Raw genomic sequence first — 49,226 nt, 5'->3', positions numbered from 1 at the left:
CATGCCTAGAAGATGGCGCATCTCCACCAGAGCACTCCGGCTGGCGGTCTCGATCACACGCAAGGCGTCGTGTGCTTCTTCACCCGCCGCTCGGCGTCCACGACGGCGGCCAGCGCCTCGTGCGCGGCCACGCGCAGGCCGAGCGGGGCCCGCTGGTAGGCGGCGGACCGGACCAGCGGGTGGCGGAAGGCGATCGAAGCCCCCGTGATCCGCAACAACCCCGCCTTCTCGGCGGCCTCCAGGTCCGCGACGCCGCCGCCGAGGGCCCGCGCCGCCCGCAGGACCGTCCCGAGATCGCCGCTCCCCTCGGCGGCGGCCACCAGCACGGCCAGCCGGGCACGCTCGGGCAGCTCGTCGATCTGGGCGCCGAAACCGGCGACGACGCGATCGGTGGCCGGCAGCGCGCCCGGCATCGCCTCGCGCCCGGCGCGCTGCTCCGGACTGAGCCCGGCGGGCAGCTCGATCAGCGCCAGCGGGTTCCCGCCCGCTTCCCGGACGACCCGATCGCGTACCGAGGAGGCCATCGTGGAGAAGCGCTGCGCGAGCACCTCGGCCGCCGCGGCCTCGTCCAGCCCGCCCAGCCGCAGCTCGGGCAGGCCCGGAGCGTCGAAGGCGTCCCGGGCCGCGAACACCATCGCGACGCCGTCGGCCGCCAGGCGGCGCGCCGCGAACAGCAGCGCGTCGGCGGAGGCGGCGTCCAGCCAGTGCGCGTCGTCGACCAGGCACAGGACCGGCCGTTGCGCGGCCGGCTCCGACAGCAGGCTCAGGACGGCGAGACCGACCAGGAACCGGCTCGTGCCGGCGGCGTCGGCCAGGCCCAGCGCACCCCGTAGCGCCGCCGCCTGCACGCCGGGCAGGGTGTCGAGGCGGTCGAGCACGGGACGCAGCACCATCTGCAGACCCGCGAACGGCAGCGACGTCTCGGCCTCCACCGCGGTCGCCCGCAACACGCGAACCTCGCGGGCCTGGCGGACGAGCTCGTCCAGCAGGGCCGACTTGCCGATGCCCGCCTCGCCGCGCAGGACCAGGACGCCGCTCTGCCCCGCCCGCGCCCGTTCGAGCAGCCGCGTGACCTCGCCGAGCTCCTTGTCCCGCCCCCGTAACATGCGAAAAATCTACCCATGTGCCGCAAAGGGCCCAGACCCGAGGGCGTCCGGCCGGGAACCCGCAGGAGAGCAGTGCTCTTGACGTAGAGCACCCATCCGCGAGAGCATCACCGTCACAACGGAGCAGCGCCCCCGAACACGGCGTCCCCGCCTTCGGTAACAGCTGACACACGCTCCGACCCCGCGATGGCCCCCTACGACGGCGATCACCTGGCCCGCGTCTGCCGCATCACCCGCTAGAAGGACGCACGCAAGGCAGTCGCCCGCGACCGGGCCTCGGCAGCCCAATGAGGAGCGTTCCACAGGTCCGCGACGACAGCGGCCCGAGCGAAGTGCGCGGCGGCCTCCGGACGGCCCAGAAAGACGGCCAGCTCACCCAGGGTGTAGGCCACCGGACGCAGCGCCATCGACAGACTCTCCGCACCCGCCGGAGGACCGTCACGATACGCAAGCAACACCTCGTAGATCTCCTCAGCGGCGTCCCGATCACCCAAGGCCACGACGGCCATCGCGCGCAACGAAGTGAGGAACGTGAAGAAGAAATCCCGACGAATCGGACCGGGAGGCGTGCGAACCTCCCGGGCCTCGACATCCAACCCATTGGCGTGCAGCGCCAGCGCCAGCAGATCCGACGTCATCGAACCCAGCACGCCATGCAGAGCACGCACCTCCTCCAGATGCCCACCCAGCGTGCCCTCGTTCAGCCAGATCGTGGCCAACGCCAGCTGAAGAAAACCCACAGCGTGCACCGACCCGATCCGCCGCATCCCCTCGCCGGCCTCCACATAAAGAGCCTCCGCATCGGCGAACCGGCCCTCGACAAGCGCCAGACCCGCCAACGTGATCTCCGCAACCGCGATCGCCTCCCGCATCCGATACGCGCGCGCAAGCTCCAGAGCCTCCCCGATCACCCGGCGCATCGTCACAGGATCATTGGCCGCAGCCGCGACACCGGCATGATTGAGCAGCCCAGAGACACGATAAACCGGCAGGTCGTGCTCGACCCCGATCTCCACCAACTCCCGGCACAACCCCACATCACCCAGAACCTCGGCCAAGATCTCCAAAGCCGCCGCCCGCAACCGAGGTTCGGTGGCGAGATCGAGCGCCTCCCGCGCCGCCTCCACCACCGACGGATCATCCTCGCCGACCAACTCGTGCGCATACGCCGACAGCAACCGCGACCGCACCGAAGGAGCCAACTCCCCCTTCAACAGCCCCCTCAGACGATCAACCACAGGCCGATCCACCGTGCCGTACGTTCGAGCCTGCCACGGAGTCGGCTCCGTCCACGCCGTGAACGCCGCGATCATCAGATCCACCCGCCCCAACGACTCCGCGTACTCCACAGCCACACGCCGCGTCTCACGGGCCGCAGCAACGGCCCCCGCCCGGATCTGCGCCCGCAACAGCCTGCCGAGCAGCTCCACACGCTCCTCCGGCCCCGCCGAAAGAGCCACCGCATCAGCCAGAAGACCAGCCGCCACATCATGGGCATAACGCGCCTCGGCAAGCTCCGCCGCCCGCACACAATAGCCAACAGCCTTCGGCGAGCCCGCCCGCGCGAAATGATGAGCCAGCGCCGCGACATCGTCGCCCCCCTCAAGAGCGGCGCCGATCCGGGCATGCATCCGGGTAGCACGCAACCCGCTCAGATCAGCGAGAAGCGTGTCCCTCACAAGAGCATGCACAAAACGGACCAGACCCGGACCAGGCTCATCCAGAAGCCCCGCGACGACACCCGCCTCCAACGCATCCAACACCCCGTCCTCGTCCACATCAGCCGCCTTGACCAGGACGTCCACCGAACTCTCCCGGCCCGCCACCGCAGCCAGCCGCAACACCGACACCCCACCCTCCGGCAACCGCGCGAACCGACGACGCAGCACGTCCCGAACCCCCTCAGGAACCTCCGACAACGCCACCAACGCACCCTCACCGCTCAGCAACCGGGCACTCTCCCGCACATAAAACGGATTGCCACCCGTACGCTCCGCGATCCCCGCCACCGTCTCGTCATCGGCCTCGCACTCAGCCCGCACCAGCCGCGCCACGGCCTCCTCGTCCAACCCCGGCAACGCCACACGGACAGGCGCCACCCGCGCCAGAGAGGCCAGCGCCTCACCGAGACGCCCACCCTCCTCCGCACGGTACGCCACCACCACCAGAACCGGCGCCCGCAACCCCACACACCCGCCCAGCAACTCCAACGTGGCCGCATCCGCCCCATGCAGATCATCCAGCACCACCGCCACCGGACGCTCCGAGGCGACCGCCGCAAGCCACCCCCACACAGCCCGACGCAGACGGAACCGCCCAGCGGTGGCATCACCGTCCACCGGCCCGCCATCAGCCAACAGCGGCGCCAGATCGCGTGCGAACTCACCAGGAGACGCAGACGCGGCAACAGCGCCCAGCACCTCGGTCCACGCCCACGCAGGCGGCGCACCATCCACCTCCGGACAGCGACCGACGGCCACCAACCACCCCTCACGCTCCAGCCGCCTGCCGAAATGATCCAGCAACGTCGACTTGCCCAGCCCCGCCTCACCAGTGACACAGGCGACACGAACTCCACCGGTCACCGCCTCGGCAGCGGCCGCGACCAACGCCGACACCTGCGCCTCACGCCCGACGAACGACGCACCGATCACCGGAACCGTCCCCTCGGCGGCAGCCACCCGCGGCACCGGCGCGACCGGCGAAGCCGGCGCAGGCACGGTCGCACGCAGCACCTCCATACGCCGAGTGAGAATCGCCTCCTCCAACGCCACCAGCTCAGGACCCGGATCAAGCCCAAGCTCCTCAGCGAAAATGCCACGAGCACGGCGCAGCGTCGCCAACGCGTCCGCCTGACGCCCACTGCTCCACAACGCCAAGGCGTGCAACCGCCACCCCTCCTCACGAAGAGGCTCCGCACGAGTGAGCCGCTCAGCCTCGGCAACCACCACAGCAGGATCACCGACACGCAGACCCGCCGCCACATGCAGCTCGGCCGCCACCGAACGCAGCTCGTTCAACCGCGCCGTCTCAGCCGCCGCCCACGGCTCGTCCGCCACCTCGGCAAACGCCGGCCCCTGCCACAACCCCAGCGCCTCACCCAGCCGAGCCCGCGCGACACCCGCGTCACCGTCCGCACGCGCCCGCCCCAGCAACCCCTCGAACCGCCAGGCATCCACCGCCTCCGACGGCAACCGCAACGCATAACCCGGCGCCGCACTCACCAGCAACCGAGCCGGCGAACGCGGCGGACGCCCAGGCTCCAGCAACCGCCGCAGGTTCGACACGTACGCCTGCAACGACAACAACGCCCGAGCGGGCGCCTCCCCACCCCACAGATCCTCGATCATCCGATCGACCGGCACCACCTGCCCGCGCGCCGCCACCAGCAACGCCAGCACACCCCGCTGCCGCGGCCCGCCCAAAGGAACCGGCTCGCCGCCGACCTCAGCCGCCAGAGCGCCCAGAACCCGGATGAAGACCATGATCTGCACATCGTATGCGGACGTCCCGAATGACCTGCAAACACCCAGGAGCGCGCTGAACACACCCCAACTGCGGGCGATCAAGCGAGCCCCGGACCCGTACAACGTGTTCCGGGCGAACTACCCGGTGCTCGAAGGTGTTCTTGGTGGATGAGGACGGGCGGAGCCCGTGCCTTTATAGGAGGTGGGATTTGTGAATCAGCCCGCCGCCTTTACAATGTAGATCATATCTGGTCAGCTCCGGCGCCTGTTCTCCTCCGCGTGACCGACCCCGGGGTGGGGCCGTCGGCGCGGGGGTGTGCCGCCGCACTCCGGGTGGTGCTCGAAGTGCCACCACTCGTTGTCGAACATGCGGTAGAGGTCGTAGCGGGCGCCGTGCTCCTCCAGCCAGCGCGCGCCTTCGTGCGGACGCACGTCCAGGGCGATGCCCTTGACGTGGTTGGACTCCGTCGGCGGCAGGACGAGCATGCGCGCCAGCGCCGGGGAGCCGGTGCGGCGCACCTCCTCCTCGAACATCCGGAGCTGCACGAGCGGATCACGGTATCCCGAGGTGAGGCCGAGGAGCTGGCCGTGACGCCAGAGCGCCTCGGTGCGCGCCGCGGTGAACGCCGCCAGGGCGCCGTCGGTGAGCCCGGTCAGGTCCTCGGCGGGGAAGCGCATCCGTAACGCCCACTGGCAGGCCAGCTCGCGGGCCCGGCCGGGGCGGCGGACGAGCGCCGCGGGCAGCAGGAGCCGCGCGAGCACCAGCGTCACCACGGCGAACAGCCGATCTCGGGGCCGAGCTGGGATGGTGCGTGGTTCGTTCATGACGAACTACGATTGGCGCCGAATATGAGTGGGTCGTCTGCCGAATGTCACCGTTTGTCGACGGCCACCACGCCGGCACCACCGTGACACAACGATGACATGGCGCTGACAAGACGGGGACATCACCGGCCGACAGTGGACGGAGTTGACCGGCGACTGAGGTTACGGAGCGAGCTGTGGTACTCGGCGGCGTGTCGCGAGTGTTGTTGATCGAGGACGACCCGGCCGTGCGGGAGGGCCTTGAGCTGGCCCTGACCCGGCACGGGCATCGGGTGGGCGCCGTGGAGTCCGGCGAGGAGGGGCTGGAGCGGCTGCGCGCCGACCGTCCCGACGTCGTCGTGCTCGATCTGATGCTGCCCGGCATGAACGGGTTCGAGGTCTGCCGCCGCATCCGGGCCATCGGCGAGGTGCCGATCATCATGCTGACCGCGCGCGGCGACGACATCGACGTGGTGGCGGGGCTGGAGGCGGGCGCCGACGACTACGTGGTCAAACCGGTGCAGCCCAGGGTGCTCGAAGCTCGTATCCGCGCCGTGCTCCGGCGGATCGGCCGCGACCAGGCGGAACTGGAGCGGCACGGTGAGCTGACCATCGATCGGGCCGGGCTGGTGGTCACCAAGCGCGGCGCCCCGATCGGGCTCACCCCGGCCGAGCTGCGCCTGCTGCTGGAGCTCTCCGGCACGCCGGGCCGGGTGCACAGCCGCCAGCAACTGCTGGACTCGGTGTGGGAGCACGGGTACTTCGGCGACTCGCGGCTGGTGGACGCGTGCGTGCAGCGGCTGCGCGCGAAGATCGAGGACGACTCGGCGTCCCCCGTCTACGTGCAGACGGTGCGGGGGTTCGGTTACCGGTTCGGGCCGGTGTGAACCGGCGGTGACGCCCGTGCCGAGCCCGGGGCTGCGTGCCCGGCTGTTGTTCGCGTTCGCGCTGCTGTGCGTGGTCACCACGGCGGCGGTGACCGGCGGGCTCTACGTCCAGGCCCGCACCGACATCCTGCAGCGGGCCCAGGACGCCGCGCTGCAGGCGACGAGAGCGCGCCTGGAGACGCTCTTCCCGTTGCGCACCCCGGCTCCGGACCGGACCGAGCTCGGCAGGATCGCCGCCACCATGGCCGAGCGGGACAGCTACGCGCTCGCCGTCTACCGCGGACTGTACGCGCAGGCCGGCCCGCCGTCCGACCGGGCGCCGGGCCTGATGCGGAACCCGCCGCCGGGAAGCGGCGGGCGCGACGGGAACGCGCCGGCCCTGGAGGCCGAGGACCTGATGCCCCAGGCCCTTTCCGTGAGCCTGCGGCGGAAGGTGGCCGAAGGCGAGATGGCCTGGCAACGGGTGGTGCGGGAGGGCAGGCCCTTCCTGATCATCGGCGCGCCGTTGCTGATCACCGAGGGTGACCGGTGGCGGGTGTCCGGCATCGAGGTCTACACCACGCGCAGCCTGCTTCCCGAACAGCGCAGCATCGACTTGCTCGCCAGCCGCGCCTGGCTCAGCGGCGCGGCGGCCATGGCGTTCGCGGTGGTCGTGGCGTTGCTGGCCACCCGCAGCGTGCTGCGCCCGGTGCGCGAGCTCGGCCGGGCGGCCCGCCTGCTGGGCGAGGGCGAGCTGCGGACCAGGGTCGCGGTCCGCGGTTCCGACGAGCTGGCCGACGTGGCGCGCACCTTCAACGACACCGCCGCGGAGCTGGAACGGCACGTCATGCAGCTGCGTGCGATGGAGGCCGACGCCCGCCGGTTCGTGGCCGACGTCTCGCACGAGCTGCGCACCCCCCTGGCCGCGCTCGCCGCCGTCGCCGAGGTCCTCGACGACGAGGCGGCCGAGCTGCCCGAGCCCGCCGGCCGGGCGGCCAAGCTGGTCAGCCAGGAGACGCTCAACCTCACCGCGCTGGTGAACGACCTCATCGAGATCAGCAGGTTCGACTCCGGCGTCGCGGCCCTGTCGCTGAACGAGGTGGACGTGGCCGAGCTGGTGCCCGCGACCCTGCGCGTCCGGGGCTGGTCCGACGCGGTGCGCACCGAGCTTCCCTCCTCGGTGACGGCGAGGCTGGACCCGCGCCGCGTGGACGTCATCCTCGCCAACCTGGTCGGCAACGCCCTGCGGCACGGCGAGCCGCCGGTGTCGGTGCGGTTGTCCGCCGACCCGCAGTGGATCACTGTCGAGGTCCGCGACCACGGTCCGGGGCTGGAGGAGGCGGTGCTGCCGCACGCGTTCGACCGGTTCTACAAGGCCAGCGCGGCGCGGGCCAGGTCCGAGGGCAGCGGCCTGGGCCTGGCCATCGCGCTGGAGAACGCGCGCCTGCACCGGGGCGACCTCACCGTCGCCAACGCCCCCGACGGCGGCGCCCTGTTCACGCTGCGCCTGCCACGCAGGCCCCCCGAGCAGGACGGAGCAGCCGGATGAGGGCCGCACTCCCCCGCCGCGCGCTCGCCGCGGGTCTCCTGGCGCTGGTCGTAGGCTGCGGCGTGCGTCCCAGCGACGTCATCGCCGTCGGCCAGCCGCCGAAGGGAACCGTCGCGCTGACCACGACGATCATCCTCTACCTGGTGAAGGACGGGCGGCTCAGCGCCGTGACGCGGCCGAGCGCCCGCCCGCTGTTCCGGACCGAGAGGCTCGCGCTGCTGGCGGCCGGGCCCATCGAGAAGGAGCGGGCGCTCGGGCTCAGCACCGAGGTGCCGCCGGAAGCCGATCCGTTCCTGGTGACCGTCAAGGCGCGCGACCGCATGGTGCTGACCCCGTCCGCGCCGGGCGGTGACCTGTCCCCCCTGGCCGTGCAGCAGATCGTGTGCACGGCCGCCGCGTTGCCGGACAGCCCTGCCCGCATCGCCGTCGCGGGGGCACGCACGAGCGTCGACCCCCGCGACTGCCCGGCCTGACCGCCGTCGGCGACGGTCGCCGGCGTCCCGGGCGGCCTGAGCTCCGGCAGGCGAACGGCCGGTGGGACGTGACCGCGGTCAGCTCTTGGCGGGGATGCGCTTGCCGAGGTTGACGAAGAACAGGATCAAACCGACCGTCAGCACGATGTGCCCCAGCCCCGCCATCCCGGTGATCGCCGGGCTGGTCTCGGCGCCCAGCACCGTCTGGGTGCCGTGCACCAGCATCATCGCCACCGTCAGCGCCAGCCCGCCGTTGTAGACCCAGAAGAACCAGGTGAACAGCCTGCCGCCGGCGCTCAGCGTGAACACCTTCTCCAGCACCAGCACGATCAGGAAGAACAGCATGCCGAGAGCGAGCAGGTGGGTGTGCACCACACCGAGCTGGGTGTCGCCGGTGAAGTCGTTGAGCTTGGTGATCTCGCGATAGTAAAGGCCGGTGATGACGCCGACAATCATGTAGATGTGCGCCGCATGGTAGATCTTTCTCACGGTTGAGACCTTAGAGGGTTGTTTTGCCACCATTCGTACCGGCGTCCCCGCCGGACGGGCTCAGCCCTGCCAGGCCCGGCGGAAGCTCGCCCGGGCCCGGTGCAGCCGGGACTTGACCGTGCCCGACGGCACCCGCAACATCCGCGCCGCGACGTCCTCCGGCACCCCTTCCAGGTCGCGCAGCACCAGCACCGCCCGATGCTCCGGCGACAGGCGCTCCAGCACGTCCCGGACGTCCACGGCACGCTCGACGTCGTGCGGCGAGGGCACGCCGGCCAACTCCGCCGGGCTGGACCGCCCGTCGCGCCGGGCGATCCGGACGGCCTCGCGCACGGCTATCGCCCGCGCCCAGCCGAGCAGGGCCTCGGGTTCGCGCAGGTCACGCAGATGCCGGAAGATCGCGATCAGCGCCTCCTGCACGGCGTCCGGCCCGCTGTCCAACGCGATGGGCCCGCAGATCCGGCCCAGGTACGGCGTCAGCTCGGCGAGCAGGTCGTTCATCGCCATCGTGTCGCCGCGCTGGGCGGCGAGCACCCGGGCCGCCGTCACGACGCGCCCCCGGAGTCCCTGGCCGCCGCGCCGCCCGCCGCCCCGCCGGCCTCCCGGGCCGCGTCCACACCCGTGTCCACACCCGCGTCCCCATCCGCGTCTCCGGCCGTGACCCGGGACGCGAGCCTGGCCAGCGCCTTCTCCCCCGCCGCCCGCACGCCCCACGGCACCAGCGCCGCGCGGCCCGGGACGCGCACCCCGCCCGTCTGCGCGACCAGCGTCCCCTCCGGCACGGCGGTCGCGGCCAGGCCGACGAGCAGGAACCGGCTCTGCATCCAGCACCAGCCCGGCCGCAGGTCGACGTCGAACCGGGCGCGCATGCCGTACCGGCTGCGGGCCCTGGCCACGAGACGGCCGTCGCCCGGGCCCGCGGACTCGACGGTGAGCTGCCGCATGTCGGGTTCGAACGTGCCGAACTCCTTCTCCAGATCGCTCACCACGGCCCAGACCACCGCGAAGGGTGCGGGAATGACGCGCTCGGCGACGGACGCCCCGGGAATGGCCGCGGCCAGCGCGCGCAGGCGGCGTACGGGGTCCAGATCGGCAACAGGCCAGCTCATGTCCATCCAGAGGCGGGAGGGGCGCGAAAGGTTCCATGGAACCATTACGGATTTCACCGACTCCTGCCTGGCATGAACATTCCACGCCTCGGCGCCCTGACCGCCGCCGTCCTGCTCACCGACGCCGCCGCGCACCTGTACTGGCTGACCGGCCGCACGTGGCCCGCCCGCGACGTCAGCTCCCTCTCCCTGGCGGTGCTGAACTTCGAGGTGCCGTTCACCCCGCGCGTGCTGGTGCCGCTCGTCGTCGTGCTCGGCGCCGGGGCGGCGGCGGTGCTGGTGTGCTCACGCGGTCGTGGCGGCCTGCCCGCCCGCCTGGTCACGGCCGCCGTCGCCGCCGGGACCCTGGTGCGGGCGGCGGCCGGGCTGGTGTGGATCGCCGGCGTCGGCGCGGACACCGGGACCCCGTTCTACTGGCTCAACCTGTTCCTCTACACGCCTGTCTGCGTGTTCATGGCCACGGCGGCGGCCCTGGTCGCCGCCCGCCGCGGCTCCCGGCGGCTCTAGCCGGAGGAGAGCTGGGCGCGCAGGGTGCGGAAGGCCCATTGCTCCCAGCGCTCCCGCGGCCAGCCGCGGCCGTGCACGAACAGCAGGTACAGCTCGGGGCTGAGCAGGCCGTACAGCAGGTCGGCGGCCTCCTGCGCGGACACCCCGGCCCGCGCCCCGGGCTTGCCCACCAGGGCCTTGGCCGCCTCCTGCTGAACGACGTAGCGGGGATCGACGTCGTCCGGCCACAGCGCGGCCACCTCCGGGTCGCCGGCGACCGCCGCCGCCAGGACCTTGCCGATCGGCGCGACGCGCTCCAGGACGGAGCTGGTGCCGGCGACGTAGGCGCGCAGCATGTCCTCGGCGGTGCCGGCGGCCAGCGCCGCGGCGTACCAGGGCCGGTCCATGGTGGCCACCGGCTCGTCGTCGCCCGCGATCGTGACGTCGACCAGCTCCTTGAGCAGGGCGCGCTTGTTGCCGAAGACGAAGTAGATCGTCTGCACCGCGACCCCGGCCTTCTCGGCCACGTCCTGGAGGTTCGTGGCGCCGTATCCGTCGCGGACGAACAGCTCCGACGCCGCGTCGAGGATGCGCCGGCGCGTCTCCTTCGCCTTCTGGGCCCGCTTGTTCGGCCGCTTGACATCACTCATGGCTAGAGTCTATCTCTAGATTCAGTCACTAGAAGTCAACTCTAGAGAGTAGGTCTAGCCATGCCGGTCATCAGCGTCACCCGCTTCCAGGCCGATCCCGCGGACGCCGAGGAGGTCCAGGCCCGGCACGCCGCCCTGGTCACCGCCATCAGAGCCACCGAGCCCGGCCTCACCGAGGCCCGCCTCGGCCGCCTGGACGACGACACGTGGGTCGGCGTCTGGCGCTGGAACTCGGCCGCCGCCCTGCAGGCGGCCCGCCAGGCCGCGCCCGGCACCCCCGCGGCCGTCGCGGCGTTCGAGGTGGTCCGCGACGTCACGGCGCAGGACATCGAGGTCCTGGCCGAGCTGTGACGGCCCGCCCCGGCTCCGGCCGCGAGGCCGCGGGCCGGGGTTTCCCCGAACCGAGGAGAGGACATGATCAAAATCGACGCGTTGACCAAGGTGTACGGATAGGCGCAGGTCCGGGCGGTGCGCAAGGCCCGGGTCGCCGAGCGCACCGAGGATCTGCTGACCGATCTCGGCCTGTGGGAGCGCCGCCACGAGAAGGTGGTCGGCTTCTCCCGGGGCATGGGCCGGTAGACCGGGCGGCGGGTGAGCGGTCAGGGGCCGACCCGCCGGACGGTGATCTCGTACTGGTCCACGGCGCCCTCCCACCGGGCCACCAGCGCGCCGCCCTCGTCCCTGGCCGTGCGCATGTCCTGACGGCACAGGGCCAGCTCGTCGGAGCGGGGATCGCAGAACGCGCGCAGGTGCGCCCGGAGCCCGGCGTGCTCCACGGCCGCGACGGCCGCCGCCGTCTCGGGGTCGCCCCCTTCGTACGGCACCAGGCTGTCGAAGCCGTCGCCAATGCCGGTGGCGACGCGGAGGGCGTCGAGGAGCGTGCCGTCCGAGGCGATGGTGGCGCTCGTCACGGACCAGGCCCCGGCCGGCAGGCCGGCCCCGTGGCGGGCCGTCAGGCGCGCCAGCTCGGCGCCGCCGACCTGGGGCCAGCGGTCGGAACCGGCGAGCTTGACGGCCGCCAGCTCGTCCCCGAAGTCGGCCGGCAACTCCGCCGCGGCGTCGATCTCGAACAACGACCGGCTCGGGTCGAACCGCAGCTCGGGGTAGCCGACCTCGTCGAGCAGCAGCAGGTTCTCGCTGGAGATCGTCGCGCGGCCGGCGAGGGCGGCCGGCTCCAGCCACGCCGGATCCCTGTTGAAGCCCGTCTCGTCGAGCCAGTTGCCGGTGTAGCAGGCCGCGTACTCGGCCTCGGGGTCGAAGCCGGAGAGCGGATGGCCCAGTAGGACGCCGAAGGCCTGCCTCAGCGACGACTCCCAGTCGTCACCGGTGGTGGTAGGGGCGGACGTCACGTTCGCGCCTTTCGTCAGTGGGGGGATCGTGACGCGCGGCACGCCCGCCGTCTGGCGTCACTTCTCATGATCAATTGTAGAGTGAGGCATTCGTCCCCCTCCCCCTTCGGGAAGCGTCCTGTGTTACGTCGTCACCGTTCGGCCGTGCCCGCCCTGCTTCTCACCGTTCTGTACGGTGCCGCGCTGACAGTCGCCGCCGTCGTCGCCCTGGTCTCCGGCGAGCTCGGCCCGTTGTGGGGGCTGACGCTGTTCTCGGCCGCGGCCGAAGGCGTCACGGCCACCGGGCCGAACCTGTTCCTCCTGGTCCTGGCCGGGCTGTCCTGGTCCTGGGGGATCTGGCAGATCCTGCGCGGGCCGCCGGCGGGGCCGCCGCCCCCGCGGGACCCCGACACCCTGCGGTTGCGCCTGGCGCTGTACGCCTCGGCGGCCACGACGTTCCTGCTCCACCTCACCGCGTCGATGCAGGCCGACACGACGGTGCTCGACTCCGCGGTGATGTGCGTGCTCGTGGTGCTGTTCATGCGGGTGCTGGGCCGCGGCCGGCCGTACATGCGGGGTGCCGGGCTGCTGGGGTACGGCGGGTTCACCGTCATCGGCGTGCTCGGCCTCCTCGGCCGGCCGGTCCCGGAGGGGGTGGAGCTGGTCTGCGGCCTGGCCGGTCTGGTCTGGACGGTGCTGGTCCTGCGGGCCCAGGGCTCCGACGACCGCTGGGGCACGGCGACCGTCGCGTACGGCGTCGCCGCCCTGGTGACGCCGCTGGTCCTGGTGCTGGCGGCGTTGCCGTTCGCCGGCGGGGAAGGCGCGGCCGAGGCTCTCGGCGTGGTGTCGAGCGTCCTGATGATGATCTGGCTGGCCCGCTCCGCCCACGACCTCGCCGCCCCGCGCCGCCGACCGGGCCGACCGGCCCGACCGGCCCCCGAGGCCACGCCGGAGGCCTGAGCTCGGGGCGAGCCGGCGAACCGGGCCGGTGAACAGGGGCTCAGCGTCTGCGCTGCCTGGTCCTCTCGGTCCTGTCGGCCGCGGAGGTCCCCCGCGGCAACGACGGCCTGGCCAGGGGCGCCAGCGCCGGCCCCTGCCACTGCCGGGGCCGCGGCCGCGCCGCCCCCGACCCCGACCCCGTTCCCTTGTCGTCGTCGGGATTCCCGCCGTCGATGGACAGGATGCGGCCCCTGAACTTGGGGTGCCTGGTCTCCCAGTACCGCCAGCCCTCCACCCTGGACGGCACGTTGGCTATCCCCGAGCCGACCTCGAACTGCTTGCAGGTGCCGAGGACCGACCAAGCCGACCAGCCGATGCGGTAGCCGAAAACGCGGTACCACATATTGCCGTACATCCCTTTAGTGATAGTCCGGCTGTATTCATGGCCAGTGAAGACCATATGCCGCTCTTCGAGGTGTGGCACGCCCATCTTGCGCAGGTTACGCACCAGATCTCCGGTCGTGATCGAGAACTGCTGCTCGTTCTCCGTCTCCCGGAACGCCCTCACCTCGTATTCCCGGGTCACCGTCACCGTGATGGTGCCGCCGGGGCCGTCAATGTAGCGGGTACGGGGAATGAAGAAGTTCCTCGGCGAGAGCGAACGGATTTTGAAGAAGGTGTGCGGGTCGCACCGCGCGTCGCCGTCCGCGTGCGCGGCCAGGGTCATGGCGGGGGTCACGGCGGGGATCATGGCCAGGACGAGGGCCGTCGAGAGCGAGCCGCGCACGGCCACTCGTGTCATGCTCCGCCCAAGACGAGGCGCCGCCGGCCGGGTGGGGTTGCTGAGGGCATTTGCTCGTATTTTGGGTGAGAACATGTACCGTTCCTTTCGGAATGCAGCCCGTAGTCGCTATCCGAACCCATAGACCGGAATGCGGCCCTTCCGCACGCCGATCAGGGCATCTAGACCGGTACGATGTTTACACTTGCCACGAATCACTCATCGACGCCACACCGAAACCGCATTCCCGGTGACCGGCAAGATTCAGTTGTCGGAATGCCATGGCTCAGGGGCATCGCTCAGCGAAATCGTTCCCTCGGACCCCGGGACGCGCGACCGCGTGAAGGCCCGGATCCGTTCGGCGACGACCTCGGGGGCGTTCAGGTCGGGGGCGTTGTGGTCGAGCCCGGCGATGATCTCGTGCCGGGCGTCGGGCATGAGGCGGGCCAGGCGAGCCGGCACATCGGTGAGGTAACCGGGGGACCTGTCGCCGCCGAGCAGCAGCGCCGGGGAGCCGACGGCGGCGTACCTGGCGCCGTCGGAGTCCAGGCGGACGATCTCGCCGATCTCGGCGGGGGTGGTCGCCATCATCGCCCGCGTGTCGCGCCCCTCCGCCCCACGCAGCATCAGGAACGCCAGCGCACGGAACACCGGCGCCGGCGCGTCGCCGACCGGAACCAGGCGGGTGGCCTTGAGGAAGGCCGCCATCGCCGCGGTGTGCCTGCCCTGCGCCAGCAGCCGCTCGAACGCCGGCAGCCAGCCGGCGGGGAAGGAGCCGTCGATGCTGACGCCCGGTTCGTAGACCATGAGCGCGGCCACCCTGCGCCGCAACCCGAGGTGCAGGGCGACGAGACCGCCGTAGCTGTGGCCGAAGACCAGGCGCGCGCCCGTGCGGTCCATGACGGCCAGCGCGTCGTCGACCTCGGTGTCCACGCCGTACGCCGGGCCCTGCGGGCCGCTGCCGCCGCGTCCGCGCCGTTCGATCACGTGCACGCTGTGCGTGCCGGACAGTGCTCGCGCCAGCGCCCCGTAGTGGTGGGCGCGCCGGTTGTTCCCGGGGATCACCAGCAGCCCCGGCCCCCGCCCCGCGCTGAGCACGGCGATCGTCGTGCCGTCCTTCGAGGTCACGTCCGCGCTGCGCCACCGCATCGACTTCTTGCCGCCCATCACGCCCTGCCTTCACGTTGGTGGAGACAGCAGCCTGGCCGCCGGGGCTGTCACCCGGCTGGCAGAACGCTGGCACCGGCGCCCGGGAGGCAGAACGCTCAGGCCCAGTAGTCGCCGTCGGGCAACCGCAGGTACGTGTCCGGTTCCGTGAGCGAGCGGGCGTCGGCCGGGCGCAGCCCCGCGCCGGCGAAGCAGTACGCCTCGGCGCACCCGTCGTACAGGTACGTGCGCAGGATCCCCTCCGGCGAGTCCTCCGGGGAGGCGTCGCCGCCGCCCGGATGGGTGTCCCATTCCTCGACCTCGCCGTCGCGGTACACCCTGCCCTGGTTGCCGCTCTTGGGATTGGCGTACATGCCGTAGGCGACCGTGCCCGCCGACAGCGCCTTCATGACGCCGGGCGTGGCGGCCATGTACCCCCACTCCTGGAAGACGACGCAGCCGCCCGGCACGTCGGTGACGCCGACGAACCGCAGCGCGTCGTCCTCGAACGGATCCTCCTCGACCTCTTCGAGCTCCTCCTCCGTGGCGGGTTCGGCGGCCAGCCGGCGCGCCGCCTCCGCCGCGCTGACACCGCGCACGCACGTCAGGCTGAAGCCGTCGTCGTCGAGGCCCTCCAGGACGCCGACCAGGCGCGCGGCCTCCGCCACGGCCGCCGTCTCGGCCTCGGTGAGCCGGGCGTGGCCGGGCGGGAACGGGAAGAACAGGCCGGGCATCGGACCGGCCAGGCTGAGCCGGCCGGGCGACCAGCCGCCCATCATCGGCCGCCACGGGTCGGCTCCGGCGGCGACCAGCGCACGGGCGTTGTCCGGCTGGTCATGGAAGACCGCCTCCCAGAGCGCGGTGCGGCCCTCGCACTCGGCGTCGACGTCGGCGACCCGGCCGGCCAGCTCGGCGACCACCTCCGGCGAACCGCGCTCGGCGGCGACGTGCAGGGGACGCTCGTCGAAGTACGCGCCTTCGTCGGGGTCGGCGCCCGCGGCCAGCCTGGCGCGGACCAGAGGGAGGTTCCTCCAGCCGTCCCACCCCAGATCGGACCAGCCGGGGGTTTCCTGTGCGGTCATGACAGCTCCTTCAAGATCCGTTATGCGGAGACGAGCGGTGTCATCATGGCGCAGGGCACGGACAATTTTCGAAGATCATCCAGACGGCGACCTTCCGGGACGCCCGCACAGGGAACCCCTTGTCCTCGGCGTCCCACCGAGGACAAGGGCGGGGCCGGATCAGGGCTGGGCGTCCAGCCATTCCCGGAAGGTCGGGCCGGCGAGCCTGGCGTGCGGGCCGGGCAGGAACGCGCCGGCGGCGGCCAGATCGGCATCCGGCACGCCCGCGCCGTCGACGCCCACGACCTTGACGCCCCGGCGGGCGCCCAGGAGCCGGGCCGCCTCCGCCAGCGTCTCCCTGCGCGGACCGGCGATCTCGGGGATCGGCGTGTCCGGCACGGTCGCGGCGACGGCCAGGTCGACCAGCTCCTCGGCCACGACGCGGCAGGCCACGAGCTGGGTGGGCAGCTCCGGGACATAGGCCACGTCACCGGGCTGCCAGTCCAGCAGCTGCCCCACGAACTCGTGGAACTGCGCCGCCCGCAGCACGCGGACGGGAAGCGGCCCGGCCGGCAGCAGCTCCTCGTGCACCCTCTTGGCGGCCAGGAAACCGGCAGTGGCCTTGTCGGCCCCGATGATGGAGGCCACGACGATCCGCGCGACCCCGGCCCGGCGGCCGTGCTCGTGCAGGTTGCGGGCCGAGGCGCGGAAGAACTCCGTCGCCGCCTCCTGGTCGGAGGAGTGCCAGGAGGCGACGTCGATGACGACCTGCGCCCCCGTCAACGCCTCGGCGAGGCCCTGACCGGTGACGACGTCCACGCCGGTGGCGCGGGACATCGGCACGACCCGGTGGCCCCTCTCGGTCAGGACGTCGACGACGTGGCGGCCCAGCCGGCCGGTCGCCCCGGCCACCGCGAACGTGGTGATGCTCATGTCAGGCGCCTCTCTCACTCGCTGTAGTTCCGGCCGGGCGGCATGCCGGGGATCGGCTTGGCGATGAGGGCCGCCGGGGTGAAGAAGCCGATGTGGGCGATCGCCATGACCAGCGACCACATCGCCCTGTCGTCGTACAGCGCCGACGCCCTGGCGTACAGCTCGTCGCTGACGCGCTCCCCCGACGGGTTCGGCGTGAGGACCGCCTCCACCAGCTCCAGCGCGACGCGTTCCGCCTCGGTGAAACAGGTGGCGTCCCGCCAGGTGGCCACGGCGGTGATGCGCTCCTCCGGCTCCCCCAGCCCGCGCAAGTTGGCGGTCTCCCTGACGGTGAAGTACGTGCTGCCCAGCAGCTGCCCGGCGCGCAGCTGCAGCAGCGCGATGGTCACCGGGGGGATCACCCCGTTCCGCAGGGCCTTGTGCAGCCCCTCGCCGACCACCGCCAGCTCGGGGAGAAAAGGGAGGGGGTTGGGCATACGCGACCGCCGGCCGGTCGTCGTGGACATGGACATGAGGAAGACTTCCCTTCGCGTTCTCGACTCGTCGTCGCGCCGCGCGGATCGTCCGCGCGGCGTCCTGACGACCACGAGACGCCGCCGCCCCGGCCCCCGTAACACCGGCGCCCCTGTGACGTAGGCCACCGGCCGGACGTGTTACGCGGCGGCGCACGACGGCGTCTTGTGCGTGTGGCAGTGCGCAGAACCGACAGGCAGGAGCGGGACATGACCGATCACGACGAACACGCCGGGCCGCCCGGCTCCGCCACCCAGGTGTTCGTCGCCCACCGCAACCTGCTGTTCACCGTCGCCTACGAGATGCTCGGCTCGGCCGCCGACGCCGAGGACGTCCTGCAGGAGACCTGGCTGCGATGGGCGGACGTCGACCTCGCCGCCGTCCGGGAGGAGCGCGCCTACCTGGTGCGGATCGTCACCCGGCAGGCGCTCGACCGGCTGCGCGCGCTGGGCCGGCGCAAGGAGTCCTACGTCGGGCCGTGGCTGCCCGAGCCGCTGCTGACCGCCCCCGACGTGGCCGAGGACGTCGAGCTCGCCGAGAGCGTCTCCATGGCGATGCTGCTGGTGCTGGAGACGCTGCAGCCGACCGAGCGGGCGGTGTTCGTGCTGCGCGAGGTGTTCGAGCTGGACTACGACGAGATCGCCGAAGCCGTCGGCAGGAGCCCGTCAGCGGTCCGCCAGATCGCCTACCGGGCGCGGGCGCACGTCGCCGCCCGCCGTCCGCGCGGCACCACCTCCCCGGCCGAGACCCGGGCCGCGCTCCAGGCCTTCCAGCGGGCGGTCGAGACCGGCGAGCTGCAGAGCCTGCTCGACGTCCTCGCGCCGGACGTCGTCGCCCTGAGCGACGGCGGCGGCCGCCGGCACGCCCTGCTGCGGCCCGTCGTGGGCATCGACAACGTGGCCCGCCTGCTGGCCGCGGGCTGGTGGAAGCACGACGCGGACAGATCGGTCGAGCTGGTGCAGATCAACGGCGGGCCCGGGCTGCTCGTGCGGATCGACGGCGAGATCGACGGAGTCGTGGCGGTGCGCGTGGAGAACGGCTACGTCACCGGCGCCTACCACGTGCGCAATCCCGACAAGCTAGCGCGGATGGGACGGGAGACCACCGTGACCCGCTGAGCGCGTCCCGGGTCAGCGCGGGGCGCCGAGCACGCAGAACTCGCTGCCCTCCGGATCGGCCGTGACGACCCACGGCACGTCGCCCTGGCCCACGTCGGCGGGCTCCGCCAGCCGGGCCACCAGCTCCGCCTGATGGGCCTCGGAGGTGGTGGCGAGATCGAGGTGCACGCGGTACCTCACCGTCTCGGGGTCGGGGACGGTGACGACGTCGACGCAGACGGCGCTGGGATCGGGCCAGGCGAACGACCGCGCCGCCGTCGGCACGCCTTTCAGCCGGCGAGCAGGACGGCCAGGAGCCGTTCCGGCGCGCGCAACGGCAGGTAGTGGTCGGCGGCGGCAATGATCTCCAGGCGCGCGCCCGGAATGCCCGCGGCGAGCCGGCGGGCGATCACGCCGATCTCCGGGTGGTCGTGGTCGCCGACCACCACGGTCGTCGGCACCGCGACCCGGTCGAGGAGCTCGACGGCGCCCACCTCCGCGAACAGGGCATGCCCCTTCTCGGCGGCCACCCGCAGCGCGGCGTTCTCGGTGACCATGTCGCGGATCGCCGCGTATCCCGGCGCCCGGTCGCCCAGCGAGGCCCAGAGCGTGAGCTCCATCTCGGCCAGGCGGCCGGGGTCGTCCCCGCGGTCGGCCGCCGCGTAGGCGTCCAGCTCGGGAGAGCGCGGCCAGTCGTGGCCACCGGCCGACGCCGCGACCAGGGTCAAGGAGCGCACCCGTTCCGGGTGCTCCGAGGTGAAGTCGAGCGCGACCTCACCGCCCATGCTCAGCCCCACCAGCGCGGCACGCTCGACGCCGAAGTGGTCGAGGACCGCGAGCAGGTCGTCCTCGTAGCGGAACGGCGCGGTCGGCGGCGTCGAACGGCCCAGGCCCCGCGCGTCGTACCGGATCACGGTGCGGTGGCGCGCGAGCTCGGGGAAGACACCGTCCCACAGGCGGCTGTCGTGCACGGAGCCGTGCAGCAGGACCATGGGAGGACCGTCGCCGGCCCGCTCGGCCCACAGGCGGCCGTCACCGGAGACGGGGAGGTATTCGATCGTCATGGGAGCGATTCGACCACACTCCCCCATTCCAGGAGGACGACGTCCCGGCCGCGGAAATCATCCCCGAGGGGGACGGGGAATCAAGGATCGCTTTGACGACCGCGAAAGGGGACGACTTCTACCGTTCCACCCATGGTCATCAACACGAACACCTTCCGCCGCGCCGCGACCGGCGTCGCACTTGTCCTGGCCACCCTCGCCTTCCCCGCCGCCGCCCAGGCGGCCACGGCGCAGACCTCCACCCCCGTCCTGGTCGGCGTCTACCCCACGTCGGACGCCTGCGCGCGGGCCGCCGCACCGTACACCGCCGCGGGGAAGACCGCTTCCTGCCGCCTGAACAGCATCTACGCCAAGCCCCCCTACTGGCTGCTGTACGTCTCGTAGACCACCCGGATCCCTCGGCTCGGCGTCTGCGATCATCAACGGATGCCCGAGCCGAGAATCCGCGTCGCCGCCTACGTCATCCGTCACCGAACCACCCCCGAACTCCTCGTCTTCGACCACGTCGACGCGCCCGAGGCCGGCACCCAGGTGCCGGCGGGCGGAGTCCTGCCGGACGAGAGCCTGGAACAGGCCGTCCTGCGGGAGGTCGCGGAGGAGACCGGCCTGACCGAGGTCACCGTCGTCGGGCCCATCGCGGTCGACCACAAACCTCGCGAGGACAACGGGCAGCCCCGGCACACGACGTTCTTCCACCTCACCGCCGCCCCCGACACCGCCGACGCCTGGCGCCACCGGGTCCACGGCGACGGCACGGACGCCGGCATGGAGTTCGCGTGCCGCTTCGTCCCGCTACCGCTGACAGACAAGCTGGCCGACACCCAGGACGCCTGGCTCGGTCGCATCGAGGGATGAGCATGGACACCGGCCGGCGCATCTGACACGATCGCCGGTCGGCCGGGGCAGTGGAGGGCGGCCCTGGCCTGCGTGCCGACCCGCGCCGCGCTGCGGGAGGCCGCCGCGTTCCTCCTCGGAGCCGCCGGGGCAGGCTGACCACCCGCGCTCAGGAGGGCCGGGGCGCGGCGGGCGTACGGCGGCGGGCGGTCCTCAGGTGGTAGAGCAGCGCCACGGCCGTGACGCCCGCGGCCGGCAGCCCCAACGCGGCGGGCACGACGGCGAACCACTCCTGGGCCAGCCCGCCCAGGCCCCCGCCGAGAGCCATCCCGATGTAGATGGCCGAGGAGTTGAGGCCGAGCAGGACCGGCGCCGCGGCCGGGCCGAGCGCGATGAGCCGATGCTGCTGGGGCACGACGACGACGCCCAGGGCCACACCCCAGACCGCGGCCCATGCCAGGGTCGACACGAACGTGCCGGTCGCCACCGGCGTGAGGGCCAGCGCGACGGCGGCGACCGCGAGGGGCCCGGTCAGCACGTGCGCGGGGTCGTACCGGTCGACCAGCCGTCCGGCGAGGAGGTTCCCGGCCAGGACCCCGACCCCCCAGGCCAGCAGGACGGCGGCGAACAGCGGTTCGGAGCCGCCCGTCGCCTCCCGCAGGGCCGGCCCGATGTAGGTGTAGAGGGTGTAGGCGCCGAGGAAGACCAGCGTGGTGACGGCCAGCAGCGCCACGACCCGGCCCTCCTTCAGCGGACGCAGCCGCTCCCCCAGCGAGGCGGCGGGCAGCCGCACCTCGGGCAGCCCGGCGGCGATCCCCAGAGCCGCGACCAGGCCGGCCCCGGCGACCGCCCACAGGGTGACGTGCCAGTCGGCACGGCCGATCAGCGTGCCGAGCGGAAGGCCCAACGCCGTCGCCGCCGTCAGCCCGCCCAGCACGAACGCCAGAGCCCTGCCCCGGCGTTCCGCAGGCGCGATCGCCCCCGCGGTGCTGGACGCAGCGGAGTTGATCATCCCGGCGCCCACCGCGGTGACGACGCGGGCGATCATCACCACCTCGTAACCGGTGCCCAGGGCGGTGACGGCGTTGCCGGCCACGAAGACGCCCAACGCGATCAGCAGCGCGGTCCGCCTGTCCAGCCCACCGGTGAGCGCGCCCATGATCGGCGCCGACAGGGCCATCACCAGGGCGAACACCGTCACCAACTGCCCGGCGGCGGGGGTGGAGACCCGCAGGTCGGCGGCGATGGCCGGGAGCAGGCCCGCGATCACGTAGCTGTCGGTGCCGACGGCGAAGGTCGCCAGGGCCAGAGGGAGAAGTCGTCGCAACACCGGACGGTGCCACCTTTCCATAGGGACCTCGGACGTATCGAGGGGAACCCTAGGGAATACATGGATACTTGTCCATATATCCATCAATTGGTAGCGTGACAGGCGTGCGGAACCCAGGGGGCGACCATGCGTGAGGTGTCACAACCGGCCACCGAGGCCATCCGGCTGGTGGAGGTGCTGCGCGCCCTGGCCGACCCCGTGCGCCTCGACCTCGTCCAGCGGCTCGACCGGATGGGCGAGGACCACTGCAACGCCATCGGCGCCGACATCGACGTGCACCAGACCACGCTGTCGCACCACTACCGGGTGCTGCGCGAGGCCGGCGTGACATGGACGACGGTGCAGGGCCGCGCCCGGCTGGTCCGGCTGCGCCGGGAGGACCTCGACACCCTCTTCCCCGGCCTGCTCGACTCCGTGCTCGCCGCACAACGCCGCACCCCCGACACCACGAAGTCGCCGGCGCCGCACTCGGCCATCCCGACCGAGGCCCCTTAAGGGCACAGCGCAGAGGTCAGCAAGGCCATGGCCGCCTGATGAGGATCGCCGGAGAACGGCGTGATCGACAACGTGACCTGCCGCGAACCGTCGGCCGAGCTGAACGCCACCGTGAGATAGCCCGGAGCTCCGCCGCCATGGCCGAACGCCGTGCCACAGGGAAGAGGCGCCAGCTCCAACCCCAGCCCATACCCCTCGCTCGTGCCGGGATCCTTCATCTCCTTCAGCAGATCAGCGCGCAGCAGCTTGCCCTGGAACAGGGCGCGGTAGAACCGGTTGACGTCCCCGGTGGTGGAGACGATCTCACCCGCCGCCCCGGCCATCGTGGGATTGAACCGTGTGACGTCAACAGGGACGACCCCGCCACCCCTGGTGACCGGCACATATGCGTGGGCATGCGGCCCGTGCACCTCCGGCGAGGCTCCCGGCACGCGGGTGTGCCGCAGCCCGAGCGGCCGCAGGATCCGCTCCCTGATCTCCGTCGCGTACGGCCTGCCGGTCACCCCCTCGATCAGCATGCCAAGCACGATGTAGTTGGTGTTGGAGTACCTGTACGCGGACCCGGGCGGAAAATCGCGCGGGAGCTTCTCCGCTCTTTCCACCAGTTCACCTGCCGACCAGGTGCGGTAACGCTCCTTGGGGATGCCCGCCTCGTCCATCATGCCCGTGGAGTACTCGGGAAGGCCGCTGGTGTGCTGGAGGAGGTGCCTGATCGTGATGTCGGCGCCCCCGTCCACGAGCCCCGGCAGCCACCGCTCCACACTGTCGGACAGGCGCAGCCTTCCCTCCCCCACCAGCTGAAGCACCACGCTCGCCGTGAACGACTTGGTCACACTCCCGGCCCGGAAGCGCCCGTCCACCGGGGCCGGCCGGGCACTGTTCATCGTCGCCCTGCCACTGGCGGCTCGCCAGGTCCTGTCCCCGTCGCGAACCTCGGCGATCGCGGCCACCGCACCGCCCGCGACGACCTTGTCCAGCATCGCCCGCAAACTCGGGCCCTCCGCCGCCGCCGTAGCGGCCATGGCGGGCGTCGCCGTCAACGACACGGTCAAGCACGCCACGACGGCCGCACTGGTACGTCTTCCCCTCACGTCACTCCTCCGATACGGCGGAGTCCGGCTCTCGGCCTCCGCCGTACCAAGATCCGGCACGAGAGGGCGGCACGGCGTCGGAGTAATCCCCTACGGAAACCCTGAATCCCCACCGACGACCTCCGCCCTGGGAAGGACGCCCTGTCGGCCTTCTGGCCAACCCGCAGGGCTACGAGGCGAGCAGATCGAAATGGAAGCCGACGAAGAACAGCCCCAAGGACACCCACTTCAACGTCATCGGAAGCTCCGGATCCTGCAACGTCCGGCCGGCCCTGACCGCGAGCAGGCCCGCGGCCCCGCCGAGCATCGACCCGAGCAGCAGCCCCAGATACCATGGCACGTCGGTCTGCTCCTCGACCAACGCGACGGCCGCCCCTGTGACGACACCGACGATGAAGGGCCCCCCGGTGGGTCTTCTCGCCATGAACCGGGTCAGCCGCGCGCCATAGCGGCTCAGCCTCTCCGGTCCCACCAGGTCGACGACGACCGCCGCGCCGGACACGAACGAGAGGATCTTGCCGAAGCGGCCCCACCAGATCATCGGCAGGCCGAGCAGATCGTTGCCGAGCGTGGACCTGCCGTGCAGCCACAATCCCCACGCGTCGAAGTAGCTGATGTCCGCCACGACCGGAGCATAGAAGCGGGCTCCGGCGACGCCTAGGTCTGTCGGTGCTCGGTTTTTGCCGGGCGGGATTCGCGTGAGCGAATCCTGAGGACCGCCTTTACATTGTAGATTCGGTAAGGATGCTCGCGCTCAGCCGGGCGCACAGGTCCCACACGGCGTTCTGGTTGCGTTCGTCGAGCGCGCTGGCCGGCAGCGGCTTGCGGCGGCACCGGTCGTCGAAGTAGGCGCCGGTCAGGCCCTCCACCTCCGTGCTCGCGGCCAGGTGGATGCTGGAGCGGGCCGATCGGGTCAGGTCCGACAGGAAGAGCGGCGCGACGACCTTCAGCACCAGAGGCGCGATCGGCCGGTAGAGCCTCGGGAACGCGCCGATCGGGGTCGCCCTGTTCATCGGCGTGTAGCCGTGCCCGGGGTAGACCACGTTGGCCGTCACCCCCGTGCCGCGCAGTTCCCGGGCGAGCCGGGCGGTCAGCGCCATCGTCATGGTCTTGGTGTGGTTGTAGTGGCTGAACGTCCACCCGATGAAGCGCCGCTCCCCCAGCAGGTTGTCGTGCTCGATGGGGCCGCCGGGGATGCCGCCCGTCAGGTTGACGACCCGGGCGCGGCCGGCGCGCCTCAGCTGCGGCAGCAGCAGGTGGGTGAGGGTGAACGGGGCGAGGACGTGCGCGGCGAACATCTTCTCCACGCCATCGTCGGTCAGCTCGCGGCGCGGCCGGTTCAGGCCGACGTTGTTGACCAGGACGTCCAGCGTGTCGTGGCGCTCGGCGACCTGGGAGGCGATCTGGCGCAGGCCCTGGAGGCCGGTGAGGTCGGCGGCGAGGGCGTCCACCCGATCGTGTCCGGCGCTGGCGCGGATCTCCTGCGCGGCGCGCTGCGCCTGGCCGCGGTCGATCCCCACCAGGACGACGGAGGCTCCGAGCTTGGCCAGGCCGCGCGCGGTCTCCATGCCGATGCCCCCGGTGCTGCCGGTGATCAGGGCGGTCCTGCCGGTCAGGTCGTTCAATGTCATCTCTGCTTGTCTCCTCTCGGTCGGGACGCTGGTGTCAGCGCGAGATCAGTTCTTGCGTCAGCTCATGGAGGCGCAGGGCGTCGTCCCGGTCGAAGGCGCGGCCGTCCAGCGGCAGCCGGCGCCTGCCCCAGTGGGCGGTGAAAGGCTCGGCCGGCGGGTCGTCCAGGAGCGCGATCATCGGCTCGGTCGCCTTCGGCACCGACGTGGCGCGGCCCGCAGCACGTCGTGCAGGCCGTGGCTCAGCACGAAACGGCTGAGGTAGGCCAGCGCGAAGCTGTGCTCGAAGCCTTCGCCGGTGGTCACGCGGCCGCCGAGGAGCCGGTAACGCTGGGCGCAGAGGATCAGCTTGTCCACGACCGGATGGTCCGCGGCGAGGCGTTCGACGACGCCCCGGCAGGCGGCCAGCGAGGTGAGGTCGGCGCGTACGAACGTGGCCCGCCCGGCCAGCGCCTCGGCCTCCGCGAGCAGGGCCTCCCCCTTTCCGGCGGTGCTGCCGAGGGCCACCACGTGAGCGCCCTGCCGGAGGTGGTGAAGGGCCAGCCCCTTGCCGAGCCCGTCGGTGCCGCCAGTGATGATCACGGTCTGCATGTTCACCTGCTCTCGTCGGCACATCCACCGAAGTGGATATGACATATCCGCTTACGTGATGGAGCCTAACACGAAGCGGATATGATGTATCCAGTTAGCCGACGGACGGGATGCCATGAGCGAAGAGACACCGGCGCTGCGCCGCGACGCCGAGCACAACCGGCAGCGCACCCTGGCGGCGGCGCGGGAGGTGTTCGCCGCGCGCGGGCTGCAGGCCACGCTCAACGACGTCGCCCACCACGCGGGGCTCGGCGTCGGCACCGTCTACCGCCGCTTCCCCAACAAGGAGGCCCTGGCCGAGGCCGTCTACGCCGGCAAGCTCGACGACATCCGCGCCGCGGCACAGACCGCGCAGGCGGCACAGGACGCCTACCAAGCCCTCAGAGCCTTCATCGAACACGCCCTGGAACAGGCCGCGACCGACCGCGGGCTGCGCGAGCTGATGCGGCGGGGCGCGGGCGAGAGCGAGCTGATCGAGCGGGCCAGGGAAGGCATCGCCGAGTCCTGCGGCCGCCTCATCGCCCGCGCCAAGGAGCAGGGCACGCTGCGCGCCGACATCACGGTGGGCGACATCGCGCCCATCGTCTCGATGATCGACTCGGTGATGGACCTGCCGTCCTCCGGCGCCGCGCAACCGTGGCGCCGCTACCTCGCGCTCATCCTCGACGGCCTGCGCACCGGACGAGGCACGCCCTGAAGGCAGCGTTAAGGAAGCCGCCGCAGCCTTAAGGACGGCCCACAAGTGTTTCCCAAGTCTCCTGGCACATCTTGACGGCTGAACGCCGTTCCCTGAGGAGAAGAGGAAACATGAGCATTCGACGTCTGACCGCGGCCGCCCTCGTCGCGGGTGGGCTCGCTTTCGGCGCCGTGACCGGCTCCGCCATGCCTGCGTCCGCCGTGTCCGCGTCGGCCGTGTCGGGGTCGTGGCACCTCGCGGGGTATTACCAGTACCGCGACCAGTGTGTGCGGGCCGGTTTCAGCGCCGTCACCAGCGGGGGCATCGTCCAGGATTTCCGGTGCGAGGTGTCCGGCTCGCGCTTCGCGCTCAGCCTCTTCTACTGATCAACGTGACGGCGGCGGCCCGCTCGGCCGCCGCCGTGCGGCCGTTGCCGGGAACGTCCCGAATCAGATCAGGCATGAGGTTGTGGCGTGAGCATGAGCACGACAGGCACGGACGAGCGGGTGAACGCCGATCGCCACCTGCTGGAGGACCTCGTGCGGGCCGCCCTGCGACGGTCCGCCGAGGACGGGCGGGACGTCCGCCACCGCCCTCCGTGGACGTTCGTGCCAGGAGCTGATCGACCGGTCCCCCCTGTACGCCGACCTGGTCGGCCGCTGGCACGGCGACGGGACACGGTAGACCGGTGGCCCGTCAGGCCCCGGCGGCGTCGGTGCCGGCGTCCAGCGCGGTCTCCAGCACGCTCAGGAAGTGGTCGACCGGCCCTATGCAGGCCACCGCCGACCCTCCGGAGATCCGCCCGGCGTAGGGCAGCAGTTTCTCGTACGTCGTCCAGCAGGCCGCCACGTCGCCCGCGGCGGCCTGGGCCGCGCCCTGCAGGCAGGTCATGGTCAGCCACGACCAGTCCATCGGCGGAGCGGGCCACCCCTGCCCGGCCAGGGCCACGGCCTGGCTCCGGCGTCCCTGGGCGCACAGCTCCAGCACCCGGGCGTCGTGTTCCACGGTGGGGTGGATGCCGCTGATCAGGTCGATGAGCGGGCCCGCCTCGGCCATGGCGCCGCGCTGGTAGTGCAGCATGAGGCGGCCGTTCACCGCGACGGCGCCCGCGTACCACATGCCGATCCGCTTGGCCTGCCGTTCGGCCTCACCGTACAGCGCGTCGGCCTCGGCGAACCGGCCGGCCAGGGTGAGCCGGTTGGCCCGCCACATGGTGTGCTGGAACCGCGGCCACGGCAGTTGCAGGTCGTCGAGCAGCGCCTCGCAGCGGGCGGCCGCCCGGTCGGCCTCGGCCAGGTCGTGCATCTCCAGCCGGTAGTGGGTGTCCATCATGTGGGCGAGCAGCTCGAAGCCCGGCGTCCGGGTCCGCGCGGCCAGGCCGTGCAGCTCGTCGGCGATCTCCATGAGCTCGGCGATGTGGGTCGCCTGCGGCACGGACAGCGCGCGCGCGTTCAGCGCCCGCATGAGCAGGTGCGGGTCCGCGATCCGGCGGGCCATCGCGACGGCCTCGGCCGACAGCGACAGGCATCGCAGGTCGTCGTCGCTGCCGTTGTACAGTTCCTGCGCCAGGCCGCCGAGCAGCAGCGTCCGCTCGACGCCGTCGGTCTCGGGCAGCGCGCTCAGCGTGGCCTCGAACTGCTCGACCAGCCGCAGTTCCACCGGTTCGTACGGGTTGCGCAGCGTCCAGATGGCCGGCGCGTCCAGTGCGGTGAGCGCGCGGGCGGTCAGGGTGGGGCCGGCTTCGGCGCGCTGCGCCACGCGCAGGGCCTGGGCCCGCAGGTCGCGCGCGCCCATCGCGTCTCCGGCGTCCAGCAGGGCGCGCACCTGGTGCAGCAGGAGTTCCACGTGCTGGGCGGGGTCGCCGTCGCAGGCGCCGTGCGCGGCGACGGCCCGTCCCCACCAGGCGGCGGCCTCCTCGTGCGCCATGCGCCGGCTCGCCTGCCCGGCCGCCGCGCGGGCCCAGTGCGCCGTCTCCCGGTACGCCAGCGGCCCGGCCTGCACGGCGTGGTGGGCGATGACGGTCACGTCGGTGCTCGGCCTGGCCGACAGGGCCCGCATCACCTCCCGGTGGAGCACGCCCCTGCGCAGCGGCGGGACGCCGGCGATCAGCGTCTCCCTGACCAGGTCGTGGACGAACGTCATGACCCCGTCGCCGCTGGTGACCAGCCCGGCCTGGGCGGCCCAGTCGAGCAGCTCGTAGGTCTGCTCCGGCCACGACGCGCAGGCCCGGAACACCTCGACGACCAGGCCGGGATCGAAGCTGCGGCCGATCAGGGCGGCCGGCTGGAGTATCTCCGTCGCCCGCGGCCCGAGCATGGCCAGCCGCCGGCGGATCAGGTCGGACACCGCGTCGGGCACGACCTCCAGCCCCTGCCCCTGCGCCATCAGCCGGACGCTCTCGCGGACGAAGAACGGGTTGCCGCCGGTGCGCCGGGTCAGCAGCTGGGCCGTCGAGCCGTCCACCGGGACGCCCATCTCCCGGGCGAGCGTCCCGACGTCGGCGGCGTCGAGGCCGCTCAGCCGGATGCGCACGAGGTCGTAGCGGGCGAGCTGGTAGAGGACCTCGTCCACCGAGAGGTTGAAGGAAGCGGCGGGGGTGGCCGTCCGGTCGTCATGCGCCGCGTCGCGGAAGGCGGTGACCAGCAGCAGCGGGCGCTCGCCCGGGTACGCCTCGGACAGCACGGCGACGTCCCTGAGCAGTTCGAGCGTGGCGGAGTCCGCCCAGTGCAGGTCGTCCAGGACGATCACCAGGGGGCGGGCGCGCGCGGCCTCGACGAGCCACCGGGCGACGGCCCGGTTGCGGTGCGGCGAGGCCGGCGCGCCGGTGGGCCAGTCGTCGTCCAGCAGCCCGCTCAGCGCCTGGCGCTCGGCGGGCGGCACGGTCCCGGCCAGCGCGCGCAGCACCTGGAGCCACGGCCACAGCGGCGGCACGCCCTCCCCTCCGCGGCAGCGGCCCCACAGCACCAGATGTCCGCGGTCCACGCAGTCGTCGCGGAACGCCTGCAGCAGCCGGGTCTTGCCGATGCCGGGCTCGCCGCTGACCGCGGCGACCACGACGCCGTTGTGGTGCGCCGCGCCGGGCAGCTCCGTCAGCTCCGCCAGGCCCCGCTCGCGGCCGATCAGCCGTCCCCGCGCCGCGCGGCGCGGGGAGGCGTCCTCACCGGTGTGCGCGGCGGCCTCCTCACCGCCGCCCGCCACGGTGGCCGGAACGGCCTCCGTACGGACGAGCGACAGCCGCACGGGCCCCGGCTCGGGCGGCGGGGTGATCGACCGCGCCTGCCGGAGGATGTCCTTCTCCAATTCCCGCAGCTCGGGCCCGGGATCGAGGCCGAGCTGGTCGGCGATGACCTGCCGCGCCCTGCGTAACGTGGCCAGCGCGTCGGCCTGCCGCCCGGACCGGTAGAGAGCCAGGGCGCGCAACCACCACAGCCGTTCGCGCAGCGGGTGCTCCGCCGTCTCGGACTCCAGCTCGTGGATCACCGGCTGCGGGCGGCCGGCGTCCAGCAGGGCCTGGGCGCGGGACTCGATCGCGTTCATGCGCAGCTCGCCCAGGCGGTTCACCTCCGCGGCGGCCCACAGCTCGTCGGCGAACTCGCCGTAGGGGACGCCGCGCCAGAGCCCGAGAGCCTCCTCCAGCAGGGGCAGCGCCTCCGCGGGCGGGCGCAGCTCGGCGTCGGTGACCAGCTTGGCGAAGCGCAGCGCGTCGACGTCCGCGGTGGCCAGGAGATAGCCGGGCCGGCGGGCCACCAGCAGCCGGGGCGGCGTGCGGGGCGGGCGTGCCGGCTCCAGCACCCGGCGCAGGTTCGACACGTAGACGTGCACGGAGCCCACCGCGGTCGCCGGCGGCCTGCCCCGGTACAGGTCCTCGATCAGCGTGTCGGTGGAGACGACCGTCCCGGCCGCGGCCACCAGCCGGGCGAGCAGGGCGCGCTGCCGCGGCCCTCCGGGGCTGACCGGGCCGCGGGCGCCGAGGATCTCGAACGGCCCGAGCACCCGGAACCGCACGCCCGCCGCACCGGTCCCGTCGTCGGAGCCGTGTTGTCCGAGCCCTCCGAACCGTTCCCCATCGGCTGTCTCCTCGTGACGAGAGGTTCGCGACATCGCTCCATCGTGGCCGCTGCCGGGCCCGGTCTCGTCACTCGGGAGGGTGATGCGGAAATCAGTCCCGGGCGGGACGCGGGGGTCTGCAACTTTCGCGGCAGTGGATGTCCACCCTCGGTTTGATGCGCCGGGGGTGGTGCCGGGGTTAGCGTGACGGGTGCCCTTCACCGCCCCGTCCATCGTCCGGCGGGTGTTCGCGGTCCACCCGCTGCTGCTCGACGGCGCCGTGGCCCTGACGCTCGTCGTCGGCACCTGGCTGTGGGAGATGTTCGAGCCGGGCCGGGGCCGGCCGGGCGACGCCCTGTCGGTGGCCTTGACCGTGCTGGTCAACGCGCCGCTGGCGCTGCGCAGGGTGACGCCGGTGGCGGTGCTGCTGGTGTCGGTGGGCGCCTCGCTGGTCTACCACGTGCTGGGCTACCACCTCGGGCTCAACAGCATCGGGCCGCTGGTGGCGCTCTACTCCGTCGCCGCCCACCGGTCGTGGGCGTGGTGCGCGGCCGGTGCGGTGCTGATCGTCTTCGAGTGGACCTACGCCTCGGCGCAGCAGCCCGGCGTCGCGCTGTGGTCGGCCGCCGCGCAGTCGTGCATCGTGGCGGCCTGCGGGGTGGGCGCGGGCACCAGCGTGCGGCTGCTGTCGGAGCGCACCGGGCAGCTCGCCGACCTCGCCGCGCAGCTGCGCGCGGAGCAGGACGCCGCCGCCCGGCGGGCGGTCACCCGCGAACGGGTGCGCATCGCCCGCGAGTTGCACGACGTCGTCGCCCATCACATGTCGGTCATCTCCGTACAGGCCGGGCTGGGGCGCTACGTGGCGCTGAGCGACCCGGCCACCGCCCACGCCACGCTGGGCGTCATCGCCGACACCAGCCACGAGGCGCTGACCGAGATGCGCCGGCTGCTGTCGATCCTGCGCATAGAGGCCCACGACGACGACGAGGGCCTCTACGCCACCGCGCCGGGCCTGCTGGCCCTCGATCCACTGGTCGAGCGCATGCGCGGGGCGGGCGTCGCCACCGAGCTCGTCGTCGAGGGCCGGGCCCGGCCGCTGCCGTCCGGCCTCGACCTGTGCGCCTACCGCATCGTCCAGGAGTCGCTGACGAACGTGCTCAAGCACGCCGACCCCGGCCGGGTCGAGATCCACATCGGCTACGGTCCGGCCACGCTGACGTTACGCGTCAGCAACGACGGCGCCGCCGTCCAGGCGGGAGACGGGCCGTCCGGCGGTCACGGGTTGATCGGCATGACTGAACGTGTCAGGCTCTACCAGGGGTCGATCACCGCCGGGCCGCTGCCCGGAGGCGGGTTCGAGGTCCTGGCGACCTTCCCGCTCCCCGTGCCCGGTGCCGACGATCGGCCGCCGTGACGACCGTGAAGCAGGTGCGAGATCAAAGTCCTCGTCGTCGACGACCAGGTACTCATCCGTGCGGGTCTGGCCGCGCTCCTGCGCGCCGCGGGCCTGGAGGTCGTGGGCGAGGCCGCCGACGGTGAGGAGGCCGTGCGCCTGGCCGCCACGCTGCGGCCCGACGTGATCCTCATGGACATCAGGATGCCGGGCATCAACGGCCTGACGGCGACCGAGCGCATCCTGGCCGCCGCCCACGACCCGCCGCCCAAGGTGCTCATCCTGACCACGTTCGACCTCGACGAGTACGTCTACAACGCGCTGCGCCTGGGCGCCGGCGGGTTCCTGCTCAAGGACACCCCGCCCGAACGCCTGATCGCCGCCATCCACACGGTCGCGGCGGGCGACATCCTGCTGGCCCCGGCCGCGACCAGGCGGCTGATCGAGGCGTTCACCGAGCCACCGGCCCCGCTTCCCGCCCCCTCCCTCGACCGGCTCACCGGGCGCGAGACGGAGGTGCTGCGGCTGGTCGGGCACGCGCTGTCGAACAAGGAGATCGCCGAGCGGCTGTCGGTCAGCGAGGGCACGGTCAAGACGCATCTCAACCGGCTGATGGCCAAGCTGGGGCTGAGCAGCCGGGCGCAGGTGGTGGTGGTGTCGTACGACGCCGGCCTCGTCCGCCCCGGCCGTCCCCTGTCCCGCCGGACGACCGCCGACGACCAGGGTTAGCGCAGGGCGGCCGGACGCGGTCAGCGGCCGGGCGTGAGCAGGGGCTTGACGTCGAGGATCGGGGTCGCGTCGAGCGCCTCCAGGTTCCGGACGTGCACCCGCCGGCCCTCGACCGCCAGGATGTGCACGGTGTGCAGGCCGATCGGGTTGGGCCGGTCGGGTGCGCGGGTGGCGAAGACGCCGGTGAGCGGCCGGGCGGCGTCGCCACGCGGGTGGACGGCGAGGGTGTCGCGGTCGGCCCGGTCGAGCCAGGTGAGCAGCAGCACGTCGGTGCCCGGGGTCAGGCCGTCGAGGGCGGCGGCGTACCGGTCGTCGAAGACCAGCCAGGCGTCGGGGGCTCCCTCGTCGGGCTGCCGGGGCGCCGCCGTGCGATCGGTCAGTGTCGACTCGACGCGCCCGACCGGGCGCAGCGTGGGTTCGGTCACGGGTCCTGGATCCTTCCCCGTGCGGGGACGCCGGTCAAGACCGTCGATCGCCCGAAGCCCGCCGGAGGGGCCGGCGGCTGCCACGGCTCATTCGTCGAGCGTGAGGCCGGCGAGCTGGCCGCGGGCGGTGACGCCCAGCTTGGGGAAGGCCTTGTACAGGTGCTGGCCCACCGTGCGCGGGCTCAGGAACAGGTGCGCGGCGATGTCCCTGTTGGACAGCCCCGTGGCGGCCAGCTGCACGATCTGCCGTTCCTGCGGGGTGAGCCGCGCGAACCGGTCCACGCCGGTGCGGCGGGGCGCGCTCCAGCCCGTGGCGCCGAGTTCGGTACGCGCCCGCTCGGCCCAGGGTTCGGCGTCGAGCCGTTCGAACACCTCCAGCGCGGCCCGCAACCGCTCCTGGGCCTCGCCGGTGTGGCGGGCTCTGCGCAGCCACTCCCCGTACAGGAGTTCGGTGCGCGCGCGGTCGAAGGGCCGCTCGTGCACGGCCAGCGCGGCGCGGAAGTGCGCGCCGGGGTCGCCGGTGGTGTCCAGCAGGGCCCGGCATCGCAGCACCAGGGCGTCGGCCCAGCGCTGGCCCAGCGTCGCCGCCCACGACTCCAGCCGGGCGAACGGCTCCGCGGCGCGGGCGATCCTGCCGCTGCGCAGCGCGGCCTCGACCAGGTCGGGCACGTGGTGCATGGCGTCGATGCGGTTGCGGGAGCGCCCGTAGACCAGCGACTCCAGGCTGAGCAGGGCCTGCTCGGAACGTCCTGCGCCGAGGTCCAGCAGGGCGAGCGCGCCCGGGTGGGCGGTGGCCGGGTCGAGCGCCTCGCCGCGGACGGCCGCGAACCGGTCCAGCAGCCCGGCGGCCTGGCGCGCCCACGCGGGCTGGCCGGTGTCGGCGGAGATGGCCACGGCCTCGGTGGCCAGGCTGCGCGCCTCGGCATGCCGGCCGCGCGCGTACTCGACCCGGGAGAGGAACGTCAGCGCCTGCGGCAGCAGGCCGACCATGCCCTCGGCCCGGATCGTGGCGGTGGCCGCGGCGGCCAGCATGTGGGTGCGGGCGTCGTACTCGGCCAGGCCCAGCCCGCCGATCAGCAGCAGCCCGCGGCGGTCGGCCGTCGCCAGGGGGCGGGCCGACTCCACCACCTCGGCCAGGGGCGGCAGCCCGTCGGCCGGCCGGCCGAGCGCCATGGCGATGAACCAGCGCGACAGCCGGTGCACCGGGACGACCTCGTCGTCCGGCGGCAGCTTGAGCCCGTCGAGCTGCTCGGCGGTGCGCCAGGCCATGTCGCGGTCGCCGTCGAACCAGATCATGGACGCGGCGTCGAGCAGCAGCCAGGCGGCCGAGCGCGGATCGGTGCTCGCCAGGTGGTCGACGCCCGCCGACAACATCGCGTGCGCCCCGGCGAGACGCCCCTCTCCGTAGTCGGAGCAGGCGCGCACCCGGATCAGCCGGGAGGTCAGCTCGGCGCCGGGATCGCCGGCGTCCTCGGCCAGGGTCCTGGCCCGGTCGAAGCGGCCGCTGAACTCGGTCGCCTCGGCGGCGAGCGTGAGCCTGCGCGCCCGGTCCCCGAGCTCCGGGCTCAGCGCGGCGGCGCGCTCGTAGGCCGCCGCGGCGGCCGCGTACCCGCTGCGGGAGCGCGCGCGGTCGGCGGCCGACTCCAGCCGGGCCGCGACCCGCTCGTCGGCGGCCAGCGTGGCGGCGGCCAGGTGCCAGGCGCTGCGGTCGGCGTCCGCGGTGCGGTCCAGGGCCTGGCTGAGCGCGTGGTGCACGGTCAGCTGCCGGGCCAGCGGCGTGCGCTGCCGGACGGCCGCGCGCACAAGGGGATGGCGGAACTCCAGCCGCTTGCCCTCGCCCCAGACGACCAGCCCGGCGGCGAGCACGTGCTCCAGGTCCTCCGGCGTGCTGCCGAGGGTCCCGGCGGCGGCCAGGACGACGCCCGGCTCGCCCGTGCCGTCGACGGCGGCGACCTGGAGCAGGACCTTGGCGCTGACCGGCAGGCCGTCGGCCTGGGCGGCGAAGGCCTCCTCCAGGCGGGCGGTGAGCGAGGGCTCGTCGGCGGGGCCGTGCGACTTGGGCAGCTCGATGAGCGCCAGCGGGTTGCCGGCCGCCTCGGTGAGGATCCGGCGGCGGGCCGCGTCGGGCAGGGCCGGGCCGGCGGAGTCGAGCAGCGCGGCGGACGCCGGCTCGTCCAGGCCGGACAGCTCCAGCACGGGCAGCCCCTTGGCCTCGAACCCCGGCCGCGCGGCGAACACCATGACCACGCCCTCGGCCGCCAGCCTGCGCGCCGCGATCAGCAGCGCCTCGGCCGAGGCGTGGTCCAGCCACTGGGCGTCGTCGATCAGGCAGACCACCGGCCCGTTCTCGGCCAGCTCCGACAGCAGCGACAGGACCGCCAGCCCGATGAGGAACCGGTCCCCCGCGCCGTTCTCGCCCAGCCCGAAGGCGCCGCGCAGGGCGGCCGCCTGCCGGTCCGGGATGTGCTCCAGCCGGCCGAGCACCGACCTGAGCAGCAGGTGCAGGGCGCTGAACGGCAACTCCGCCTCGGCCTCGATGCCCGTCGTCCGCAGGACGTGCGCGTGGGTCACGTCGGCGTGGCCGAGCAGCGCCGTCTTGCCGATGCCGGGCTCCCCCAGGACGACCAGGGCGCCGCTGGCCCCTTCCCGGGCGCCGTCCAGCAGTCCGTCGATGATCGTCAACTCGTGGTCCCGCCCCCGCAACATGGGTCAGACATTACCTATGCGATGACTCATGCTGATCTTTCGGGCGCTCTCTACCGTTGTCGACATGAAGCCGTACAGCGTGAACATTCCTCAGGCCGACCTCGATGACCTGCACGAACGCCTGCGCCGCACCCGGTGGACCCGGGAGATCGCCGGGCAGGGCTGGAGCCGCGGCGTGCCCCTGGACTACCTCAAGGGCCTGGCCGACTACTGGCTCAACGACTTCGACTGGCGCGCGGCGGAGGCCGAGTACAACAAGCATCCGCAGTTCGTCACCGAGATCGACGGGCAGGACATCCATTTCTTCCACATCAGGTCGAGCTCCGGCACCGCCCTGCCGCTGCTGCTCCTGCCCGACAACCCGGGCGGCACGATCGGCTTCCTCGACGTGCTCGACGAGTTGTCGCGCGACTTCCATCTCGTGGTGCCGTCCTGCCCGGGGGTCGGCCTGTCCGGCTACGTCACCGAGCCCGGCTGGACGGTCCCGCGCACGGCGGCGGCCTTCGCCGAGCTGATGTCCCGGCTCGGCTACGACCGGTACGGCGCGCAGGGCGGCGGCGGAGGCGCCAACCTCGCCCTGGAGCTGGCCCGCCAGGCGCCCGAGCGGGTGGTCGGCGTGCACGTCAACGCCTGGGTCGCCTTCCCCTCGCCGGACGAGGGCGGGTTCACCGCCGACGAGCAGCGCCGCCTGGGCATCATGCAGACCTTCATGCAGGAGGGCCTGGGGTTCAACCAGATCATGTCGACCCGCCCGCAGACCCTCGCCTACGGGCTGACCGACTCGCCCGTGGGCCAGCTCGCCTGGATCGTGGAGAAGTTCAAGGAGTGGACCGACTCCCGCGCCGAGCTGCCCGAGGACGCCTTCTCCCGCGACCGGGTGCTGACCGACGTGAGCCTCATGTGGTTCACCGCGACCGCGGGGTCGGTCGCCAACCTCTACTACGAGCTCGGCCACGACCCGGGCGCCTACGCCCCCAAGCCGCGGGTGACCGTCCCCACGGCCGTGCTGCTGGCCAAGGACGACGTGACGATCCGCCGCTTCGCCGAGCGGGACGCCGACGTCCGGCGCTGGACCGAGCTCGACCGCGGCGGCGCGTACCTGGCGCTGGAGGTGCCGGACCTGCTGGTGGCGGACGTGCGGGCGTTCTTCGGCCCGCTGGCGGCTGCCTGACCGGCGGGCCTGAAGGATTCATGGCCCGCCTGATGACATCCGCATCTGGTGGGCGGCCCGCCCGGGGGGCAAGGTGGGACCGGCATTGCGCCGGCGGCGTGTCGAGAACGCGGCGTCGGCTCCGTCCTGGGAACATCGGCGGCCGGCGAGCGGCCGCGTTTGACGAAGGAGGCCCGGCGTGGCGATCCAGCGGATGGACAACGTGCTCATCGTCGTCGAAGACCTTGATGCGGTGATCGCGTTCTTCCTCGAACTCGGCATGGAGCTGGAGGGCAGGGGGCCGATCGAGGGGCGCTGGGCGGAGCGGGTGATCGGGCTCGACGGCGTCCGGCAGGAGGTCGCGATGTTGCGGATCCCGGGCAGCGCCGGCGGGATCGAGCTGGCCATGTTCCACACGCCGAAGCCGATCCGTCCCGAGCCGGCGGACCCGCCGGCGAACACGCTGGGCATCCGCCGGGTCATGTTCGCCGTCGACGACGTCGAGGACGTCATCGCCCGCCTGCGCCGGCACGGCGCCGAGCTCGTCGGCACGCTGGAGCGGTTCGAGGACAGCTACCTGCTGTGCTACGTCCGCGGCCCCGAGGGCATCGTCGTCGGCCTGGCCCAGCAGCTCGGCGGGTGACCGGGCGCCCGGCGCGTCCGTGCCGCTAGGGCCGCCGGACCGCGACGAGGTCGAGCTCCAGCGCCACCTTCCTGGCGACGAGTCCGGCGGCGGCGTTCCACTTCACGCCCCAGTCGGTGCGGTCGATCGTGACGCCGCCCTTGAGCCGGAGGCCGTCCCCGTCGCCGGTCAGCTCCAGCTCCAGGGTGATCGGGTTGCGCACGCCGCGGATGCTCAGGTCCCCGGTGACCTGGAAGGCCGTCTCACCGGTCCGCTCCACCCGGTTCGAGGTGAAGGTGATCACCGGGTGGTCGGCGTCCTTGAGGTACTTGCCGCGCAGGTACCGGTCGCGCTGCGGGTTGCTGGTCTGGACGCTGCCCGCCTGGACGGTGAGCTCGATGCGCGACCTGGACGGGTCGTCGCCGTCCAGGTGGCCGGTGCCCGCGAACCGGTCGAACCGCCCGTGTACGGCGGGGCCGACGGTGTGCCGGGCGACGAAGCCGATCCGGGTGCGGGCCTGGTCGAGGACGTAGTCGCCGGTCAGGGCGCGAAGGCTGGTCGTCATGCCGGGCGCTCCTGATCGATGGCGGGGGCCGAGCCCGGCAGCGGGCTGTCGTCGAGATACCTGACCTCGTAGACGCGTTCGGCGAACTTCCAGCCGTCGCCGGTGCGCTGGTAGCGGTCGTGGTAGAGGGCGTGGTTGGCGTGGGAGCCGCCGTCGCGCATCCGCCCGAACTCGTGGATGTAGGACCGGCCGGTCGCGGTGTCGCCGTCGATCCGGATGACGCCCGGATGGACGTTCTGCACGAAGAACTCCCAGAGGCCCTGCCCCCACTCGATCCCGGCGCGGATCGCCTCCCGGCCGGCGAACTCCTTGCCGATGTGCGGCCATCGCATGACGCCGCCGGGCGTGAACAGGGATTCGACGCGGTCGTAGTCGCGGGTCATCACCGCGTCGGTGAGCTCGCCGCGCAGCGCCTCGATCTCGACGCGGTCGGCTACGGCTTGCAGGTCGGTCATGTGGTTCTCCCCCTCGCTCAGGTGGTGCGTCCAGCATCGAGGCAGGTCGGAGGGCGAACAAGGTAGGGTTCGTGGGGCGATCCATAACATGGGGGTTATCCGTGGAGCTGAGGGACATCGAGATCTTCCTGACGCTCGCCGAGGAGCTGCACTTCGGCCGTACCGCCGAACGGCTGCGCGTCTCGCAGGCGCGCGTCAGCCAGGCCATCAGCAGGCAGGAACGGCGCCTCGGCGTGGCGCTGTTCGACCGCACCAGCCGGCGCGTGGCCCTGACGCCGGTCGGCCGCCGCCTGCGCGAGGATCTGCGGCAGGCCTACGACCTGCTCCAGGAGGGGCTGGCCCGGGCCGAGGCCGCGGGCGTGGGCGCGAGCCGCACGCTGCGCCTGGGCGTGTTCGGCCACGCCGGCTACGAGCTGCGCCCGCTGGTCGACGCCTTCCGCGCCCGCCATCCCGGCGCCGAGGTCCGGTTCAGCGAGGTCACCGGCGGCGACCCGTTCGCCGCCCTGCGCGCCGGGGACGCCGACGCGCACGTGTTGTGGTTGCCGGTGGCCGAACCCGATCTCACCGTCGGCCCCACCGTGCTCGTCACCGGCCGGGTGCTGGCGGTGTCGGCCGGGCATCCGCTCGCCGGGCGGGGCGGCGCGTCGCTGGAGGACCTGGCCGACGAGCATGTCGTCGACCTGGGCCCCGCCGCCCCGGAGTACTGGGTGGCGTCCATGGTCCCCACCCGCACGCCGCTGGGCCGCCGCATCCCGCGCGGGCCCGTCGCGCGGACGTTCCACGAGATCCTGGCCCTGGTCGCCGCCGGGCAGTGCGTCCATCCGCTGGGCGAGATCGCCGCCCGCTACAACCGGCCGCCCGGCGTCGTCTTCGTGCCGCTCCACGACGCCCCGGCTCTCCGGTTCGCCCTGGTCTGGTCGTCCACCGCCGACGGCCCCGCCGTCCGCGCGCTGGCCAGGACCGCCGCCGACCTCGGCCCGCTCTCGCTCGGCGGGAACGCCGAGCCGGGCTGAGGCCCCGCCGGCCGGGCTGAGGTCTGCTCCGGCGCCCTACGCGGTGGTGGGTGCGCCCGCGACGCGGCGTTCGCCGCCGTTGCGCTCCTGCCAGAACCGGTACACCTCGACGGCGTCCGCGCACGGCTCGTGGCGCATCGGCAGCCGGCGCCGCTGCCAGGGCTTGGCGAACTCGTCGTAGAAGGTGCCCAGCTCGAAGTACTTGCGGTCGTCCACGTAGTGGGGCTCGTAGGCGTCGCGGGTGGTGAGGAAGACGACCTCGGCCGGGGAGCAGTAGTACAGCGCGCCCAGGCACATCGGGCAGGGGTGGGCCAGCACGTGGATGGTGGCGTCGGTCAGGTGCTCGGTGCCGAGCCTGGTGCAGGCCTCGCGGATGGCGAGGATCTCCGCGTGGGCGGTCGGGTCGCCGGTCTGGGCGACCTTGTTGGCGCTCTCGGCCAGGAGCTCGCCGTCCCTGACGATGACGGTCGCGAACGGGCGGCCGCCCTCGGCGACGTTCTGGCGGGCGAGGTCGATGGTGCGCTGGACGAAGTCCATGAAGGTCCTCCGGAAGTGGCCGGGCGGTCAGAAGGGCTTGGTCGGCAGGTACTTGCCGTCCAGGGTGATGACGGCGCGCTCGCCGCCCTCCGGGTCGGCGACCTTCTTCACGTCGAGCCGGAAGTTGATCGCGGAGATGATGCCGTCGCCGAACTGCTCGTGGATCAGGGCCTTGAGGGTCGTCCCGTAGACCTGGAGCATCTCGTAGAAGCGGTACATGGTCGGGTCGGTCGGGATCCGGTCCGGCATCGAGCCGCGGATCGGGATGGTCTGCAGCAGCGCCGCCGCGTCCTCGCCGAGGTCCAGCAGCTCGGCCACGGCCCGGGCGGAGCTCTCCGGCAGCGGGTGCTGGCCGAGGACGGCGGCGGTGGTGAAGGCCACCGACAGGCCGGCGGCGTCGGCGATCTGCTGCCAGGACAGGTCCTTCCGGATCTTGGCCTCGACGGCGGTGGCGGCCAGGGTCTGGCGGGCGGTGGGGTCGAACTGTGCGTGCACCATGTGTCGGTACGTCCTTCTCTTCAGGTGGTGTCGGGAGAGCCGCAGGGCCCGGTCAGGCCGTGCGCGCGGCGCCCGCGGCGGTCAGGTCCTCGACGCGGCCGGTCGGGATGTCGTAGACCCAGCCGTGCAGGGTGACCTTCCCCGCCGCCAGCGCGCGGGCGACCGACGGGTGGGTGGCCAGGTTCGCCAGCTGGGCGAGCACGTTCTGCCGGACCAGGGCCGGCACGTCACCGCGGGCGGCGGTGCGGGCCCGGGCGGCGTCCGCGTGCCGCAGCCAGGCGGCGACGGTCGGGGCGCCGCTGAGGTCGTGCCCCTCGGCGAGGGCGGTCATCGCGCCGCACGCCGAGTGGCCGCAGACGACGACGTCCCGCACGCCCAGCGCGGCGACCGCGTACTCGATGCTCGCGGCCACCCCGTCGGCTTCGGGGCGGTAGGCGGGCACCAGGTTGCCGGCGGTGCGGATGACGAACAGGTCGCCCGGCTCGGTGCCGGTGATCAGCTCGGGGACGACGCGGGCGTCGGAGCAGCCGATGAACAGCGTGTGCGGTGTGTGACGGGTGGCCAGACGGGCGAAGAGCTCCGCCTTGGTCGGGAAGACGTCCCGCTGGAAACGGGCGACGCCCTCGGCGAGGTCCTGCATGGTCACTCCCTTCGGCGGTGGCCGGCCCTTGTGGGCTGCTGACATCCAGCATGCATGACCTGGTCCTATAGTGTCCAAGAGGCGTTCCGCCTGACACTCATTGCTCTCATCTATAGTTTGTCCATGGCCGCTCTCGAACTGCGTCACGTGCGCTACCTGCTCGCCGTGGCCGAACACGGCAACTTCACCCGCGCCGCCGAGGAGCTGCACATCTCGCAGCCCACGCTCTCCCAGCAGATCAGGCAGCTGGAGCGGACCCTGGGCGTGCAGCTGCTGGACCGCACCGGCCGCGCGGTACGGCTCACCGACGCCGGGGCGGTCTACACCGACCACGCCCGGCGCGCGCTTCGCGACCTGGCCGCCGCCGAACGCGCCGTGCACGACGTCCAGGACCTCTCCCGCGGCCACCTGCGGCTGGGCGTCACCCCGACCTTCACCGCCTACCTGGTCGGCCCGCTCACCGCCGAGCTGCACGTGCGCCACCCGGCCGTCGACCTCACCCTGACCGAGATGACCCAGGACCGCATGGAAGCGGCCCTGCTCGGCGACGACCTCGACCTCGGCATCGCCTTCGCCGGCCCCCACCTGCCGGGCGTCACCCCCACCCCGCTGTTCACCGAGACCCTCAGCCTCGTCACCGGCACCCCGCACGCCCGGACGCTGGCCGCCCCCCTACCGGTGCGCGCGCTCAAGGGCGAACGGCTCGCCCTGCTCAGCGGCGACTTCGCCACCCGGGGCCACATCGACGCCTACTTCGCCCGCCACCGGGCCGCCCCCCGCATCGCGGTCGAGGCCAACTCCATCCAGGCACTCACCGAGATCGTGCGCCGCACCCCGCTGGCCACCGTCCTGCCCGACGCCATCGCCCACGGCCACCCGCACCTCACGCCCGTCCCCCTCGACCCGCCGCTGCCCAGCCGCACCGTCACCCTGCTGCACCGCGAGGGCGCCTACCGCAGCGCCGCCGCCCGCGCCTTCACCGAGCTCACCGGGGACTTCGTCCGCTCCCGCGGCTACACCCCGCCCGCCTGAACCCCGGCGCGCAGCGGGCATGTGTCGGTCAGAAGCCCGACACATGCCCGGCCGCCGACTCGGAGCCGCCGTCGCCGCCCGGCGCCGCCGGTTCGCCGGTCGCCGGGACGCTCCCGTCCGGCTGGACGGCGGCGGCCTGCGCCGGTTCGTCGTGCTGCCGGCTCGCTCCGGCCTGGGCCTGCTGCGCCGCGTCCGGGCCTCCATGGGCATGGCCGGTGTCACCGGACGCCGCGGCCGCGGTCTCGGGCTGGGAGCCGGGCAGCGGGTGCCAGCCGCCGTCGGGCGACTGGTAGGCGGCCGAGACCAGCTCGGTCGTCCCGGTCTGGCCGCCGTCGCCGACCGTCCCGTCGTGCACGGGGAGCGGGTGCCAGGCGCCGTCGTGGCCCAGGAACCAGGCCGCGTTCAGCTCGACCCCCGGCGTGCCGCCACCGGCGTCGGGCGAGATGGGCGCGGCGGGCGGGACGGGGTGCCACGAACCGGCGGCGTCCTGCGTCCAGTCCAGGTTGACGACGCTCTGGGCGCCCGCGATCGTGTGGCCGTCCGGGCCGATGGGATGCCAGGTGCCCTCCGGGCCGCGCCAGCCCGACCCCGCGGTGCCGGGCGGGTCGCTCGCCGACACCTGGTGCCAGGCGCCGGCGGCGTCCCGGTAGCCGCCCTCGGTGTGCGTGATCGCGCCGGGGACCGGGGTGGAGGAGATCGCGTGCCAGGCGCTGCCCGGTTCGTACCACCATCCGCCCTGAAACTCGACGATCCCGTGCGACGTCAGCGGGGCCGAGGGTTGATGACGGTGTTCCGTGGCGGGACCGGCCAGGTCGGGCAGCGCGTGCAGCGGCGGCGCGACGTCGGAGGGCAGGGTGAACGCGGCCTCTTCGGCGCTCCCGTGGACCGCCCGGAAGAGGAGGTCGCCGAGGTCGTGGGCGACGTCGTGGCCGGTGGCCGCCTCGATGCCCTTGATCGCCGTGGTGCCCACGCCGTAGCCCGCCAGCGCGGCGCCGACCAGCGCGCCGGCCGGGGTGGTGACGTCCAGCAGCCCCAGCGTGGCGGAGTAGACCCCGGCGAGCCCGGTCGCGGCGGTGGCGGCGCCGTCGAGCACCTGCTCGCCGTTGCCGCCGCCCAGCCCCGTGCCGAGCTTCACCCCGCCGTTCCAGGTGTCGCGCGCGCCGGCGAACAGGCCGTAGCCGCTGATCGCCTGGTTCAGCGGCGGGAAGGCGAACGGGCCGGAGGAGCCCAGGCCGTGGGCGCTGCCGCCGAGCCTGTCGAAGTCGGTGTTCATCAGGAAGCTGGGCACCGTGAAGACGTTGACCACGTGCTGGAGGGCGTCGTCGGCTCTGCGGGCCGCGTCGTCGACGCCGCGCAGCACGTTCGCGGCCTGGTGCAGGGCGTCCCGCAGGGCCTGCGGCAGGAAGTCCGTCATGACCGGGTGAACACGCCGGCCCGCGCGACGGTGTCGCCCGGTTCGGGCTGCGGCGTCCCGGCCGCCAGTGCGAGGTCCAGCTCGGCGGCCAGGATGGCCGCCGCGTGCGCGTACGGGCGGGACCCGACCGCCGCGGGATCGGCCTCCCGCCTGGCCGCCAGCTCGATCCAGGTCGCGAATGCCTCGGCCAGCGGCTGCTCGGCGGGCTCCGGCCGCAGTTCGCCGGCCTGCTCCACGAGCGCAGCGATCAGCTTCCTGCGCAGGCCCGACCCCGGCGGCCGGGGCGGGACCGCCTGGACGACCTGCATCACGGAGATCGCGGCACGCACCACGTCGACGATCATCTCGGCCTCCCGGCCCGCTCAGGACGCCGGGACCCGGACCTCGCCGAGGACCAGGTCACGCCCGTCCGGCCAATGGAAATCGTGCAGGGTGACGGTGAGGCGGGACGCCCTCGGCGAGGTGTCCCACACCGTGAACACGAGCTTGCTGCGCTGACCGAGCGGCGGGTCGCCGTCCCCGCCGCCCTGGAACGGCACCGACCCGAGCTCGCTGCCGCTCGCCCGGTCGCTGATGCGGTAGATCATCCGGGAGGCGAACTGCCGCTCCTCCCGGGTCACGTACGCGGTGACGACGATCGACGGCCTGGTCCTCCCCATCCACCTGCTGACCGTCCGAGCGGTCCGCTCCACCGTGAACCGCCAGCCGTACCCGTGGATCGTCCACGGCGGCGGCCCGGACGCGTTCTTCCTGATCGGCTCGTCGGCCTCCAGGAACGGCAGCCTGGGCAGGCCGAGCCGGGGAAGGGCCGGCCCGTCGAGCCCGATCCGGGGGACGACCAGCGCCGCCGCGATCAGCACGGCGATCACCAGGTTGGCGCGGGCGAAGAAGCGCATCCGCCGCCCCTAGAAGAGGATCTTCTTCATGGCGCGGCGCTCGCGCACGACCGGTCCCTGCAGTTCCTGGTAGAGCTTGTCGACCTGGCCCGGCCCGCCGAGCCCGGCCAGGACGATCGACTCCTTCTCCGTCCCGAGCATGTAGGTCAGCTCCAGCGAGGCGGTGTTCGTCAGGTAGGAGGACAGGGTGCGGACGTAACGGACCTGGGTGATCGAGGCGTACAGGATCACCTGCTTGCTCCGGTCCCTGACGCCCTGGGCCACGTCGACGCGGCGCTGGTGGAAGACGTACGACGTCACCCTGGCGGAGACGACGGCGGCCACCCAGGCCGCCACGGCGTACAGCCCGAGCGCCACGACCAGCAGCGGCACCCGCAGCACCGAGACGGACAGCGCCAGCGCCGTGGCCACGAGCGGGGTGAGCGCGAGGTGCCGGGTCTGCGTCCTGGTGGACCACACTTCCTGGCCGATGTCGTAGACGGCCCGTTCGTCCAGGTCGTCGGCCATGGTGCGGTACGGCGTGACCCCCGCCGCGACGGCGCGGGTGTACTCCAGGGCGGCGGCGTGCTCGGCATCGTCCGGGACCACCACCTGCGGCGGCGCGGCGGCCACCGAGGGCAGCGTCCCGGCGGCGGCGCCCGCAGGCGGCGGTTTCGAGGTGGTGGGCCGGCGCGACGGGTCCGCGTCGGCGACCGGCGGCGGCGCGACCGGGGTGGTGGGCTGGTGCGGGGGGTGGCCCGTGGCGGGGCCGTCGGCCGTCCGGCAGGCCGCCAGGCGGGTGTGCACGTCCTTCACCACGTCCCCCGCCAGCGACTGGCGGAAGGCGACCGCGGCCTCGGCGGGCCTGCCCTGCTCCTGGAGCGCCACGCCCAGCTCGTAGGCGGCCAGGTGGTGCGCGGGCTCGGCCGCCACCACCGCGCCCAGGTGCCGCTCCGCCTCGCGCCACTCGCCCAGCTCGTTCAGGCACACGCCGAGCGAGTACCGGCAGACCCGGTCGCCGGGGAACTCTGCGACCACCTCCAGGAGCACGTCCCGGGCCTCGGCGGTCCGTCCCGCCTGGTAGAGGGCCAGCGCCCGGTCGAAGCCCTCGTCGTCCTGTGCCGACATGCGTCCACCCTCCGCTCTCGGGTCCGAGCCGGACGTCTCAGTGGTGGGGCAGTTCCGGGTACACCACGAGGAAGAAGACGGCCAGGGCGATGACGGCGATGATGATCTGCGTCCCCAGGCTCAGCTCGTCGCCGCCGCCGTCGCGGCGGGCCCGCCAGTCGTCGCGGTTGCGCCGGCGCGACGACTCGTCCATGGAGCGCCGGACCATCTCCCGCTGGTGGTCGATCCGCCGCGAGCTCTCCCGCTGGTAGTCGTCGAACGGCATCTGTCACTCCTTCTGGGTCGCACCGCCTGGAGCCAGAGTGATACGGAACGTCATCACCTGGTAACGATAAGACGGAAAACTGCCGTACTCCAGTCGCGCCCGCACATCCGCCGATGGAGACCGACACCGCCACTGTCCCGCCGGCCGGCCGGGCCGATGAATACGAAGAAGTGCGTACTTCCGATTCGCTGTGCCGGATGGTAGCCGTTCATGCACAATGCGCCCATGACGTCATTGTTCAGGGACGATGGCCGACGCATTCACGACCTGGCGATGGACATCCTCACGACGAGAAAGCCCGTACGCGTCTGGCCGCTGCTGATGGAGCGGCTGACGAAGGACCTGCCGGGAGACCTGGCGGTGCTCATCGACCTGGACTGGACGGCGGGCACCGGGCACGCGCTGACCGGCTCGCCCGACTGGCTGCACCAGGCGCCGCTGGACGCCCTCATCCACTCCCACATGCGCGCGCACCCGCTGCTCCGCCACTACGCCAGGACCGGCGACCGCACCCCTCTGGCCATGGACGACGTCGCCGACGGCGACTGGTGGAGGAGCGAGGCCTACCACGCAGGCCGGGCGGCGATCGGCATCGACCGCCAGCTCGCCCTGCCCCTGGACGCCCGGCCGGGACAGATCCGCGGCGTCATCATGAGCCGCGACGGCACCGGCTACAGCGCCCGGGACCTGGAGTACGCCGCTCTCGCGCGTTCGCTCCTCGACACGGTCGAAGCGCACGAGAAGGCCGTCTTCCGGCTGCCCGCGCTCGCGGACCCGGCCGAGCACGGGATCACCCTGCGCGAGATGGCGGTCCTGATGTTGCTGAGCGAAGGGCTGACCGCGTACGCCATCGGCCGCCGGCTCACCATCAAGGAGGCGACGGTGAACAAGCACAAGGAGAACCTGTACCGCAAGCTCGGCGTGCACGACCGGGTCACGGCGCTGCGCAGGGCCCGCGCGCTCGACCTCCTGCCCCCCGAACCGGGGCGGGACGCCCGGCTCAACGGTGAGTGATCCACCAGAACAGCAGGCCGACGAGGCCGCCGCCGGCGGCTTCGGCGGCCCCGCGGGCCAGGGCGACGGCGAGGGTGCGGCGGAGACGGGCGGAACGGCGGCGCGACGCGGAGGCGGCGCGGCGGGGTGCTCGGTTGTCGGTCATGCCGGCCATGACACCGGGGCCGGCGGCGAGGGTGAAGGTATGCCGGACAGGTCCGGATTCACGGGATTAAGCTGCTGGTGGCGGTGATCCGGACCGGTCCGTCCCGGATCCGGCAGGACGGTCCTGATCCAGACGGGCGGGCCTCGCTGGGGTGGAGAGGCGGACGTGGTGGCGGATTCACCGTTCCGGCCGCAGGGGTCGGGCTCCCGGGTCCTGGCCGAGCTGGCGCGGCTGTGGGACCAGGCCCGCGTCCACACCCCCGGCCGGGTGACGCAGAAGGAGCTCGCCCGGGTCTCGGGGGTGCCGCACACGACGGTGAACGGGTGGGCGACCGGGGCCGCCGAGCCGCGGAATCTGGACCAGCTCGTCCAGGTCGGCGCGACTTTGGCCACGTGGGCGAACGAGCCCCTCCCGTCGGCGCGGGACTGGGACCGGCTGATGGCCGCCGACCGCGCCCGCCCGGCTCCCGCCCCGGCCGACGTCGGCCCGCCCGTGCCCGCGCCCGCGGAGCGGGTTCGGGTGGGCGTGATCCCGCAACCTGCCGACTGCTTCCAGGACCGGCAGGTGGCCGAGGATGTGGAGGCCGCGGCCGGCGAGGGCGGGACGGGTGCGCCGGCCCAGGTGCTGACGGGGACGGGCGGGGTGGGCAAGACCCAGCTGGCAGCCGCCCACGCCCGGCGCGCCTGGCGGCAGGGGGTGCAGGTGCTGGTGTGGGTGGAGGCCGCCACCCGCGACGGCATCGTGTCCGCCTACGCCCGCGCCGCGGCGCGCCTGGGCCTGACGCCGGCCGGCCTGGACGATCCCGACCAGGCGGCGCGGGAGTTCCTGGTCTGGGCCGAGACCACCGGCCGGTCCTGGCTGGTGGTGCTGGACGACGTGCGCCGTCCCAAGGACCTGGCCGGCCTGTGGCCGCCGGCGGCGGTTTCGGCGGCGGGCGGCCGGGTGCTGGTCACCACCCGGCTGCGGGAGGCGGCCCTGGCCGGGGCGGACCGGCGTACGGTCGGCGTCGGCACCTTCACCGCGGCCGAGGCCCGCTCCTACCTGAGAGCCAAGCTCGGCGACCACGTCCCGGTCGCCGACCTGGACGCCCTGGCCGCCGACCTGGGGTTCCTGCCGCTGGCGCTGGCCCAGGCGGCGGCCTACGCCGCCAACGCCGCGATCGGCTGCGCCGAGTACCGGCGGCGGCTGGCCACGAGGTTGCTGGGCCACGCCGTGCCCGGCGAGGACCACCTGCCCGACGGTCATCGCCGGATCGTCGCCGCCACCTGGGAGCTGTCGATCGACGAGGCCGGCCGGGCCGCACCCGCCGGGCTCGCCCGCCCGCTGTTGTGCCTGACCAGCGTCCTGGACGCGGCCGGCATCCCGCAGGCGGCGCTGACCAGCCCGCCCGCCCTGGCGTACCTGACCAGCCACCTGCCCGATCCCGCACCCCTCGGCGGTGGCGGCGTGGACGCGGCGGCGGTGAACCAGGTGCCGGCGAACAAGGTGACGGTGGACGCGGCGACGGTGGACGCGGCGACGGTGGACGAGGTACTGCGGGTGCTGCACCGGCACAGCCTGCTCGACCACGACCGCACCGCCGCCCACCGCGAGATCCGCGTCCACCGGCTCGTGCAGCGCGCCACCCGCGAGCACCTCGTCGCCCGGCCGGAGCTCGGCCCCCGCCTGTTCGCCGAAGTCGCCGGCGCCGCCGCCGACGCCCTGCTGCACGTCTGGCCGCCGGTCGAACGCGACGGGCTCGGCGAGATCCTGCGCGCCAACACGACCGCCTTGCAGCAGGCCGCCGGAACCGTCCTGTGCAATCCCGGCGCCGGCGCCCATCCTCTGCTGTTCCAGGCCGCCGCCAGCCTCGGTCACGCCGGACGGGTCACCGCCGCCTTCGCCGCCTCCGCCGGCCTGCACGCCACCTGCCTGCGCGACCTCGGCCCCGACCACCCCGACACCCTGGCCATCCGCGGCAACCTGGCGGGCTGGCTGGGACGGGCAGGGGACGTGGCCGGCGCGGCGGCCGCGTTCGCCGAGCTCCTGACCGACATGGAACGGGTCCTGGGCCCCGACCACCCCGCC

Annotated in this window: 54 protein-coding genes and 1 pseudogene; 20 read left to right on the top strand and 35 right to left on the bottom strand. The window is 73.0% G+C overall.

The window, feature by feature from the left end; translation table 11 throughout:
• Positions 1–53: 53 nt before the first annotated feature.
• The 3 genes from ACWEJ6_RS45270 to vanY-N all read right to left on the bottom strand — a co-directional run bounded on the left by ACWEJ6_RS45270 (position 54) and on the right by vanY-N (position 5,398).
• Positions 54–1,106, bottom strand: a complete 1,053-nt coding sequence (locus ACWEJ6_RS45270) for an AAA family ATPase (protein ID WP_452431598.1) — start codon at positions 1,104–1,106, stop codon at positions 54–56.
• 236 nt (positions 1,107–1,342) lie between these two features.
• Positions 1,343–4,591: a BTAD domain-containing putative transcriptional regulator gene (locus tag ACWEJ6_RS45265; protein ID WP_452431597.1), complete on the bottom strand. Its 3,249-nt coding sequence runs from the start codon at positions 4,589–4,591 to the stop codon at positions 1,343–1,345.
• Between the two features lie 234 nt (positions 4,592–4,825).
• Entirely contained in the window at positions 4,826–5,398 is a 573-nt protein-coding gene (gene vanY-N / locus ACWEJ6_RS45260) for a D,D-peptidase/D,D-carboxypeptidase VanY-N (protein WP_452431596.1), read from the bottom strand.
• Between the two features lie 191 nt (positions 5,399–5,589).
• On the opposite strand from vanY-N, the gene ACWEJ6_RS45255 reads away from it, so the two are divergent.
• The 3 genes from ACWEJ6_RS45255 to ACWEJ6_RS45245 are packed head-to-tail and all read left to right on the top strand — an operon-like array spanning position 5,590 to position 8,265.
• The gene (locus tag ACWEJ6_RS45255) at positions 5,590–6,264 is read left to right on the top strand and encodes a response regulator transcription factor (RefSeq protein ID WP_358302179.1); all 675 of its coding nucleotides are present in this window, start codon (positions 5,590–5,592) and stop codon (positions 6,262–6,264) included.
• Between the two features lie 7 nt (positions 6,265–6,271).
• The gene (locus ACWEJ6_RS45250) at positions 6,272–7,792 is read left to right on the top strand and encodes an ATP-binding protein (RefSeq protein WP_452431595.1); all 1,521 of its coding nucleotides are present in this window, start codon (positions 6,272–6,274) and stop codon (positions 7,790–7,792) included.
• Positions 7,789–8,265 carry a hypothetical protein gene (locus ACWEJ6_RS45245; protein WP_452431594.1) on the top strand — a complete coding sequence of 159 codons (477 nt, stop codon included), beginning with the start codon at positions 7,789–7,791 and terminating at the stop codon, positions 8,263–8,265. Before ACWEJ6_RS45250 ends, ACWEJ6_RS45245 begins: the two co-directional genes overlap by 4 nt.
• Before the next feature lie 78 nt (positions 8,266–8,343).
• Here ACWEJ6_RS45245 and ACWEJ6_RS45240 read toward each other — a convergent pair whose 3' ends face one another.
• Genes ACWEJ6_RS45240 through ACWEJ6_RS45230 form a run of 3 tightly spaced genes read right to left on the bottom strand, consistent with a single transcriptional unit; the run spans position 8,344 to position 9,863 of the window.
• Positions 8,344–8,754, bottom strand: a complete 411-nt coding sequence (locus ACWEJ6_RS45240; RefSeq protein ID WP_452431593.1) for a DUF2871 domain-containing protein — start codon at positions 8,752–8,754, stop codon at positions 8,344–8,346.
• A 60-nt stretch (positions 8,755–8,814) separates the two neighbouring features.
• Positions 8,815–9,303 carry an RNA polymerase sigma factor gene (locus tag ACWEJ6_RS45235; RefSeq protein ID WP_397162676.1) on the bottom strand — a complete coding sequence of 163 codons (489 nt, stop codon included), beginning with the start codon at positions 9,301–9,303 and terminating at the stop codon, positions 8,815–8,817.
• Entirely contained in the window at positions 9,300–9,863 is a 564-nt protein-coding gene (locus tag ACWEJ6_RS45230; protein WP_452431592.1) for a hypothetical protein, read from the bottom strand. Before ACWEJ6_RS45230 ends, ACWEJ6_RS45235 begins: the two co-directional genes overlap by 4 nt.
• A 72-nt stretch (positions 9,864–9,935) precedes the next feature.
• Between ACWEJ6_RS45230 and ACWEJ6_RS45225 the strand changes: the two genes are divergently transcribed.
• The gene (locus ACWEJ6_RS45225) at positions 9,936–10,370 is read left to right on the top strand and encodes a DUF3995 domain-containing protein (RefSeq protein ID WP_387682502.1); all 435 of its coding nucleotides are present in this window, start codon (positions 9,936–9,938) and stop codon (positions 10,368–10,370) included.
• Here the strand turns inward: ACWEJ6_RS45225 and ACWEJ6_RS45220 are convergent.
• On the bottom strand, positions 10,367–10,999 hold the full coding sequence (locus tag ACWEJ6_RS45220) for a TetR/AcrR family transcriptional regulator (protein WP_452431591.1): 633 nt from the start codon (positions 10,997–10,999) through the stop codon (positions 10,367–10,369). The two genes, ACWEJ6_RS45225 and ACWEJ6_RS45220, sit on opposite strands and share 4 nt — an antisense overlap.
• 60 nt (positions 11,000–11,059) lie before the next feature.
• Between ACWEJ6_RS45220 and ACWEJ6_RS45215 the strand changes: the two genes are divergently transcribed.
• Positions 11,060–11,350 carry an antibiotic biosynthesis monooxygenase gene (locus ACWEJ6_RS45215; protein WP_397162680.1) on the top strand — a complete coding sequence of 97 codons (291 nt, stop codon included), beginning with the start codon at positions 11,060–11,062 and terminating at the stop codon, positions 11,348–11,350.
• 248 nt (positions 11,351–11,598) lie between these two features.
• Here the strand turns inward: ACWEJ6_RS45215 and ACWEJ6_RS45210 are convergent, their stop codons facing one another.
• Complete coding sequence (locus ACWEJ6_RS45210; protein ID WP_452431590.1) at positions 11,599–12,348, bottom strand: hypothetical protein; 750 nt, start codon at positions 12,346–12,348, stop codon at positions 11,599–11,601.
• Between the two features lie 144 nt (positions 12,349–12,492).
• Between ACWEJ6_RS45210 and ACWEJ6_RS45205 the strand changes: the two genes are divergently transcribed.
• Positions 12,493–13,287 carry a hypothetical protein gene (locus ACWEJ6_RS45205; protein WP_452431589.1) on the top strand — a complete coding sequence of 265 codons (795 nt, stop codon included), beginning with the start codon at positions 12,493–12,495 and terminating at the stop codon, positions 13,285–13,287.
• Between the two features lie 40 nt (positions 13,288–13,327).
• Here the strand turns inward: ACWEJ6_RS45205 and ACWEJ6_RS45200 are convergent, their stop codons facing one another.
• From ACWEJ6_RS45200 to ACWEJ6_RS45180, 5 genes are all read right to left on the bottom strand, one after another.
• Entirely contained in the window at positions 13,328–14,059 is a 732-nt protein-coding gene (locus tag ACWEJ6_RS45200; RefSeq protein WP_452431588.1) for a hypothetical protein, read from the bottom strand.
• A 252-nt stretch (positions 14,060–14,311) separates the two neighbouring features.
• A complete protein-coding gene (locus ACWEJ6_RS45195) occupies positions 14,312–15,214 on the bottom strand; it encodes an alpha/beta fold hydrolase (protein ID WP_387682529.1) in 903 nt (300 codons plus the stop codon).
• A 98-nt stretch (positions 15,215–15,312) separates the two neighbouring features.
• The gene (locus tag ACWEJ6_RS45190) at positions 15,313–16,275 is read right to left on the bottom strand and encodes an ankyrin repeat domain-containing protein (protein ID WP_452431587.1); all 963 of its coding nucleotides are present in this window, start codon (positions 16,273–16,275) and stop codon (positions 15,313–15,315) included.
• A 159-nt stretch (positions 16,276–16,434) separates the two neighbouring features.
• Entirely contained in the window at positions 16,435–17,187 is a 753-nt protein-coding gene (locus ACWEJ6_RS45185; protein ID WP_452431586.1) for an SDR family oxidoreductase, read from the bottom strand.
• Between the two features lie 14 nt (positions 17,188–17,201).
• On the bottom strand, positions 17,202–17,693 hold the full coding sequence (locus ACWEJ6_RS45180) for a carboxymuconolactone decarboxylase family protein (protein WP_452431585.1): 492 nt from the start codon (positions 17,691–17,693) through the stop codon (positions 17,202–17,204).
• 216 nt (positions 17,694–17,909) lie between these two features.
• On the opposite strand from ACWEJ6_RS45180, the gene ACWEJ6_RS45175 reads away from it, so the two are divergent.
• The gene (locus tag ACWEJ6_RS45175) at positions 17,910–18,818 is read left to right on the top strand and encodes an RNA polymerase sigma-70 factor (RefSeq protein WP_387682540.1); all 909 of its coding nucleotides are present in this window, start codon (positions 17,910–17,912) and stop codon (positions 18,816–18,818) included.
• A 27-nt stretch (positions 18,819–18,845) separates the two neighbouring features.
• On the opposite strand, the pseudogene ACWEJ6_RS45170 reads toward ACWEJ6_RS45175, so the two are convergent.
• Both ACWEJ6_RS45170 and ACWEJ6_RS45165 read right to left on the bottom strand, forming a co-directional pair.
• Positions 18,846–19,061 (bottom strand): annotated as a pseudogene (locus tag ACWEJ6_RS45170) (VOC family protein); the annotation flags it as partial.
• 26 nt (positions 19,062–19,087) lie between these two features.
• Positions 19,088–19,861, bottom strand: coding sequence for an alpha/beta fold hydrolase (locus ACWEJ6_RS45165; protein WP_452431584.1), 774 nt, complete (start codon positions 19,859–19,861; stop codon positions 19,088–19,090).
• Positions 19,862–19,993: 132 nt separating this feature from the next.
• On the opposite strand from ACWEJ6_RS45165, the gene ACWEJ6_RS45160 reads away from it, so the two are divergent.
• Both ACWEJ6_RS45160 and ACWEJ6_RS45155 read left to right on the top strand, forming a co-directional pair.
• Positions 19,994–20,245 (top strand): hypothetical protein, encoded by a 252-nt coding sequence (locus ACWEJ6_RS45160; protein WP_358302118.1) that lies wholly within the window; start codon positions 19,994–19,996, stop codon positions 20,243–20,245.
• Positions 20,246–20,287: 42 nt separating this feature from the next.
• On the top strand, positions 20,288–20,716 hold the full coding sequence (locus ACWEJ6_RS45155; RefSeq protein ID WP_452431583.1) for an NUDIX hydrolase: 429 nt from the start codon (positions 20,288–20,290) through the stop codon (positions 20,714–20,716).
• Positions 20,717–20,864: 148 nt separating this feature from the next.
• Here the strand turns inward: ACWEJ6_RS45155 and ACWEJ6_RS45150 are convergent, their stop codons facing one another.
• On the bottom strand, positions 20,865–22,022 hold the full coding sequence (locus ACWEJ6_RS45150; protein ID WP_452431582.1) for an MFS transporter: 1,158 nt from the start codon (positions 22,020–22,022) through the stop codon (positions 20,865–20,867).
• A 129-nt stretch (positions 22,023–22,151) separates the two neighbouring features.
• Here ACWEJ6_RS45150 and ACWEJ6_RS45145 point away from each other — a divergent pair, with 129 nt between their 5' ends.
• Positions 22,152–22,520, top strand: a complete 369-nt coding sequence (locus ACWEJ6_RS45145; protein WP_452431581.1) for an ArsR/SmtB family transcription factor — start codon at positions 22,152–22,154, stop codon at positions 22,518–22,520.
• Here the strand turns inward: ACWEJ6_RS45145 and ACWEJ6_RS45140 are convergent.
• From ACWEJ6_RS45140 to ACWEJ6_RS45120, 5 genes are all read right to left on the bottom strand, one after another.
• Entirely contained in the window at positions 22,517–23,470 is a 954-nt protein-coding gene (locus tag ACWEJ6_RS45140) for a serine hydrolase domain-containing protein (protein WP_452431580.1), read from the bottom strand. The genes ACWEJ6_RS45145 and ACWEJ6_RS45140 overlap by 4 nt on opposite strands.
• Positions 23,471–23,780: 310 nt before the next feature.
• The gene (locus ACWEJ6_RS45135) at positions 23,781–24,236 is read right to left on the bottom strand and encodes a hypothetical protein (protein ID WP_452431579.1); all 456 of its coding nucleotides are present in this window, start codon (positions 24,234–24,236) and stop codon (positions 23,781–23,783) included.
• Between the two features lie 97 nt (positions 24,237–24,333).
• The gene (locus ACWEJ6_RS45130; protein WP_452431578.1) at positions 24,334–25,242 is read right to left on the bottom strand and encodes an SDR family NAD(P)-dependent oxidoreductase; all 909 of its coding nucleotides are present in this window, start codon (positions 25,240–25,242) and stop codon (positions 24,334–24,336) included.
• A gap of 34 nt (positions 25,243–25,276) precedes the next feature.
• Positions 25,277–25,420: a hypothetical protein gene (locus ACWEJ6_RS45125; protein ID WP_452431577.1), complete on the bottom strand. Its 144-nt coding sequence runs from the start codon at positions 25,418–25,420 to the stop codon at positions 25,277–25,279.
• Positions 25,417–25,830 (bottom strand): SDR family NAD(P)-dependent oxidoreductase, encoded by a 414-nt coding sequence (locus ACWEJ6_RS45120; RefSeq protein ID WP_452431576.1) that lies wholly within the window; start codon positions 25,828–25,830, stop codon positions 25,417–25,419. The genes ACWEJ6_RS45125 and ACWEJ6_RS45120 overlap by 4 nt, the downstream gene beginning before the upstream one ends.
• Before the next feature lie 115 nt (positions 25,831–25,945).
• Between ACWEJ6_RS45120 and ACWEJ6_RS45115 the strand changes: the two genes are divergently transcribed.
• Together ACWEJ6_RS45115 and ACWEJ6_RS45110 are read left to right on the top strand one after the other, a co-directional pair.
• On the top strand, positions 25,946–26,527 hold the full coding sequence (locus ACWEJ6_RS45115) for a TetR/AcrR family transcriptional regulator (RefSeq protein ID WP_452431575.1): 582 nt from the start codon (positions 25,946–25,948) through the stop codon (positions 26,525–26,527).
• A gap of 110 nt (positions 26,528–26,637) precedes the next feature.
• Positions 26,638–26,892: a hypothetical protein gene (locus tag ACWEJ6_RS45110; protein WP_364342478.1), complete on the top strand. Its 255-nt coding sequence runs from the start codon at positions 26,638–26,640 to the stop codon at positions 26,890–26,892.
• 310 nt (positions 26,893–27,202) lie between these two features.
• Here the strand turns inward: ACWEJ6_RS45110 and ACWEJ6_RS45105 are convergent, their stop codons facing one another.
• On the bottom strand, positions 27,203–30,607 hold the full coding sequence (locus ACWEJ6_RS45105; protein ID WP_452431574.1) for a BTAD domain-containing putative transcriptional regulator: 3,405 nt from the start codon (positions 30,605–30,607) through the stop codon (positions 27,203–27,205).
• Between the two features lie 157 nt (positions 30,608–30,764).
• On the opposite strand from ACWEJ6_RS45105, the gene ACWEJ6_RS45100 reads away from it, so the two are divergent.
• On the top strand, positions 30,765–31,967 hold the full coding sequence (locus ACWEJ6_RS45100; RefSeq protein ID WP_452431573.1) for a sensor histidine kinase: 1,203 nt from the start codon (positions 30,765–30,767) through the stop codon (positions 31,965–31,967).
• A 21-nt stretch (positions 31,968–31,988) separates the two neighbouring features.
• Positions 31,989–32,675 (top strand): response regulator, encoded by a 687-nt coding sequence (locus ACWEJ6_RS45095; RefSeq protein ID WP_387682716.1) that lies wholly within the window; start codon positions 31,989–31,991, stop codon positions 32,673–32,675.
• 20 nt (positions 32,676–32,695) lie between these two features.
• Here the strand turns inward: ACWEJ6_RS45095 and tsaA are convergent, their stop codons facing one another.
• On the bottom strand, positions 32,696–33,100 hold the full coding sequence (gene tsaA / locus ACWEJ6_RS45090; protein ID WP_452431572.1) for a tRNA (N6-threonylcarbamoyladenosine(37)-N6)-methyltransferase TrmO: 405 nt from the start codon (positions 33,098–33,100) through the stop codon (positions 32,696–32,698).
• Positions 33,101–33,187: 87 nt separating this feature from the next.
• A complete protein-coding gene (locus ACWEJ6_RS45085; protein WP_452431571.1) occupies positions 33,188–35,806 on the bottom strand; it encodes an ATP-binding protein in 2,619 nt (872 codons plus the stop codon).
• Positions 35,807–35,870: 64 nt separating this feature from the next.
• Here ACWEJ6_RS45085 and ACWEJ6_RS45080 point away from each other — a divergent pair, with 64 nt between their 5' ends.
• Both ACWEJ6_RS45080 and ACWEJ6_RS45075 read left to right on the top strand, forming a co-directional pair.
• Complete coding sequence (locus ACWEJ6_RS45080; RefSeq protein WP_452431570.1) at positions 35,871–36,977, top strand: epoxide hydrolase family protein; 1,107 nt, start codon at positions 35,871–35,873, stop codon at positions 36,975–36,977.
• Positions 36,978–37,170: 193 nt separating this feature from the next.
• Positions 37,171–37,599, top strand: coding sequence for a VOC family protein (locus tag ACWEJ6_RS45075; protein ID WP_452431599.1), 429 nt, complete (start codon positions 37,171–37,173; stop codon positions 37,597–37,599).
• Positions 37,600–37,624: 25 nt separating this feature from the next.
• Here ACWEJ6_RS45075 and ACWEJ6_RS45070 read toward each other — a convergent pair whose 3' ends face one another.
• Positions 37,625–38,143, bottom strand: coding sequence for a YceI family protein (locus ACWEJ6_RS45070; protein WP_452431569.1), 519 nt, complete (start codon positions 38,141–38,143; stop codon positions 37,625–37,627).
• Positions 38,140–38,598, bottom strand: coding sequence for a nuclear transport factor 2 family protein (locus tag ACWEJ6_RS45065; RefSeq protein WP_452431568.1), 459 nt, complete (start codon positions 38,596–38,598; stop codon positions 38,140–38,142). The genes ACWEJ6_RS45070 and ACWEJ6_RS45065 overlap by 4 nt, the downstream gene beginning before the upstream one ends.
• 101 nt (positions 38,599–38,699) lie before the next feature.
• On the opposite strand from ACWEJ6_RS45065, the gene ACWEJ6_RS45060 reads away from it, so the two are divergent.
• Complete coding sequence (locus tag ACWEJ6_RS45060; RefSeq protein ID WP_452431567.1) at positions 38,700–39,611, top strand: LysR family transcriptional regulator; 912 nt, start codon at positions 38,700–38,702, stop codon at positions 39,609–39,611.
• Between the two features lie 36 nt (positions 39,612–39,647).
• Here ACWEJ6_RS45060 and ACWEJ6_RS45055 read toward each other — a convergent pair whose 3' ends face one another.
• Genes ACWEJ6_RS45055 through ACWEJ6_RS45045 form a run of 3 tightly spaced genes read right to left on the bottom strand, consistent with a single transcriptional unit; the run spans position 39,648 to position 41,286 of the window.
• On the bottom strand, positions 39,648–40,148 hold the full coding sequence (locus ACWEJ6_RS45055) for a nucleoside deaminase (protein WP_452431566.1): 501 nt from the start codon (positions 40,146–40,148) through the stop codon (positions 39,648–39,650).
• 27 nt (positions 40,149–40,175) lie between these two features.
• On the bottom strand, positions 40,176–40,646 hold the full coding sequence (gene cynS / locus ACWEJ6_RS45050; protein ID WP_452431565.1) for a cyanase: 471 nt from the start codon (positions 40,644–40,646) through the stop codon (positions 40,176–40,178).
• A 52-nt stretch (positions 40,647–40,698) separates the two neighbouring features.
• Positions 40,699–41,286: a carbonic anhydrase gene (locus ACWEJ6_RS45045; protein ID WP_452431564.1), complete on the bottom strand. Its 588-nt coding sequence runs from the start codon at positions 41,284–41,286 to the stop codon at positions 40,699–40,701.
• Positions 41,287–41,409: 123 nt separating this feature from the next.
• On the opposite strand from ACWEJ6_RS45045, the gene cynR reads away from it, so the two are divergent.
• Positions 41,410–42,318, top strand: coding sequence for a transcriptional regulator CynR (gene cynR, locus ACWEJ6_RS45040; protein ID WP_452431563.1), 909 nt, complete (start codon positions 41,410–41,412; stop codon positions 42,316–42,318).
• Between the two features lie 28 nt (positions 42,319–42,346).
• On the opposite strand, the gene ACWEJ6_RS45035 is transcribed toward cynR, so the two are convergent.
• From ACWEJ6_RS45035 to ACWEJ6_RS45015, 5 genes are read right to left on the bottom strand one after another with little or no spacing between them, the layout of a single operon-like run.
• Positions 42,347–43,732, bottom strand: coding sequence for a hypothetical protein (locus ACWEJ6_RS45035; RefSeq protein ID WP_452431562.1), 1,386 nt, complete (start codon positions 43,730–43,732; stop codon positions 42,347–42,349).
• Entirely contained in the window at positions 43,729–44,076 is a 348-nt protein-coding gene (locus ACWEJ6_RS45030) for a hypothetical protein (protein WP_452431561.1), read from the bottom strand. The genes ACWEJ6_RS45035 and ACWEJ6_RS45030 overlap by 4 nt, the downstream gene beginning before the upstream one ends.
• An 18-nt stretch (positions 44,077–44,094) precedes the next feature.
• Entirely contained in the window at positions 44,095–44,628 is a 534-nt protein-coding gene (locus ACWEJ6_RS45025; RefSeq protein WP_452431560.1) for a hypothetical protein, read from the bottom strand.
• A gap of 9 nt (positions 44,629–44,637) precedes the next feature.
• Positions 44,638–45,735 carry a tetratricopeptide repeat protein gene (locus ACWEJ6_RS45020; RefSeq protein ID WP_452431559.1) on the bottom strand — a complete coding sequence of 366 codons (1,098 nt, stop codon included), beginning with the start codon at positions 45,733–45,735 and terminating at the stop codon, positions 44,638–44,640.
• 37 nt (positions 45,736–45,772) lie between these two features.
• Positions 45,773–46,000 (bottom strand): hypothetical protein, encoded by a 228-nt coding sequence (locus ACWEJ6_RS45015; protein ID WP_358301777.1) that lies wholly within the window; start codon positions 45,998–46,000, stop codon positions 45,773–45,775.
• 225 nt (positions 46,001–46,225) lie between these two features.
• On the opposite strand from ACWEJ6_RS45015, the gene ACWEJ6_RS45010 reads away from it, so the two are divergent.
• Positions 46,226–47,014 (top strand): helix-turn-helix transcriptional regulator, encoded by a 789-nt coding sequence (locus ACWEJ6_RS45010; protein WP_452431558.1) that lies wholly within the window; start codon positions 46,226–46,228, stop codon positions 47,012–47,014.
• Here the strand turns inward: ACWEJ6_RS45010 and ACWEJ6_RS45005 are convergent.
• Positions 47,001–47,159 (bottom strand): hypothetical protein, encoded by a 159-nt coding sequence (locus ACWEJ6_RS45005; RefSeq protein ID WP_387682619.1) that lies wholly within the window; start codon positions 47,157–47,159, stop codon positions 47,001–47,003. The genes ACWEJ6_RS45010 and ACWEJ6_RS45005 overlap by 14 nt on opposite strands.
• A 165-nt stretch (positions 47,160–47,324) precedes the next feature.
• Between ACWEJ6_RS45005 and ACWEJ6_RS45000 the strand changes: the two genes are divergently transcribed.
• Positions 47,325–49,226: tetratricopeptide repeat protein (locus ACWEJ6_RS45000; protein WP_452431557.1), on the top strand; the 1,902-nt coding region annotated here is incomplete at its 3' end.

The organism is Nonomuraea sp. NPDC004702 (assembly GCF_053601695.1).
This window is presented reverse-complemented; position numbering and strand designations above follow the sequence as displayed.

Coding starts and splice junctions, on each gene's coding strand:
- ACWEJ6_RS45270 (WP_452431598.1), bottom strand. CDS start 1,106: ATGTTACGGGGGCGGGACAAGGAGCTCGGCGAGGTCACGCGGCTGCTC.
- ACWEJ6_RS45265 (WP_452431597.1), bottom strand. CDS start 4,591: ATGGTCTTCATCCGGGTTCTGGGCGCTCTGGCGGCTGAGGTCGGCGGC.
- vanY-N (WP_452431596.1), bottom strand. CDS start 5,398: ATGAACGAACCACGCACCATCCCAGCTCGGCCCCGAGATCGGCTGTTC.
- ACWEJ6_RS45245 (WP_452431594.1), top strand. CDS start 7,789: ATGAGGGCCGCACTCCCCCGCCGCGCGCTCGCCGCGGGTCTCCTGGCG.
- ACWEJ6_RS45230 (WP_452431592.1), bottom strand. CDS start 9,863: ATGAGCTGGCCTGTTGCCGATCTGGACCCCGTACGCCGCCTGCGCGCG.
- ACWEJ6_RS45225 (WP_387682502.1), top strand. CDS start 9,936: ATGAACATTCCACGCCTCGGCGCCCTGACCGCCGCCGTCCTGCTCACC.
- ACWEJ6_RS45220 (WP_452431591.1), bottom strand. CDS start 10,999: ATGAGTGATGTCAAGCGGCCGAACAAGCGGGCCCAGAAGGCGAAGGAG.
- ACWEJ6_RS45215 (WP_397162680.1), top strand. CDS start 11,060: ATGCCGGTCATCAGCGTCACCCGCTTCCAGGCCGATCCCGCGGACGCC.
- ACWEJ6_RS45195 (WP_387682529.1), bottom strand. CDS start 15,214: ATGGGCGGCAAGAAGTCGATGCGGTGGCGCAGCGCGGACGTGACCTCG.
- ACWEJ6_RS45190 (WP_452431587.1), bottom strand. CDS start 16,275: ATGACCGCACAGGAAACCCCCGGCTGGTCCGATCTGGGGTGGGACGGC.
- ACWEJ6_RS45185 (WP_452431586.1), bottom strand. CDS start 17,187: ATGAGCATCACCACGTTCGCGGTGGCCGGGGCGACCGGCCGGCTGGGC.
- ACWEJ6_RS45180 (WP_452431585.1), bottom strand. CDS start 17,693: ATGTCCACGACGACCGGCCGGCGGTCGCGTATGCCCAACCCCCTCCCT.
- ACWEJ6_RS45175 (WP_387682540.1), top strand. CDS start 17,910: ATGACCGATCACGACGAACACGCCGGGCCGCCCGGCTCCGCCACCCAG.
- ACWEJ6_RS45165 (WP_452431584.1), bottom strand. CDS start 19,861: ATGACGATCGAATACCTCCCCGTCTCCGGTGACGGCCGCCTGTGGGCC.
- ACWEJ6_RS45160 (WP_358302118.1), top strand. CDS start 19,994: ATGGTCATCAACACGAACACCTTCCGCCGCGCCGCGACCGGCGTCGCA.
- ACWEJ6_RS45155 (WP_452431583.1), top strand. CDS start 20,288: ATGCCCGAGCCGAGAATCCGCGTCGCCGCCTACGTCATCCGTCACCGA.
- ACWEJ6_RS45145 (WP_452431581.1), top strand. CDS start 22,152: ATGCGTGAGGTGTCACAACCGGCCACCGAGGCCATCCGGCTGGTGGAG.
- ACWEJ6_RS45130 (WP_452431578.1), bottom strand. CDS start 25,242: ATGACATTGAACGACCTGACCGGCAGGACCGCCCTGATCACCGGCAGC.
- ACWEJ6_RS45125 (WP_452431577.1), bottom strand. CDS start 25,420: ATGATCGCGCTCCTGGACGACCCGCCGGCCGAGCCTTTCACCGCCCAC.
- ACWEJ6_RS45120 (WP_452431576.1), bottom strand. CDS start 25,830: ATGCAGACCGTGATCATCACTGGCGGCACCGACGGGCTCGGCAAGGGG.
- ACWEJ6_RS45115 (WP_452431575.1), top strand. CDS start 25,946: ATGAGCGAAGAGACACCGGCGCTGCGCCGCGACGCCGAGCACAACCGG.
- ACWEJ6_RS45110 (WP_364342478.1), top strand. CDS start 26,638: ATGAGCATTCGACGTCTGACCGCGGCCGCCCTCGTCGCGGGTGGGCTC.
- ACWEJ6_RS45105 (WP_452431574.1), bottom strand. CDS start 30,607: ATGTCGCGAACCTCTCGTCACGAGGAGACAGCCGATGGGGAACGGTTC.
- ACWEJ6_RS45085 (WP_452431571.1), bottom strand. CDS start 35,806: ATGTTGCGGGGGCGGGACCACGAGTTGACGATCATCGACGGACTGCTG.
- ACWEJ6_RS45080 (WP_452431570.1), top strand. CDS start 35,871: ATGAAGCCGTACAGCGTGAACATTCCTCAGGCCGACCTCGATGACCTG.
- ACWEJ6_RS45075 (WP_452431599.1), top strand. CDS start 37,171: ATGGACAACGTGCTCATCGTCGTCGAAGACCTTGATGCGGTGATCGCG.
- ACWEJ6_RS45070 (WP_452431569.1), bottom strand. CDS start 38,143: ATGACGACCAGCCTTCGCGCCCTGACCGGCGACTACGTCCTCGACCAG.
- ACWEJ6_RS45065 (WP_452431568.1), bottom strand. CDS start 38,598: ATGACCGACCTGCAAGCCGTAGCCGACCGCGTCGAGATCGAGGCGCTG.
- ACWEJ6_RS45055 (WP_452431566.1), bottom strand. CDS start 40,148: ATGGACTTCGTCCAGCGCACCATCGACCTCGCCCGCCAGAACGTCGCC.
- cynS (WP_452431565.1), bottom strand. CDS start 40,646: ATGGTGCACGCACAGTTCGACCCCACCGCCCGCCAGACCCTGGCCGCC.
- ACWEJ6_RS45045 (WP_452431564.1), bottom strand. CDS start 41,286: ATGCAGGACCTCGCCGAGGGCGTCGCCCGTTTCCAGCGGGACGTCTTC.
- cynR (WP_452431563.1), top strand. CDS start 41,410: ATGGCCGCTCTCGAACTGCGTCACGTGCGCTACCTGCTCGCCGTGGCC.
- ACWEJ6_RS45035 (WP_452431562.1), bottom strand. CDS start 43,732: ATGACGGACTTCCTGCCGCAGGCCCTGCGGGACGCCCTGCACCAGGCC.
- ACWEJ6_RS45030 (WP_452431561.1), bottom strand. CDS start 44,076: ATGATCGTCGACGTGGTGCGTGCCGCGATCTCCGTGATGCAGGTCGTC.
- ACWEJ6_RS45025 (WP_452431560.1), bottom strand. CDS start 44,628: ATGCGCTTCTTCGCCCGCGCCAACCTGGTGATCGCCGTGCTGATCGCG.
- ACWEJ6_RS45020 (WP_452431559.1), bottom strand. CDS start 45,735: ATGTCGGCACAGGACGACGAGGGCTTCGACCGGGCGCTGGCCCTCTAC.
- ACWEJ6_RS45015 (WP_358301777.1), bottom strand. CDS start 46,000: ATGCCGTTCGACGACTACCAGCGGGAGAGCTCGCGGCGGATCGACCAC.
- ACWEJ6_RS45010 (WP_452431558.1), top strand. CDS start 46,226: ATGACGTCATTGTTCAGGGACGATGGCCGACGCATTCACGACCTGGCG.
- ACWEJ6_RS45005 (WP_387682619.1), bottom strand. CDS start 47,159: ATGACCGACAACCGAGCACCCCGCCGCGCCGCCTCCGCGTCGCGCCGC.